The sequence below is a fragment of the Variovorax stachyos genome, from assembly GCF_051400855.1.
Lineage (GTDB): Bacteria > Pseudomonadota > Gammaproteobacteria > Burkholderiales > Burkholderiaceae_C > Variovorax.
In genome coordinates this window covers 54,867-96,674 of record NZ_JBLFFN010000021.1, presented here as the reverse complement: position 1 = coordinate 96,674, position 41,808 = coordinate 54,867, and the positions used below count along the sequence as shown (strand labels likewise).

Genomic DNA, 41,808 nt, shown 5'->3' with positions numbered 1-41,808 from the left:
GACAAGGAGATGGTCATGCCCGGCGACAACGTGTCCATCACGGTGAAGCTGATCAACCCCATCGCCATGGAAGAAGGTCTGCGCTTCGCCATTCGCGAAGGTGGCCGCACCGTGGGCTCGGGCGTGGTGGCGAAGATTCTGGACGTCTAAGCAATTTCGCGGAGGGGTATAGCTCAATTGGCAGAGCGTCGGTCTCCAAAACCGAAGGTTGTAGGTTCGATTCCTACTGCCCCTGCCACTCGAAGGTGGCCTTGAGAAAGCCCGGCGCGAAACCGGCGGGCTGAGGAAACCCAAAGAGCCCGTCATGACCTGACGGGCTTCGGCGTCTGGAATGACGCCATGAATTGAAGAGGCCGCAAGGCCGCAGGAACAAAGCCCAAGATGGCTACTTCTCAAATCGAAACCGTGAGTACCGGCGCAGACAAGGCCAAGCTGGCCGTGGCTGTCGTACTCGCGGTAGGCGCCATCGTGGCGTTCTACCTGCTTTCGCGCCAGGGCGCGCTCGTGCAGTGGGCCGTCCTGTTGGTGGGCCTGGCAGCCGCCGTGGGCGCCTTCGCGAGCTCGGAGAATGGCCGCCAGCTTTGGGCTTTCGGTCGTGATTCGTGGCGCGAGGTCAAGAAGGTCGTGTGGCCGACCCGCAAGGAAACGATCCAGATGACGGCCTATGTGTTTGCCTTCGTCGTGGTGATGTCCGTCTTCCTCTGGCTCACGGACAAGACGCTCGAATGGGTGTTTTTCGACCTCATCCTGGGCTGGAGAAAATGATGACTGACGACGCTGTCGACACAACGCCGGAACATACGCCCGTGCTGGCGCCGCCCGCCAACCCCGACCTGCGCTGGTATGTGGTGCACGCCTACTCGGGCATGGAAAAGGCCGTGGAGCGCAACATCATCGAACGGATCAACCGTGCCGGCATGCAGGGCAAGTTCGGCCGCATCCTGGTGCCGACCGAGGAGGTGGTCGAGATCAAGAACGGCCAGAAGCGCACCACCGAACGACGCTTCTTCCCGGGCTACGTGCTGGTCGAGATGATCATGGACGACGAGAGCTGGCACCTGGTGAAGCACACCAACAAGGTGACCGGTTTCGTCGGAGGCGCGAAGAACCGGCCTGCCCCCATTTCGCAGAAGGAAGTCGAGGACATCGTCTCCCAGATGCAGCAAGGCACCGAGAAGCCGCGCCACAAGGTCGAGTTCATCGTGGGCGAATTCGTGCGCGTCAAGGAAGGCCCGTTCACCGACTTCAACGGCACGGTCGAGGAAGTCAACTACGAGAAGAGCAAGGTGCGCGTGTCCGTCATGATCTTCGGCCGCGCGACGCCCGTCGAACTGGAATTCTCGCAAGTCGAGAAAACCTGAAGCAGTTTCCGGCCGCGCGTTGTCCGACTTGGCGCGCGGCTTTGATCGAAGAGTCGTCAACCCCGGGGAGCTGCGGCCGAGAAGGCCAAGGCGCTAAGACCCGCAAGGAGTAAAGCATGGCGAAAAAAATCGTCGGCTTCATCAAGCTGCAAGTGCCAGCTGGTAAAGCCAATCCGTCGCCGCCGATCGGCCCCGCACTGGGCCAGCGCGGTTTGAACATCATGGAATTCTGCAAGGCTTTCAATGCGCAGACCCAGGGCGTCGAGCCCGGCCTGCCGTTGCCGGTGGTGATCACCGCGTTCGCCGACAAGAGCTTCACCTTCATCATCAAGACGCCCCCGGCGATCACCTTGATCAAGAAGGCCATCAAGCTCGAGAAGGGTTCCGCACGTCCGCACACCGACAAGGTCGGCAAGATCACGCGCGCGCAGCTCGAAGAGATCGCCAAGACCAAGATGAAGGACCTGACCGCCGCCGACCTGGATGCCGCGGTCCGCACCATCGCCGGCTCCGCCCGTTCGATGGGTGTGAATGTGGAGGGCGTGTAAATGGCCAAGTTGACCAAGAAACAAAAGGCGCTGGCAGGCAAGGTCGACAGCAACAAGCTGTACCCGCTCGTCGACGCGATCGGCATCGTCAAGGAAGCCGCCACCGCGAAGTTCGATGAGTCGATCGACGTGGCCGTGCAGCTCGGCATCGATGCCAAGAAGTCCGACCAGGTGGTGCGCGGCGCCGTCGTGATGCCCAACGGCACTGGCAAGACCAAGCGCGTGGCCGTGTTCGCCCAGGGCGCCAAGGCCGAAGAAGCCAAGGCCGCTGGCGCCGACATCGTCGGCATGGACGACCTCGCTGCCCAGGTGAAGGCCGGCGACATGCCCTTCGACGTGGTCATCGCCGCGCCCGATGCGATGCGCGTGGTAGGTGCGCTGGGCCAGATCCTCGGCCCACGCGGCCTGATGCCGAACCCCAAGGTCGGCACCGTGACGCCCGATGTCGCGACCGCCGTCAGGAACGCCAAGGCCGGCCAGGTGCAGTTCCGCGTCGACAAGGCCGGGATCATCCACGGCACGATCGGCCGCCGTTCGTTCGACACGGACAAGCTGCAAGGCAACCTGGCCGCGCTGATCGAAGCGCTGGTCAAGGCCAAGCCGGCTTCGAGCAAGGGCATCTACCTGCGCAAGGTGGCCGTCTCCTCGACGATGGGTGTGGGTGTCCGCGTGGACACGCAGACCATCTCGGCCCAGGGCTGAGGCGCATGAAGGCGGGCCTTGCCTCGGCAGGGCCCCGATGAGATCGGCCCCGCTGCCTGTCAAAGGGCGGCGGGGCGATGTGGTGGGTCGGGATGGCGTGCAAGCGCTGTCCCGGGCCATCCAAGACCGCTGGCGTGCAGGAGGGCCTGCACTTAATCGCCTCGACCTCCGCGAGGCAGCCAGCGCAGATGGCGATCCCGCTGCAAGGAATCCGTTTCCGAAACAGTTGGTCGCTGCATGAAGCGCGTCCGAGGCCTCAAGCCCAAGGACGCATTGAAAAGGAGTAGACCTTGAGTCTGAATCGCAGTGAGAAAGAAGCGGTCGTCAGTGATGTGACCAGCCTCGCCGCAAAAGCTCAAACGCTCGTGATGGCGGAATACCGTGGCATCACGGTCGCTGACATGACCCGTCTGCGCAACGATGCGCGCAGCAAGGGTGTGACCCTGAGTGTTCTCAAGAACACCCTGGCACGCCGTGCTGTCGCTGGCAGCGCATTCGAAGTCGTCGGTGACCAGATGACCGGTCCGCTGATCTATGGCTTCTCCGAGGATGCCGTGGCCGCCGCGAAGGTGGTGGCCGATTTCGCGAAGACCAACGACAAGCTGGTCATTCGCGGCGGTGCCTTCGGTGGCAAGGCCCTGGACGTCGAAGGCGTGAAGCAACTGGCCAGCATCCCTTCGAAGGAAGTGCTGCTGGCTCAACTGCTGGGCTTGATGCAGTCCCCGATCTCGCGCACGGCCCGTGTCCTGGCCGCGCTCGCAGAGAAGCGTGGCGGCGGCGAAGCACCGGCCGAGGCTCCGGCCGCAGAAGAAGTCGCCGCCTGAGCGTGCGACTTTCATCCAACATATTTAGGAAACCAAAATGGCATTCGATAAAGACGCATTTCTGACCGCGCTGGACAGCATGACGGTCCTGGAACTCAACGACCTGGTGAAAGCCATCGAAGAGAAGTTCGGCGTGAGCGCCGCAGCCATGGCCGCCCCGGCCGCCGGTGGTGGCGGTGCTGCCGCTGCTGCCGTCGAGGAAAAGACCGAGTTCAACGTCATGCTGATGGAAGCCGGCGCGAACAAGGTTGCCGCGATCAAGGCCGTGCGCGAAATCACCGGCCTGGGCCTGAAGGAAGCCAAGGATCTGGTGGAAGCCGCTCCGAAGGCCGTGAAGGAAGGCGTGGCCAAGGCCGACGCCGAAGCGATGAAGAAGAAGCTGGAAGACGCCGGCGCCAAGGCGGAATTGAAGTAATTCGATTCCCACGCAGGGCTGGAGTGCGCCGAAAGGCCCTCCAGCCTTTGCCGCTTTCAGAGCGCACCCAAAAATCGGCTTGAACCCAATGTCCGAGACGGTTTTTGAGTGTCTTCTGACCCCGACTGCAGAAGACCCCTTGGTTCGGGTGATGTGCAACGCATCACTGTCCGCCAACGGCTGGTAGTGGCCAGCCGCCAAGCAGTGGCGCGAAAGCGCTGCTGACAAGTCGCTGAAGATCTCAAGCTCCGGAGCTCTCATGGCCCAAACGTCCACGTACAGTTACACCGAACGCAAGCGCATCCGAAAGAATTTCGGTAACCGCGACAGCGTCGTCGAAATTCCCTACCTGCTCCAGATGCAGAAGGACGCCTACACCGCGTTCCTGCAAGCAGGCATCCCTCCCCAGAAACGCACGGTGGAAGGCCTGCAGGCCGCTTTTGACGCCGCTTTCCCCATCGTCTCGCACAACGGTTTCGTGGAAATGAAATTCCTCGAGTACAACCTGGCGAAGCCGGCCTTCGATGTGCGTGAGTGCCAGACCCGCGGCCTGACCTTCGCCTCGGCCGTGCGCGCCAAGGTGCAGCTGATCATCTACGACCGCGAGTCCTCGACCTCGCAGTCGAAGGTGGTCAAGGAAGTGAAGGAGCAGGAGGTCTACATGGGCGAAGTGCCGCTCATGACCGAAAAGGGCTCCTTCATCATCAACGGCACCGAGCGCGTGATCGTCTCGCAGCTGCACCGCTCGCCGGGCGTGTTCTTCGAGCATGACAAGGGCAAGACGCACAGCTCGGGCAAGCTGCTGTTCTCGGCCCGCGTGATTCCCTATCGTGGCTCCTGGCTGGATTTCGAGTTCGACCCGAAGGACATGCTGTACTTCCGCGTGGACCGTCGCCGCAAGATGCCGGTGACGATCCTGCTGAAGGCCATCGGCCTGAACCCGGAATCGATCCTCGCGAACTTCTTCGTCAACGACAACTTCCGCCTGATGGACAGCGGCGCGCAGATGGAGTTCGTCTCCGAGCGCCTGCGCGGCGAAGTCGCGCGCTTCGACATCACCGACAAGTCGGGCAAGGTGGTGGTCGCCAAGGACAAGCGCGTCACCGCGCGCCACACGCGCGAGCTCGAGCAGACCGGCACCACGCACATCAGCGTGCCCGAAGACTTCCTGGTGGGCCGCGTGCTGGCACGCAATATCGTCGACGCCGACTCCGGCGAGATCCTGGCCAAGGCCAATGACGAGCTGACCGAAGCGCTGCTGAAGAAGCTGCGCGCTGCCGGCGTGCAGGAGCTGCAGGCCATCTACACCAACGAACTCGACCAGGGCGCGTACATCTCGCAGACCCTGCGCATCGACGAGACGGTGGACGAGTTCGCCGCTCGCGTGGCCATCTACCGCATGATGCGCCCCGGCGAGCCGCCGACGGAAGACGCGGTGCAGGCTCTGTTCCAGCGCCTGTTCTACAACCCCGACACCTACGACCTGTCGCGCGTCGGCCGCATGAAGTTCAACGCCAAGGTCGGCCGCGATGAATCGACCGGCCCGATGGTGCTGACCAACGAGGACATCCTCGCCGTGGTCAAGATCCTGGTGGACCTGCGCAACGGCCGCGGCGAGGTGGACGACATCGACCACCTCGGCAACCGCCGCGTGCGCTGCGTCGGCGAACTGGCCGAGAACCAGTACCGCACCGGCCTTGCCCGCATCGAGAAGGCCGTCAAGGAACGTCTGGGCCAGGCGGAGCAAGAGCCGCTCATGCCGCACGACCTGATCAACAGCAAGCCGATCTCGGCCGCGCTGAAGGAGTTCTTCGGCGCCTCGCAGCTGTCGCAGTTCATGGACCAGACCAACCCGCTGTCCGAGATCACGCACAAGCGTCGCGTCTCGGCTCTCGGCCCGGGCGGTCTGACCCGCGAGCGTGCCGGCTTCGAAGTGCGCGACGTGCACGTCACGCACTACGGCCGCGTGTGCCCGATCGAAACGCCTGAAGGCCCGAACATCGGCCTGATCAATTCGTTGGCTCTGTACGCCCGCCTGAACGAGTACGGCTTCATCGAGACGCCGTACCGCCGTGTGGTGGACGGCAAGGTCACGAACGAGATCGACTACCTCTCGGCCATCGAGGAAGGCAAGTACGTGATCGCGCAGGCCAACGCCGCGCTCGACAAGGACGGCCGCCTGACGGGCGACCTGGTGTCGGCGCGCGAGACCGGCGAATCGATCCTGGTCTCCGCCGAGCGCGTGCAGTACATGGACGTGTCGCCGGCGCAGATCGTGTCGGTGGCCGCCTCGCTGGTGCCCTTCCTGGAGCACGACGATGCGAACCGCGCGCTGATGGGCGCCAACATGCAGCGCCAGGCGGTACCGGTGCTGCGTCCCGAGAAGGCGTTCGTGGGCACCGGCATCGAACGCGTCTCGGCGGTCGACTCCGGCACGGTCGTCACGGCCAGCCGCGGCGGCGTGGTCGACTACGTCGACGCCACCCGCATCGTGGTGCGTGTGAACGACGCCGAAGCGGCGGCCGGTGAGGTCGGGGTGGACATCTACAACCTGATCAAGTACCAGCGTTCGAACCAGAACACGAACATCCACCAGCGTCCGATCGTGAAGCGCGGCGACAAGATCGCCAAGGGCGACGTGATCGCCGACGGCGCCTCGACCGACCTGGGCGAGCTGGCGCTGGGCCAGAACATGCTGGTCGCGTTCATGCCCTGGAACGGCTACAACTTCGAGGACTCGATCCTGATCAGCGAGCGCGTGGTTGCCGAAGACCGCTACACCTCGATCCACATCGAGGAACTGGTGGTGATGGCGCGCGACACCAAGCTGGGTGCCGAAGAAATCACCCGCGACATCCCGAACCTGGCCGAGCAGCAGCTCAATCGCCTGGACGAATCCGGGATCATCTACGTCGGTGCCGAAGTGCAGCCCGGCGACACGCTGGTCGGCAAGGTCACGCCCAAGGGCGAGACCACGCTGACGCCCGAAGAGAAGCTGCTGCGCGCGATCTTCGGCGAGAAGGCTTCCGACGTGAAGGACACCTCGCTGCGCGTCGACCAGGGCTCGCAGGGCACCGTGATCGACGTGCAGGTGTTCACCCGCGAAGGCATCCAGCGCGACAAGCGTGCCCAGCAGATCATCGACGACGAGCTCAAGCGCTTCCGGCTCGATCTCAACGACCAGCTGCGCATCGTCGAGGCCGACGCCTTCGACCGGATCGAGAAGCTCCTGATCGGCAAGGCCGCCAACGGTGGCCCGAACAAGCTGGCCAAGGGCAGCAAGCTCGACAAGGCGTACCTGTCCTCGATCGAGAAGTTCCACTGGTTCGACATCCGCCCGGCGGACGACGAGGTGGCTTCGCAGCTCGAGTCGATCAAGAACTCGCTGGAGCAGACGCGTCACAGCTTCGACCTCGCCTTCGAGGAAAAGCGCAAGAAGCTCACGCAGGGCGACGAGCTGCCCGCGGGCGTGCTGAAGATGGTCAAGGTCTACCTGGCCGTCAAGCGCCGCCTCCAGCCCGGCGACAAGATGGCGGGCCGCCACGGCAACAAGGGCGTGGTGTCGAAGATCGTCCCGGTCGAGGACATGCCGCACATGGCCGACGGCACGCCGTGCGACATCTGCCTGAACCCGCTGGGCGTGCCCTCGCGGATGAACGTCGGGCAGGTGCTCGAAGTGCATCTGGGCTGGGCCGGCAAGGGCGTGGGCCAGCGCATCGGCGATCTGCTGCAGGCCGAGGCCAAGGTGGCCGAGCTGCGCCAGTTCATGGACAAGCTCTACAACGGCTCGGGCCGCAAGGAAGATCTCGCCAAGCTGAGCGACGCCGACATCCTCGAGATGGCCGGGAACCTGTCGACCGGCGTGCCTTTTGCGACGCCCGTGTTCGACGGCGCTTCGGAAGAGGAAATCCGCGGCATGCTGCATCTCGCCTATCCGGACGAGATCGCCAAGGCCAAGGGCCTGACCGCCTCGCGCACCCAGGCCTACCTGTACGACGGACGCACGGGCGACCAGTTCGAGCGTCCGGTCACGGTCGGCTACATGCACGTGCTCAAGCTGCACCACCTGGTGGACGACAAGATGCACGCGCGCTCGACCGGCCCGTACAGCCTGGTCACGCAGCAGCCGCTGGGCGGCAAGGCGCAGTTCGGCGGCCAGCGCTTCGGGGAAATGGAAGTGTGGGCACTCGAAGCCTACGGCGCTGCCTATGTCCTGCAGGAAATGCTGACGGTGAAGTCCGACGACGTGCAGGGCCGTACCAAGGTCTACGAAAGCATCGTCAAGGGCGAACACTCGATCGAAGCCGGCATGCCGGAATCGTTCAATGTGCTGGTCAAGGAAATCCGTTCCTTGGGCCTCGACATTGAGCTGGAACGCTCGTAATAGAAGGGAAAGAGTCAATGAAATCGCTACTCGACCTGTTCAAGCAATTCACGCCGGACGAGCATTTCGATGCCATCCGCATCGGCATGGCTTCGCCGGAGAAGATCCGTTCGTGGTCCTTCGGCGAGGTGAAGAAGCCCGAGACCATCAACTACCGGACCTTCAAGCCCGAGCGTGACGGTCTCTTCTGCGCCAAGATCTTCGGCCCCATCAAGGACTACGAGTGCCTGTGCGGCAAGTACAAGCGCCTCAAGCACCGCGGCGTGATCTGCGAGAAGTGCGGCGTCGAAGTCACGCAGACCAAGGTGCGCCGCGAGCGCATGGGCCACATCGACCTGGCCGCGCCTTGCGCGCACATCTGGTTCCTGAAGTCGCTGCCGTCGCGCCTGGGCCTCGTGCTCGACATGACGCTGCGCGACATTGAGCGCGTGCTGTACTTCGAAGCCTACGTGATCACCGACCCCGGCATGACCCCGCTGAAGAAGTTCGGCATCATGTCCGAGGATGACTACGACGCGAAGCGCAAGGAATACGGCGACGAGTTCATCGCCAAGATGGGCGCCGAAGGCATCAAGGACCTGCTGATGGGCATCGAGCTCGACAGCGAGATCGAGAAGCTGCGCGGCGACCTGACCGGCTCCGAAGTCAAGGTCAAGAAGAACTCCAAGCGCCTCAAGGTGCTGGAAGCCTTCCGCAAGTCGGGCATCAAGCCCGAATGGATGGTGCTCGACGTACTGCCGGTGCTGCCGCCGGACCTGCGTCCGCTGGTGCCGCTGGACGGCGGCCGCTTCGCGACCTCCGACCTGAACGACCTCTACCGCCGTGTCATCAACCGCAATTCGCGTCTGCGCCGTCTGCTCGAGCTGAAGGCACCGGAGATCATTGCGCGCAACGAAAAGCGGATGCTGCAGGAGGCTGTCGACAGCCTGCTGGACAACGGCCGCCGCGGCAAGGCCATGACGGGCGCCAACAAGCGCGCGCTCAAGTCGCTCGCCGACATGATCAAGGGCAAGAGCGGCCGCTTCCGCCAGAACCTGCTGGGCAAGCGCGTCGACTACTCGGGCCGCTCGGTCATCGTGGTGGGCCCGACGCTCAAGCTGCACCAGTGCGGCCTGCCGAAGCTGATGGCGCTCGAGCTGTTCAAGCCCTTCATCTTCTCGCGCCTGGAAGCCATGGGCATCGCGACCACGATCAAGGCGGCGAAGAAGGAAGTCGAATCCGGCACGCCGGTGGTGTGGGACATCCTGGAAGAGGTGATCAAGGAGCACCCGGTGATGCTGAACCGTGCACCGACCTTGCACCGCCTCGGCATCCAGGCCTTCGAGCCGATCCTGATCGAAGGCAAGGCGATCCAGCTGCACCCGCTGGTTTGCGCGGCCTTCAACGCCGACTTCGACGGCGACCAGATGGCCGTGCATGTGCCGCTGTCGGTGGAAGCGCAGATGGAAGCCCGCACGCTGATGCTGGCCTCCAACAATGTGCTGTTCCCGGCGAGCGGCGAGCCCTCCATCGTGCCCTCGCAGGACGTGGTGCTGGGCCTGTACTACACGACGCGCGAGCGCATCAACGGCAAGGGCGAAGGCCTGGTCTTCTCCGACATCGGTGAAGTCCAGCGTGCGCTCGACGCCGACGTGGTGGAGCTGACCGCCAAGGTCAGCGTGCGCATCAAGGAGTACACCAAGGACAAGGACTCGGGCGAGTTCACGGCCAAGACCGAGCTGGTCGACACCACCGTCGGCCGCGCGCTGCTGTCCGAGATCCTGCCGAAGGGCCTGCCGTTCTCGAACATCAACAAGGCGCTGAAGAAGAAGGAAATCTCCAAGCTCATCAACGCCTCGTTCCGCAAGTGCGGCCTGAAGGAGACGGTGGTCTTCGCCGACAAGCTGTTGCAGAACGGCTTCCGCCTCGCGACCAAGGCCGGCATCTCGATCGCCATCGACGACATGCTGGTGCCGTCCGAGAAGCACGGCATCATCGAGCGCTCCGCCAAGGAAGTGAAGGAGATCGAGCAGCAGTACGTCTCGGGCCTGGTCACGGCCGGCGAGCGCTACAACAAGGTGGTCGACATCTGGGGCAAGGCCGGCGACGAAGTGTCGAAGGTCATGATGTCCAAGCTGTCGAAGGAGAAGGTCACCGACCGCCACGGCAAGGAAGTGGAGCAGGAGTCCTTCAACTCCATCTACATGATGGCCGACTCGGGCGCTCGTGGTTCCGCCGCGCAGATCCGGCAGGTGGCCGGCATGCGGGGCCTGATGGCCAAGCCGGACGGCTCGATCATCGAGACGCCGATCACCGCGAACTTCCGCGAAGGCCTGAACGTGCTGGAGTACTTCATCTCCACCCACGGCGCCCGGAAGGGCCTGGCCGATACCGCGCTGAAGACCGCGAACTCCGGCTACCTGACGCGTCGCCTGGTCGACGTGACGCAGGACCTGGTCGTGATCGAGCAGGACTGCGGCACGATGGACGGCACGGTGATGCGCGCCATCGTCGAAGGCGGTGAAGTCATCGAGTCGCTGCGCGAGCGAATCCTCGGCCGCACCGCGGCCGAAGACGTGCTGCATCCCGAGACGCGTGCCGTGCTGGCCAAGGCCGGCGACATGCTCGACGAGGACATGATCGAAGCGCTGGAGAACGAAGGCGTGGACGAGGTCAAGGTGCGCACCGCGCTGACCTGCGCGACGCGCTTCGGCCTGTGCGCCAAGTGCTACGGCCGCGACCTCGGCCGCGGCGGCCTGGTCAACAACGGCGAAGCGGTCGGCGTGATCGCGGCGCAGTCGATCGGCGAGCCCGGCACGCAGCTGACGATGCGGACCTTCCACATCGGCGGCGCGGCTTCGCGTGCGGCAGTGGCATCGAGCGTCGAGGCCAAGTCCAACGGCGTGATCGGCTTCAACGCCACGATGCGCTACGTGACCAACAGCAAGAACGAGCTGGTGGTGATCGCACGTTCGGGCGAGATCGTCATCCATGACGAGCACGGCCGCGAGCGCGAGCGCCACAAGGTGCCCTACGGCGCGACCCTGGCCGTCAAGGCCGACCAGCAGGTCAAGGCGGGCCACGTGCTGGCCAACTGGGATCCGCTGACGCGCCCGATCATCACGGAGTTCGCCGGCAAGACCAAGTTCGAGAACGTCGAGGAAGGCCTCACGGTCGCGAAGCAGGTGGACGAGGTCACCGGCCTGTCCACCCTGGTGGTCATCGATCCGAAGCGCCGCGGCGCGGCCAAGGTCGTGCGTCCGCAGGTGAAGCTGATCGACGTCGCCGGCAACGAGGTGAAGATCCCGGGCACCGATCACTCGGTGACCATCGGCTTCCCCGTCGGTGCGCTGGTGCAGGTGCGAGACGGCCAGGACGTGGGCCCCGGCGAAGTGCTGGCGCGCATTCCGGTCGAAGGCCAGAAGACCCGCGACATCACCGGCGGTCTGCCGCGCGTGGCCGAGCTCTTCGAGGCTCGTTCGCCCAAGGACAAGGGCATGCTGGCCGAGATGACCGGCACCGTGTCCTTCGGCAAGGAGACCAAGGGCAAGGTGCGGCTGCAGATCACCGACCCGGACGGCAAGGTCTGGGAAGAGCTGGTGCCCAAGGAGAAGAACATCCTGGTGCACGAAGGCCAGGTGGTGAACAAGGGCGAGTCGATCGTCGACGGTCCGGCCGATCCGCAGGACATCCTGCGCCTGCTGGGTTCCGAGGAACTGGCGCGCTACATCGTGGACGAGGTGCAGGACGTGTACCGCTTGCAGGGTGTGAAGATCAATGACAAGCACATCGAGGTGATCGTTCGCCAGATGCTGCGCCGCGTCGTGGTCGAGAACCCGGGCGATACCAACTACATCGCCGGCGAACAGGTCGAGCGCAGCGAGATCCTCAACACCAACGACGCCCTGCGCGCCGAAGGCAAGCTGCCCGCGACGTACACCAACCTGCTTCTCGGCATCACGAAGGCTTCGCTCTCGACCGACAGCTTCATCAGCGCCGCTTCGTTCCAGGAAACGACGCGCGTGCTGACCGAAGCCGCGATCATGGGCAAGCGCGACGAGCTGCGCGGACTGAAGGAGAACGTCATCGTCGGCCGCCTGATCCCCGCGGGCACCGGCATGGCCTACCACCAGGCACGCAAGGTCAAGGACGCAATGGACGAGGCCGAGCGCCGCGCCATCGCCGAAGCGGAAGCCGCCGAACTGTCCGGTAGCAGCTCCGCCTCGACCGATGACACCAGCACGGCCGACGCCAGCGAAGGCGCTTCGACCGAATAACTGGTTAGCATCGCCGGCATGACCGGTCTCCCACGCCCCCCTTCCGCCCGCGGATCGGGGGCTTTTTTCTTGCGGGTGCTTGCGTGAGCGGCATGCCCGATTCGCTCCCGTGGTGGATCCTCGGCGCGGTGGCGCTGTTCTGGTTCATCGGCGCCTACAACCGCATCGTGCGACTCCGTTCGGGGGCGCTGCAGGCTTATGCAACCCTCGACGTGGCGCTGGTGCGCCAGCTTGATTTCGTGCAGGCGCGCCTCGCCGAGGAAGTCGCGCCGGAGGCCTCGTCCGGCGCGCAGCGTGAGGACGCCGGGCTGAAGGCGTCCGCCGGCCAACTGGTCACGCTGCTGGCCGCGACGCGCCTGAAGCCACTGGACCCCGCCCGCATCGCGGCGCTGGCGACCGCGTTGCACGTGATGCTGAGCGCGTGGCAGCGGCTGCATCCCGACGCGGTGGTCAGCTTCGAAGCCGACGGAACCCTGTCGCGGCCCGCCCCGCTCAACGGCCGCGACGAGAACACTCCCGCGCCGATGGCCTGGCCCGAGCCCTCGGCCGCCGCCGAGATCGCGCGCAACCAGTTCAACCAGGCGGTGGAACAGTACAACGCCGCCATCGTCCAGTTCCCGGCGCTGCTGGTGGCGTGGATCATGCAACTGCGACCGGCGGCGCCATTGCGCTGACATCGCCTTTGTCCATCATCGATTTCAAGTTGGCAGACTCTTCAGATCCTCTTCACTCGACGCAGCCCTTCGCGCCTCCTCTCTGGCGCCAGCTGCAGCTCACCGCCGTCGCGCTCGCCGCGATCCGTAGCGGCGCTTCCGGCACCGTGGCCTTCGAAGCGGTCCCACCGGCCCTGCGGCCGGGGGTGCAGGCACTGGGCTTCCAGGTGCTGCGTTGGCTCGGGCGGGCCGAAGCCTTGCGCCGGCAACTGGCCAAGCGCACGCCGCCGCCAGCCGCCGACGCCTTGCTTTGCACCGCCCTTGCCCTGGCCTGGGATACGGGACAGGCACCGTACGAGCCGTTCACCCTGGTCGACCAGACGGTCGAAGCCGCCAAGCGCAATCCCGGCACGCGCGCGCAGGCCAGCTTCGTCAACGCCTGCCTGCGCCGCTTCCTGCGGGAACGAGAAGAGCTGGTGGCCGCCACCGAGCGGGAGCCGGTCGCCCAGTGGAACCATCCGCGCTGGTGGATCGAGCGTCTCCGGCGAGATCACCCACGCGACTGGCAGCGCATCCTGGCCGCAGACAACACGCAGGCGCCGTTGACGCTGCGGGTCAACACCCGCCGGGGAGACCGGCCTTCGTACCAGGCGGCGCTGGCGCTCGCGGGCCTGCAGGCGGTGCCTGTGGCGTCCGTCGGACTGCAGCTGCTGCGCGCCCGGCCGGTGCAGGAGCTGCCGGGCTTCGCCGAGGGCCATTGCTCGGTACAGGACGCCGCGGCCCAGCTTGCCGCGCCGCTCCTGCTCGACGGCCTGCTTGGCGGCGCGCAAGCGCCCCGACCCCTGCGGGTGCTCGACGCCTGTGCGGCGCCTGGCGGCAAGACTGCCCACCTGCTCGAACTCGCCGGGCCCGACGCCATCGAGCTCACCGCGCTCGAAGTCGATGCCGTGCGCAGCCGGCGGATCGACGAGACTCTCGCCCGGCTCGGCCTGAGCGCCAAGGTCGTTGTCGCCGATGCCGGCCGGCCGAAGGACTGGTGGGACGGCCAGGCCTTCGATGCCATCCTGCTCGACGCACCCTGCACCGCCTCCGGCATCGTGCGACGGCATCCCGACGTGCGCTGGCTTCGCCGCGAGAGCGACACCGAGCGGCTGGCGCTGCTGCAGGCCATGCTGCTGGCAGCCCTCTGGCCCCTCGTGCGGGAGGGCGGACGCCTGCTTTACTGCACCTGTTCGGTTTTCAAGGAGGAGGGCGTGCACCAGATCCATGCGTTCCTTGCGCACAACACCGACGCCCGTTTGCTGCCCTCGCCAGGTCATTTGCTGCCGCAAAGCGGGGAGATTGCCGGTGGCGTCCCGGACAATGCCTTGGGTGATCACGACGGCTTCTTCTACGCATTGCTTGAAAAACAGGCGCCCCGCTGAACGTCGGGGCATGGGATGGCTGGCGGCCCTGCTGGCGCTGGCCTGCTTTCTGGCCTGCTGGTCGATGCCCGCGCCAGCCCAGCCCGGCAAGACCGCCACGGTGAGCCAGCTGAAGCTCGAACAGGCCGACGACGGCGTCTACCTCAACGCCCAGGTGCAGTTCGAACTGCCCAACCTGGTCGAGGAAGTGCTCGAGAAGGGCATCGCCATCTATTTCGTCGCCGAGGCCGAGCTCTATCGCGAGCGCTGGTACTGGACCGATCAGAAGGTGGCGCAGGCGGTGCGCCACATGCGGCTTGCCTACCAGCCGCTCACCCGGCGCTGGCGGCTCAACGTCTCGCCGGTGCCGATCACCAATTCGGGCTTCGGCGTGTCGCTGAACCAGAATTTCGATACCCTGTCGGAAGCGCTCGACGGCGTGCGGCGCGTGGCCCGGCTGCGGCTCGGGGACATCTCCGAGATCGGCGACGAGGGCACCCACCCGGTGACCTTCCGCTTTCGCCTCGACACCTCGCAACTGCCGCGGCCCTTCCAGATCGGCGTGGTCGGCCAGGCCGACTGGAACATCTCTGTCGAGCGCAGTGCGCGCTTGCCGCTGGAGAAGGTGAAGTGAGCAAGGACTCTCGGGCTACCGTCGGCAGATCGTCGGCAGCAAGCCGCGCCCGCGCCACACGCTGGGCCATCGGCGTCAGCGCCTTCCTGGTCACGGCGATCGGGCTGGTGCTGATGTTCCTGCTGGCGCAGTCCACCAACAACCGGGAACTCTACGAGCGCAACTACGCGCGCCTGTTCGGCATCAACGTGGTCGTGGCGACGGTGCTCGTGCTGATCATCGGCTGGGTCGCCTTTCGCCTGCTTCGGCGGCTGCGCCAGGGCAAGTTCGGCAGCCGCCTGTTGATCAAGCTGGCAGCCATCTTCGCGCTGGTGGGCGTCGTGCCCGGCGCGCTGGTGTACGTGGTCTCCTACCAGTTCGTCGCGCGCTCGATCGAGAGCTGGTTCGACGTCAAGGTGGAGGGCGCGCTGGACGCCGGCCTGAACCTGGGGCGCGCCACCCTCGACTCTCTGTCCGACGACCTCGTGAACAAGGTGCGTAGCGCCAGCAGCCAGCTGGCCGACGTGCCCGACGCCAGCGCCGGGCTGGTGCTCGAGCGCATCCGCGACCAGCTGGGTGCCACCGACGTGATGCTCTGGACCGGCTCCGGCCAGTTGATCGCCGGGGCGGGCACCTCGCGCTTCCAGCTCAACCCCGAGCGGCCCTCTCCTCAGCAGTTGCGCCAGGTGCGTGCCGATCGCGCCATTGCCCACATCGAAGGGCTGGACGAGAGCCCCGGGCCCGCGGTGACGCAGCCGCCGCCGGCGAGCGTGCGGGCCCTCGCGCTGGTGCAGCGCCCCGGCTTCGACTTCAGCACCGAGCCGCGCTTCCTGCAAGTCGTCCAGCCGCTGCCGCCCGCGGTGGTGGCCAATGCGCTCGCCGTACAAGAGGCGAATCGCGAATACCAGGAGCGTGCACTGGCGCGCGAAGGTTTGCGCCGCATGTACATCGGCACCTTGACCCTGACGCTTTTCCTCGCCGTGTTCGGAGCCGTGCTGCTCGCTGTGCTGTTCGGGACCCAGCTCGCGCGGCCGCTGCTCGTGCTGGCCGACGGCGTGCGGCAGGTGGCCGCCGGCGACCTGCGGCCCACCGCCGTGGTCCAGGGCCGGGACGAGCTCGGCGGGCTCACTCGCTCCTTCGCGGTCATGACCCAGCAGCTGGCCGATGCGCGCGCGGCGGTCGAGAAGACCCTGGGCGAGCTCGACGCCGCGCGTGCCAACCTGCAGACCATCCTCGACAACCTGACCTCGGGCGTGATGGTGCTGGACAAGAACGGCGTCGTGCTGTCCACCAATCCGGGCGCCACGCGCGTGCTGCGCGCGCCGCTCGCCGCCTTCGAGGGTCAGCGGCTGGCCGATGTGCCTGGGTTGGCCGAGTTCGGGCAGGCCGTGCAACAGCAGTTCGACGATTTCGAGGTCGAGCGCCTGCAGCACGGCCTCGACCACTGGCAGCATGCCTTCGAGCTGCACACCAGCGGCGAGGGCGTGTCGCAGGACACGGTCAACATCGTTGCGCGCGGCGCGCAGCTGCCGGGCGAGGCCCGGCTGCTGGTGTTCGACGACATCTCCGAGATCGTGTCGGCCCAGCGGGCCCAGGCCTGGGGCGAGGTGGCCCGCCGCCTGGCGCATGAGATCAAGAACCCGCTCACGCCGATCCAGTTGTCGGCCGAGCGCCTCGAGATGAAGCTCAGCGGCAAGGTCGCGCCGGCCGAGGAGGCTGTGCTGGTCAAGTCCGTCCGCACCATCGTCGACCAGGTCGATGCGATGAAGCGGCTGGTCAACGAGTTCCGCGACTATGCGCGGCTGCCGGCGGCGGACCTGAAGCCGGTCGACCTCAACGCGCTGGTCACCGACGTGCTCCAGCTCTACGCTGCCGAGAATATGCCCATCGCCCTGCGCTGCGAGCTCGACGAGCGCTGTCCGCCGATTCGCGCCGATGCGCAGCAGATCCGGCAGATCATTCACAACCTGTTGCAAAACGCGCAGGACGCCGCGGAAGCCGCGGCCCACGGGAGCGGGCGCCCCGGCGAGGTCGTCATCCGTACGCGGCTTGCCGACTCGGGCCAGCGCGTACGGCTCACAGTGCAAGACAACGGCCCTGGCTTCGCCGAGAACATCCTCAAGCGCGCCTTCGAGCCCTATGTCACGACCAAGACCAAGGGCACCGGCCTGGGGCTTGCCGTGGTCAAGAAGATTGCCGACGAGCACGGCGCGCGCATCGAACTTTCCAACCGCGTCGTGGACGGGGCTGTGGCTGGTGCGCAAGTCTCGTTATCATTCGTATTGGCTGGTGGGGCGCAGGGAGCGCTCGCTAACGCCAAGGATTCGACGTCGCCCGTCGCCTGAGCGCTTGCTTGCGCGGCGGGGCGGGTCCGCAACAACCCCCAAACCGGCGCACAACTCAAGCATTCATGGCAAACATCCTCGTGGTCGACGACGAGCTAGGCATTCGGGACCTGCTCTTCGAAATTCTGAACGACGAAGGCCACAACGTCGAGCTCGCAGAGAACGCGGCGGAAGCCCGCGCCGCCCGGCAGCGCGCGCGCCCCGATCTCGTTCTGCTCGACATCTGGATGCCCGACACCGATGGCGTCACGTTGCTCAAGGAATGGTCGACTGCCGGTCTTCTGAGCATGCCCGTCATCATGATGAGTGGCCACGCCACCATCGACACCGCAGTCGATGCCACCCGCATCGGCGCCTTTGCTTTCCTCGAGAAGCCCATCACCCTGCAGAAGCTGCTGAAGGCGGTCGAACAAGGATTGGCACGCGAGAGCGCGCGCCGCGCGGCGGCCAGCGTGGTGCCGACCACCGCGAACAACCTTGCCACGGTGGTCACCACGATGGGCGAGAACTCGCTGGTGCCCGCGGCCCCGCAGCTCCCTGCGGTCGACACCGGCCCACAGGCCATGCAGAGCTTCGATCTCGACCGGCCGTTGCGCGATGCGCGCGACGGTTTCGAAAAGGCGTACTTCGAATTCCATCTCGCGATGGAGAACGGGTCGATGACCCGCGTGGCCGAGAAGACCGGCCTCGAACGCACCCATCTTTATCGCAAGTTGAAGCAGCTCGGCGTCGATCTCTCGAGGGGCCGCCGAGGCACTGTATAATCGCGGGCTGCACACAGGCCCGGTAGCTCAGTTGGTAGAGCAGCGGATTGAAAATCCGCGTGTCGGTGGTTCGATTCCGCCCCAGGCCACCATCTTTTTCTCAGACGATCCCAAGACAGCTAACAAGTCCTTGTACATCAAGGACTCAGCCTGAAAAGGCGGCTCAAGCGGTGTCGTTGAATCCCAAGTCGTCCCATCTTTGCGGGTACTCCCAGGTGTACCCCAGACTGATTTTTTAACTTCAGTCTCTCTGGGGGTACACCATGGGACAGCTCAACGGGCTGCAGATCAAGGCGGCGCAGCCGTCCGACAAGGGATACATGCGTGCACGGGCGGAGGAAAGCTCGTCGGACAGTTCACCATCAGCTTGCGCATGTTCTGGTGGCTGACGCCCGCGCACTGCCGATGCATCGCCGCGGCCATGCAGATCAACCTTGCCAAGCGGCCCACCAATCAGTCGCAGCCAGGCAGGCGCTGCGGCGGGCTTCGTCAAGACGGCCTTTTTTCCGTCATGCCTCCTTCAGCGCGGCGCTATCGAACGGCAGCTGACGCAGCCGTTTGCCAGTGGCTGCGAAGATCGCGTTGGCCACCGCGGGGGCAATGGGGGGCGTGCCGGGCTCGCCGATGCCACCCGGCTTTTCCTTGCTCGGGATGATGTGAACCTCGACCTTCGGCATCTCGGCCATTCGCAGCACCGGATAGTCGTGAAAGTTGCCTTGCTCCACTCGGCCGTCCTTGAAGGTAATCCGCCCGTACAGCGCGGCCGACAGCCCATAGACGATAGAGCCTTCGATCTGCCGTGCAATGGTCATGGGATTCACGGTCATGCCGCAATCCACCGCGGCGACGACCCGATGCACCGTGGGCGTGCCGTCTTTGGCGACCGAAACCTCGGCGACCTCAGCCACATAACTGCCGAAGCACTGCGACACGGCAATGCCCCGGAAAACGCCGGCTGGCAGAGGGCGTCCCCAGCCGGCTTTCTCGGCGGCGAGTTCGAGAACGCCCTTGTAGCGCGGCTGCTTGCCCAGCAGCGCGCGGCGAAACTCGAAGGGATCCTTCTTCGCCGCCACGGCCAGTTCGTCAATGAAGCTCTCGACGAAGAAGATGTTCTGCGAATGACCCACCGAGCGCCAGAACCACACCTGCGGTCCCGGCTCGCGGCGGCCGTAAGCCAGCCGCTGATTCGCGATGTCGTAGGGATGATCTGCGATCCCCTCCATTGCGAACATGTCGGCACCGCTGTCCGGAAGCTTCATTCCCGCCGCCGCCATGATCGACGGCGCAGATACGCCGGCCGTCAACACCGTCAGCGTTCCCTGCGAATCGAGCCCGGCTTCGAGTTTGGCCACGGCGGCGGGGCGGTAGAAACCGGCCGCCATATCATCTTCCCTCGTGTAGATCAGCTTCACGGGTTTGCCAGAGGCCTTGGACAGCAGCGTTGCATCAACTGCGAAGTCGGTTGCCGCGCGCCGCCCGAATCCGCCCCCCAGGAGCAGCGTGTTGACCTTCACCCTGGACGCCGGAACCGACGCCGCCTCGCTGACCGCCCCCTGCGTCGGCCCCGGGCCCTGTGTACCGACCCACACTTCGGCCGAATCCCCGCGCACCCAGGCCGTGCAGTTCAGCGGCTCCATGCAGGCTTGCGCCAGATAGGGCGCCTCGTACGTGGCTTGCAGCCGCGACGCCGCGGCTGCAGCCGCATCCTTTGCATTGCCGGAGCTAAGGGCGACCGTGTTCGCCTGGGTTGCGCCTTCGCTCAGCATCGCGCTGACTCCGGCAGAGGACAACCCCTTGAGGGCGCCCAGGTCCCACTCGATCGCCAGGGCGTCGCGGCCCTTCCTCGCCGCCCAGTACCCGTCCGCCAGCACTGCCACCCCCGCCGCGATCGTGATGACCTGGCGAACGCCCTTGATGGCCTTGGCCTTGCTGTCGTCGACCTTGACCGGCTTGGCGCCGGCATGCGGGGCTCGGGCCATCACGGCGACCAGCATTCCCGGAACCTGGACATCAATGCCGAACTTGGCGCTGCCGTTGACCTTGCCCGGTGTGTCGACACGGCGGGTCGGTTTGCCCAGCAGCCGGAACGAAGCGCTGTCCTTGAGCTTCGGCTCCCTTGGCACCGGCAGCTTGGATGCCGTGGCCACCAGCTCGCCATAGCCGAGGGTGCGGCCGCCCTTATGGATCACCTTGCCGGCCTCGGTGCGGCAATCCGCGGCATCCACTTTCCAGCGCGCGGCAGCCGCGGCCACCAGCATCTCGCGCGCGGCCGCGCCCGCCTTGCGCATCGGCTCCCACATACCGCGGACGGAGGTCGAGCCGCCCGTGAGCTGCGTGTTGAAAACAGGGTTCTCGTAGGCCTTGTCGGCGGGCGCCTGCTCCACGCGCACCCGGCTCCAGTCGGCGTCGAGTTCTTCGGCCACGAGCATGGGAAGGGCAGTGAGGACGCCTTGCCCCATCTCGGCAGCCGGACAGACGACGGTGACGACGCCGTCGGCACCGACGCGCAGGAACGCGTTGGGCGCGAAGGGGGCGCTGGCGGCCTCCAGCCGCGTGGGCAGAGGCAGCGTGAAGCCGATCACGAGCGCGCCTGCGGCGCCGCCCTTCAGGAAGCGACGGCGGGTGGTCCGGGCTTGTTCCATCTCAGGCTCCCTTCGCCAGTGTTGACGACGCATCCTTGATCGCCTCGCGGATCTGGTGGTAGGTTCCGCAGCGGCAGATGTTGCCGCTCATCGCCGCGTCGATGTCCGCATCACTGGGCGCTTTGTTCGCGGCCAGCAGCGCGCAGGCGCTCATGATCTGCCCCGACTGGCAATAGCCGCACTGCGGTACGTCGATCTTGATCCACGCTGCCTGGGCCGCCTTGCCCACGCGTGTCGCGCCGATGCCTTCGATGGTCGTGATCTTCTTGCCGACGGCCGCGGAGACCGGTGTCTGGCACGCCCGCATCGCCTGGCCGTCCAGGTGAACGGTGCAGGCGCCGCACAGTGCCATGCCGCAACCGAACTTGGTACCCGTGAGCTTCAGGTCTTCGCGCAGCACCCACAGCAGGGGCGTGTCGGCTTCGGCGTCGACCGTAGTGGTCCGGCCATTGATGTTCAAAGTCGTCAAGGTACTTCCTTCCGTTCCAAGTTGAAGAGGCCAGTGGTCTGTCTTCGCGGGCTCCTGTCGCGCACGCAGCGAAATCCAACGTACACGACTGCGGTGCGGCCGGGCTTGCTTTGCACATGGTCCGCACGCATTTGCGCAGCGCCGTACCACCATGAGCCGCCGCGCATCAGGCGCTCGTCAGGCCCCTGTCCGTCAAGCTGCCCCCCCACCCACTCCCAGGCGTTGCCGCCCATGTCGTGCAGTCCATTGACCCCGGGTGGCGTGCTTGAAACACGGGCGTGTCCGTGACCGCGCCACAACCGCGCGCCGTGCGAGACGGCACGGGCGGGTGCGTCGGCGCCGCAATCGTCCAGGCACTGCGCTCCGGCGGGCCGCTCGCCAGTTGGATAAGGATAGGTACGCCCGGAAACGAACGGGGCCGGGGGCGATGGCCGCTGCTCCGTGTAGGCGGCGCCAACCCACTCGTTGTCGCTGGGCAGCCGCCCGCCTGCCCATCGGCAGAACGCATGCGCCTCGTCGTAGGTCACGTGCACGGCAGGCTCGTCATCGTGCACGGTCCGGCTGTTGCCGAACGGCGCCCGCCAAGTCCAGCCAGGCTTCTGTACCCACCCCGCCTCGAACACGGACCCGCCGCCCAGGCGCTCCGCGTCGGTCGCCGATCCTGTGTCCCGCACGAAGCGGTGAAATTGGCCGATCGTGGTCTCTGTGCGCGCCACGTCGAGTCGTCCCACCGGCAGCCAGTCGATGCCGGGATCTGCCGCTGCGGCGCGGCCGCAACCCGACATGGCGAAGATAGCGGCAGCGCCGCCAGCCAGAACTGGCCGCAGCCGCAAACGGTCGGAAGGCATGGCGAAGGTTGGCTCGTAGCGTCGATGCCGGATCGTGCCTGTCGAAACGAACAAGGCGGGTACAGGTAAATGACGATCTTGTAATTCAAGCGGGATGGACCGCTCGGAAACGTCCGCCTGCACAATCTATGAGTTCAGGGGCTGGTTTCGAAAAGCTACAAGAGGCTCGCGAGCGCTGTCGCCTTGCGACACAGGTGATGGGTGACCCACGGCCTGCAGCAGCGGGTCGGCTGTCTTGGAATCCGATTGCGCGATGGTGAACCCCACGCATGTGACGCCTGCCTGCGAGGAAGCGAACACCTCCCCGCCATGCATCCTCGCGATCGCCGCGACAATGGCCAACCCCAGCCCATGATGGGCTTCGCTGTCCCTGCGCGACGGGTCTGCCCGATAGAACCGGTCAAACAGCCGTGGCAAATGCTCGGGCGGCACCAGGGATCCCTCGTTCTCCACCGCCACGCGCGGCGACCCGTGATGCTCGTCGAGCACTACCCGTATCGTGGAGTGCGGCAAGGCGTAGCGGGTGGCATTGCTAAGCAGATTCGACAGCGCGCGCTTGAACAGGGGTTCGTCGACCGACAGCTGCAGATCGCCCGCCACGCCGAGCTTCAGCCCATGTTCCGCGGCCGCCGCCTCGTGAAAATCCAGAACCTGCGCTACCACCGAGCGCAGGCTCAGTGGGACACCCAGCCGGGCCCGGGCGCCTCGATCGGCTCGCGACAGGAACAGCATGTCGTTGACGAGCGCGGCGATTCGGTGCAGTTCCTCCAGGTTCGATTCGAGCGTGTCGCTCAGCTCGAGCACACTGCGTCGACGGGTCAGAGCGATTTCGGTGTTGCCGATCAGCGAGGTAAGTGGCGTCCGCAGCTCATGGGCCACATCGGCGTTGAAAGCCTCCAGCTGCGCATAGCTGGTCTCCATGCGGTCCATCAAGCTGTTGAACTGCTCTACCCAGGGCTGCAGTTCGGATACCGGCTGCGTGAGCGCCAGACGATCGCTCAAACGCCCGGAGGAAATCTGCTCGGTCTGCCGCGTGATCAGCCGCAATGGCTTGAAGCCGTGGCGGACTGCGATGGTGCCAAGGGCGCCGGCGATGATCCCGCCGACCAGGGTGGCCACTAGAAGAAAAAGTGCGAGCGAGCGCAGGTTTCGCACGTCCTGCTCGATGTCGATGGCGAAGCTGCCGCTCAAAGGTCCGCTTGCCCTGAATTGGCCCAGCTCGAATGTGCGCGACTTGCTGTGAGTCGACAGCAAATGCGGGTCCTCCAGCGGATCCCGATAAAACACCGAGCCGTCGGCGTTGAAGAGTTCCAGCCGCGTACCCGGGCGTCGCTGGGCGTTGCCGCGCAAGAGATCGAGGAACCGGTCATCGCCTGCGCGCAGGACATTCTGCGAAGTTTCGGTGAGCTTGTTGATCTTCAGCGCCAGAATGCGCTGCTGCGAGCGTTCGTGCAGTGCCGCGGTCGCGGCATAGACGCCGGCGCACAACAGACCCAACACAGTCAACGTCAGCAGCAATAGCCGCACAGACAACTGCCGTCCAATCGAATAGGGTCTCTGACTTGTCATCCGGCGCGCTGTTCGAGCACGTAACCGATGCCGCGCACGTTATGCAGCAGCTTGGGGGAGAACGGGTCATCGATCTTGGCCCGCAGCCTGCGCACCGCCACCTCGACCATGTTGGTTTCGGAGTCGAAGTTCATGTTCCAGACGCGCTCGGCCAGCGTGGTCCGCGACAGGATTTGCCCTCGCCGCTGAATGAAAATCGACAACAGCTGAAACTCCTTGGCACTCAGCTCGATTCGCTGGCCAGCCCGGTGGACCTTGTGCGCTACGAAGTCGACCTCCAGGTCGCAGACGCGATGGACGGTGCCTGGCGCCTTGTAAGCAGCCTGGCCACGCCGCAAAAGCGCCTCCACGCGAGCCAGCAGTTCCGAAAAGGCGAAGGGCTTGACCAGGTAGTCGTCCGCACCTTCGCGCAAGCCCTTCACCCGGTCTTCGACGCGGTCGCGAGCCGTCAGCATCAGGACGGCGGTGTTGCCGTTTTCACGTATTGCCTTGAGCACCTCGAAGCCATCGATGCCCGGGAGCATCAGGTCCAGCAACACGAGTTCATAGTGTCCTTCGCAGGCAAGGTAGCGCCCTTGAATGCCGTCGCGGGCGACGTCCACGGCATACCCGCTCTGGCTGAGGCCCTGCTTGAGGTACTCGGCCACGCTTCGGTCATCTTCGATCACGAGCAGACGGTTCATGGAGCTGAGGCTGTTCAACTCGCATTCTCCCAGTCTTGCCGGAGTATCCAGATTACGCATTGGTAATCCGTCGCGTAGTCGCAGGCCGGCGGCGGGCCGGGTAGATCGCAAAAGGCGGCTCGAGCGGCGTCTCTCAATTCCACAATGTCCCATTCTCGGAAATCCCCCCTCGGCTGGCGGAAGAAGCCGGCGCATTCCCGCGCAGCCGCCGCAGCGCGGGTGATCCCTTCTTGCATGGGACGACAGTGCTCTTCATCATCCTCGGCGTGATCCCGATCTCCCCGACACCGACGGCCTGGGCAGCCAAGCCCGCATGAAGCCGGCGTACGTCAAGGCGCTGTTCGCCGGCACCATCTTCACCAGTGCCTTCCTGCTGTTCCTGGTTCAGCCGCTGATCGCCAAGCAGATCCTGCCTTGGTTCGGCGGCTCGTCCGCGGTGTGGTCGGTCTGCATGGTGTTCTTCCAGGTCGTGCTGCTGGCGGGCTATGCCTACTCGGACTGGATCACGCGCCGGCTCGGCGTGCGGGCGCAGGCGCGGCTGCATGTCGCACTGCTCGCCGCAAGCCTTGCTTTCCTGCCGATCGTGACCAGCGCGCACTGGAAGCCCGGCGGCACGGAAGAACCGACCCTGTGGATCCTCGGCCTGCTCGTGAGCACCATCGGGCTGCCGTACTTCCTGCTCTCCACCACGGGGCCGCTGGTGCAGTCCTGGGTCGCGCGCACGCCCTGGGGCGCGCAGGTGTACCGCTACTTCTCGCTCTCGAACCTGGCTTCGCTGGCCTCGCTCCTGAGCTATCCGATCCTGATCGAGCCGCGCAGCACACTGCTGCAGCAGGCCTGGGGCTGGTCGGCCGCCTACGCCGTCTTCGTGCTCCTTTGCGGTGGTGTCACGCTGTACATGGGGCGCACATGGGTGAACGGGGTGGAAACCAAGCCAGCGCCGGCCGCCGGCGAGCCGCCGGCGGTGGCCAAGCCGCGCGGCATGGACTACCTGTTCTGGCTCGCGCTGCCCGCACTGGGTTCATGGCTGCTGCTCGCCGTCACCAACCACATCACGCAGAACGTGGCGGCCATTCCTTTTCTGTGGGTGCTGCCCCTGTCGATCTACCTGCTCACCTTTGTGCTGACCTTCGAGAGCGACCGTTGGTATCGCCGGCGCGTCTTCCTGCCGCTGGGCGCTGCGTCGCTGGTGCTGTGCGCCTTCGGGCTGCAGCACCGCATCGGCGCGGACATCAAGACGGCGCTGCCGATCTACGTCGCCGGCCTGTTCGCCCTTTGCATGTGCCTGCACGGCGAGATGGCGCGCATGCGTCCGGCCGCTGCCTGGCTCACGCGCTTCTATCTCATGCTTTCGCTGGGCGGCGCTGTCGGCGGCATCAGCGTGGGACTGGTCGCGCCGCTGGTCTTGCCGGCCTACTACGAACTGGGCCTCGGGCTGGTGCTGTGCGCGCTCCTCGCTGCCGTGCTGTGGCGCGCCAGGCGCATGGGCGTCGTGGCCTCCCTGGCGCTGGCCGGGTGCTGCGCCTGGTTCCTCGGGCAGCAGGTGAAGCGCGATGCTGTCGGCTTGTTCCGCATGGAGCGCAACTTCTACGGCGCGCTGCTCACCACCGAGACGCGCAGCGGCCCGAGGGGCCCGGTGCGCAAGCTCTTTCACGGCTCGACGAAGCATGGGGAACAGTACCTCGCGCCGGCGCTGCGCCGCCAACCGACCACCTACTACGGGCCCACCTCAGGCATCGGACGCGCGATCGCCGCCGCCCCGGCAGGCCCGCGCCGGGTCGGAGTGATCGGTCTCGGCGCCGGCACCTTGGCGGTGTACGGCCGGCCGGGCGACATCTATCGCTTCTACGAAATCAACCCGCTGGTCTTCGAGCTGGCCGACCGCGAGTTCAGCTTCCTGGCCGACAGTGCGGCAAAGATCGAGCGGGTGCTCGGCGACGCACGGCTTGCCCTGGAACGCGAGGCTCCGCAGCGTTTCGACGTACTCGCGGTCGATGCCTTTTCTGGCGATTCCGTGCCTGTGCACCTGATCACCACCCAGGCGCTGGATGTCTATCTGCGCCATCTGCAACCCGGCGGCGTGATTGCCTTTCACGTGAGCAATCGCTATCTGGTCCTGGCGCCGGTGGTGGAAAAGATTGCGCTTGCCAAGGGCCTGCATGCAGTGCTCGTGGACGACTTGCCCGACAAGTCGACCCACTTCGATCCGACCGATTGGGTGCTGGTGTCACGCGACCGCCAAGCCTTGGAGCGCCCGCCGATCGCCGGCGCAACCTCCGCCTTCCCGCAGATCGAGGGCCTCAAGGCCTGGACCGACGACTTCAATCACCTGTTTGGCGTGCTGAAGTGAGGCACGCCGAATCCCGAGAAGGCACTTGGGCAATCGGGTCGTGCAGCGACGGCCGCCACCAAGCTCACCAAGCTGGCTTTCGGCATACTCCACCACGACATCCAGACGGGGCGGCGCAGGCCCGCCCGGAAAGCCGAGGAGATGATGTTCGTTGGTTCTGACGGAGTCGGTGAGCGAGACCCTTTCAGCTTTCTTGGCGGAGGAGGCGAACTCGGGCGCAGGATGCGCGATTTTCCCTGGGCGCAGACGGCCCTGGGCGCGATATCCGCGTGGCCGCAGAGCCTGAAAACGGCCACCAGCCTGCTGCTTCGATCGCCCGTTCCCATGGTGATGCTGTGGGGCGAGGACGGCGTCATGATCTACAACGATGCGTACTCGGTGTTCGCCGGCGGGCGGCATCCGCAACTGCTCGGCTCGAAGGTGCGCGAGGGCTGGCCCGAAGTGGCGGCGTTCAACGATCACGTCATGAAGGTCTGCCTTGCCGGGGGAACGCTTGCCTTCAAGGACCAGGAGCTGACGCTGTACCGCAGCGGCCAGGCCGAGCAGGTGTGGATGAACCTCGATTACTCCCCCGTGCTCGATGAAAGCGGCAAACCCGCCGGCGTGCTCGCGATCGTCGTCGAGACGACCCAGCGGGTCTATGCAGAAGACCGCCAGCACTTTCTTCTCAAGCTCAGCGACGTGATGCGTGACCTGGCCGACCCGGTGGAGGTCACCTGCGCCGCGGCCGAGCTCCTCGGGCGGCATCTGGCCGTGGCGCGAGCCGGCTACGGCAGCATCGATGGCGCACAGGAAACGGTTGTCGTTGCGCGCGACTGGACGACGGGCGACGTGCCAAGCCTCGCCGGCGAGGCGCGGCTGCTCGACGGCTTCGGGCCGGCGGTCATCGCCGAGCTGAAGGGCGGCCGCACCCTGGTCATCGAGGATTTCCGCACCGACGCCAGGGCGGGTGCCGCCTACGCCGAGACCTGGGAGAGCATCGCCACGCGCGCGCTCATCGTGGTGCCGCTGGTGCGCAACAACGCGCTCAGGGCAATCTTCTACCTGCACGAGCCCGAGCCGCGCACCTGGAAGAAGCACGAGGTCGAGCTCGCGCAAGAGACGGCGCAGCGAACCTGGGATGCGGCGGAGCGCGCCCGCGCCGAAGCCTGGTTGCGCGAGAGCAGGGACCAGCTGGCGATCGAAAGCCAGGCCTTGGAGATCATCAACGCGACCGGCACGCAGATCGCGGCGGAACTCGGGATCGAGAAGCTCGTGCAGCACGTCGTCGATGCGGGCGTCGAACTCACCGGTGCGCGCTTCGGTGCCTTCTTCTACAACGTGGTGGACGAGCAGGGCGGGCGCTACATGCTCTACGCGCTCTGCGGGGCCGACCGAAGCGCATTCGAGGATTTCGGGATGCCGCGGGCGACGGAGGTGTTCGCGCCGACCTTCCTCGGGCACGGTGTGATCCGGTCGGACGACATCCTAGCGGACGAACGTTATGGCCGCAACCGGCCCCACAAGGGTATGCCGCAGGGGCACCTGCCGGTCAGAAGCTATCTGGCCGTGCCGGTGGTATCGCGATCCGGCGAAGTCATCGGCGGCCTCTTCTTCGGGCACGAGCAGCCCGGCGTCTTCACTGCGCGCTCGGAACGCGTGATGACTGGCCTGGCGGCGCAGGCGGCCATCGGCATCGACAACGCGCGGCTTTTCGATGCCGTTCAGCAGGCGAATGCGGAACTGGAGGAGCGCGTGCGGGTGCGGACCTGCGAGCTCGAACAGGCACATGAAAGACTGCGGCAAGCGCAGAAGATGGAAGCAGTCGGCCAGCTGACCGGCGGCATCGCGCACGACTTCAACAACATGCTGGCGGTGGTCATCGGCTCGCTCGAATTGCTGCGTCGCCGCGTTGCCGCCATCGACCCGCGTGCGCAGCGCTATGCCACGGCGGCCATGGACGCCGCGCGGCGCGCTGCACTGCTGACGCAACGGCTGCTCGCGTTCTCGCGGCAGCAGCCGCTTCGCCCCGAGTCCATCGATGCCAACAAGCTGGTCGCCGGAATGTCCGATCTGCTGCGGCGGGCACTGGGCGCCGATGTGCAGCTCGAGACGGTGCTCGCAGGCGGGCTCTGGCGCACGAGCGCCGACCCGAACCAGTTGGAGAACGCGATCCTCAACCTGGCGGTGAACGCGCGCGATGCCATGCCCGACGGAGGGCGGCTGACCATCGAGACGCAGAACGCGCATCTCGATGAGCGCTATGCGGCCAACCACCTCGGCGTGCCTCCGGGCCAGTACGTGCTTGTCGCACTCACGGACACCGGGTCCGGCATGAGCGAGGAAGTCATTGCCAAGGCTTTCGATCCCTTCTTCACGACCAAGGAGGTGGGCAAGGGCACCGGGCTGGGCCTCAGCCAGGTGTACGGCTTCGTCAAGCAGACCGGCGGCCACGTGAAGATCTACTCCGAGCTTGGGCAGGGGACAACGGTGAAGGTCTATCTGCCGCGCGTCGTCGGCTCGCAAGCCGAGGAGCAGCAAGCCGATGACGCCGCCGAGCTGCCGCGTGGCGAATCACAGGAGGTGGTGCTCGTCGTGGAAGACGAGCCCGCGGTGCGCCAGTTCAGCGTCGACGCGCTGACCGAGCTGGGCTATTGCGTCCTGGAGGCCGACGGCGCCGCGGCGGCGCTGCGGCAGCTCGAGGCGCACCCGGAGATCGCGCTGATGTTCACCGACATCGTCATGCCCGAAGTGAACGGCGCCAAGCTCGCCGAAGAAGCGCGGCGCCGCTGGCCCGGCCTGAAGGTCCTGTTCACCACCGGATATACGCGCAACGCCGTGGTGCACAACGGCGTGCTCGACGCGGGCGTCGAGATGATCGGAAAGCCCTTCACCCTCGAGGAACTCGCGGCAAAGATGCGGGAGATGCTCGACCGCTAGCGCGGGCCGGTTGCTCCCCGCGCGTTCTGGGCCGGAACTTGTTCACGCCGAAGCACAAATCGGCGACGGAACGCTGCTCCCCTGTGCCCTAGTTCCTCGCAGGAGGGGAAATGCATGCGCATCATTGTTGAATCGGCACGCTGACGCAGGCATCCGCCCCTCGGCAGCAGTTACTCGCCCCCACCTTTCAGCTTGCAACCGAGGTCGTCCGCGGCTTCGGAGGCAGCTTGAGTTTGCCAATGGACAATATTCTTCGGACCTGGACGTTCTGGATTCGCACCCCGCTGCGCGAAGAATGCAGGGCACATCTCGAGCAGGGAAAGCTGAAAGAGATGCGGGCAGCGCCGGGCAACCAGCGTGCGGCTGCACTGTTTCGCGACCGGGGGGACGGCACGACCGTGGTGGTCGTCATGTCGATCTGGGATTCAATGGCGAGCATTCGCGCGTTTGCCGGCGAAGATCCTGACCAGCCATCCATCGACGCCGCTGACAGGCCCAAGCTCTTCGATCGAGAACCGGTGGTGCGCCACTACACGGTGCCTGATTGGAATTCTCTCGATCACCTGCCGCCCGGTTGTCTTCCGGACCTCGGCGAATGACGCCGACCCGAACTACGCAAGCAGCTGCGGAAGAGGGGACTCGATCTGCTCGGCAACCTAGACCTCGGCGACTGCGCCCCCTGCTGACCCGATGCGTCCAGCGGCAAGGCCACGCGGTCCTCGCGAGCTGCCGCGGGTCAGCATCCGGCTGAACAGGCGCGCCGTCATTGCGTCGCACGCCATGCCGTGGTTCAGGTGGACATTCATGGCGAAGCCGTCGAAAGCCATCAGCACGACGCCCGCGATGACGCTGGCTTCCGCGGCGGGAACGGCAAGGCATTCCCCGATCCATTCCGCAACCCGGCCCTGGAAAAGTTCGCGCAGGTGAGGGCTGTAGCTGTCGCTGCTGCTGCTGGTGGACAGCGCCTGCATGATGTTCTTCGCGAACCCGTTCGTCTCACGGGGAAGCTCGCGCCAGAGCACGGTGAGCAGGCGCTCGAGCCGCGCCTCGGGCGAGGCGATCCGTTTGAGTGATCGCTCCAGCTTGGCCAGTCGCTCCGTGAGCCAGGGCTCGTAGAGCGTGTACAGGATCTCGAGCTTCGATCCGAAATAGACGTAGACGTTGGCGGTCGAGATGCCCGCCTCCCTGGCGATGGCCGGCAGCGAGGTCTCGACATAGCCCTGCGCCGAGAACAACCGGAGTGCCGCGGCAAGGATGGCGTCGCGGACGTCTTCCTTCTTTCGTTGTGACATGTGAACCCGATCCTGTTTCAAGGTGGAGCGGCCATTCTCTCAAAAATGAATGGTATTCGCTATTGACACGCAGGACGCGGACTTCTAAATTTGTTTTCGGCTTCACGAAATCTCGACGACACGTTCAGGAACCCGACGATGCAAGCAGCGATCCGCACGCAAGAGCTCAATCCGGCCATGCTCATGTCCCTCTTTCGCAAGCAGTTCGAGCTGTGCCGCGTTACGCCCGGGCAGACGGTTGCGATCGTCAGCGACCTGGGCACGCGCCGCGAGTACATCCAGGCCGCATTCGCCGCGGCGAAGGACATGGGCTTCGACATCTACGAGATGTGCGTGAACGCCATTCCCGGCTGGACCAGCGTCGGCGTGCCGACCATCGGCCAGTGCAAGGGCACGCTGGAGGCGCTGATGGCGGTCGACATGGTGCTCATCTTCCACGTGCCGCTGTTCTCCAAGTGGCTGCGCGACGTGCAAGGCAAGGGCGTGCGCGTGCAGATGATCATTGATGCGCCCGACGACCTGTACCAGCTGCAGTCGCCTCCCGGCCTGAAGGAGGCCGTCCTCCATGCCGAGGCGCTCTACAGGAAGACGCGCGAGGTGCGCGTGACGAGCAAGGCCGGCACCGACCTGAGCTACCGCTGCGGCGAGTACCCGGTGATGAGCCAGTACGGCATGGCCGACGAGCCCGGCCGCTTCGACCATTGGGGCGTCGGCCTGCTGCACACCTTCCCGAACGAGGGCAGCGCGCAGGGCAGTGTGGTGATCGCGCCCGGCGACATCGTCATCCTTCCCTACTGCCGGTACGTGCAGGACGCAATCGAGCTCCAGGTCCGCGACGGCCACATCGTGAGCATCGAGGGCGGGCTGGACGCTGCGTTGATGCGCGAATGGCTGGCCGAGGGAAAGGTCGGCGAAGGCGACCGGGACCCGTACGCGCTCTCGCATCTCGGTTGGGGCCTCAACCCGCAGTGCCGCTGGGATTCGCTGGCCCTGTACGGCGACGCGCCGGAGCGCAGCCGGGCGGCAGCGCGCAGCTTTCCCGGCAATTTCCTGTTCTCCACCGGCCCGAACACGCAGGGCGGCGGCAAGCGCACGACGCGCGGCCACTACGACGTGCCGATGCGCGCCTGCACGATCGCTCTCGACGGCAATGTCGTGGTGAAGGACGGCCGCGTGGTCGATCCCGGGATGATCGTCGAGCGCGTCCCCCGCTGAGCCTCGCTCCCGCCCCACGACAAGGAACTGCACCCCATGCTGATCGAAGGCCAATTCCCCATCGCGGCGCCGCCCGAGACGTTGATGGTCCATCTGTTCGACGCCGGCCTGATGGCCTCCTGCCTGCCGGGCTGCGAGAAGCTGGAGGCCATCGACGCCGACAGCTATCGGGCGGTCGTGGTCATCGCAATGGCCGGCATCAAGGCGCGCTTCAACCTCCAGGTCGCCATCACGAAACGCGACGAGCGCAACGTGTGGGCCGTGACGCGCGGCGACGAAGGCGGCAACGCCAGCAACCTCCAGGCCGACAGCCAGGTGAGCCTCGAAGCCATGCCCGAGGGAACGCAGGTGCGCTATCGCTCCGAGGTGTCCGTCACCGGCCGCCTCGGCCGCTTCGCGCTGGGCATGATGAAGAAGAAGGCGCAGAGCATGGGCGACGAGTTCGCGGTCAACCTGCAGCGCAGGCTCGAGCAGATCGGCGCGGCCGCGGCGAGCGTGCCGGCCCACCAAGGGCAGTGAACATGGCGACCCTCCAGGGACTCTACCGCCCGAAGACCGTCGACGAGGCAACGGCCTTGCTGGCGCAGGACGCGGAGGCGAAGCCGCTCGCCGGCGGTGCGACGCTGGTCGCGATGCTCAATGCGCGGGTGATCGAGCCGGCGGCGCTGATCAGCCTGGCCGGCATCGAGGAGCTCAAGGGCATCTCGGTGCTGGCGGACGGCCGCGTGCGCATCGGTGCCTTCACGCGCCACCGCGACACGGCCGCCTGCACGCTCGCGCTGGGTGCCGGCGGCGTGGTGCCGCATGCCGCCTCGCAGATCGCGAACGCGACGGTGCGCAACATGGGCACCATCGGCGGCTCGATTTCCTTTGCCGATCCGGGGCTGGACTATCCGCCGGCGCTGGTCGCGGCCGGGGCCATGGTCGAGATCGCCTCCGTCGGGGGACGCCGCACCATTCCCGCGACCGAGTTCTTCGTCGACTGGTACCTGACGGCGCTCGAGCCCGGCGAGCTGGTCACGGCCGTGCTGCTGCCGGCGCCGGATCGCGGCGTCGGCGTCTACGTCAAGCATGCGCGGGTGGCCGGCGACTACGCCACCGCATCGGTCGCCGCCTGCCTGCGCGAGGATGGCCGCGTCAGCGTCGCCGTGGGGGCCTGCGGCCCGACGCCGCTGGCCGATACGGAAGCCGACGCACTGCTGTCCTCGCAGCGCAGCGATGCGGCCATTGCGCGTGCGGCCGAACTGCTGGTTCAGCGCGCCGATCCGCTCGACGACGTGCGCGGCAGCGCGGACTACCGACGTCTTCTGATTCCTCGCCTGCTGTCGCGCGCGGTGCGTGCAGTGGAGGCCGCCCAGCGGAGCATGGCATGAGCAATGGGATTCCAACGACTTCGCAAGCCCTCGTCGAGCTCGACGTCAACGGCCGCAGCGAGACTGTCGCCGCAGCCTTGCACGACACGCTCCTCACCGTGCTGCGCGACGGCCTGCAGTTGACCGCCGCCAAGCGCGGCTGCAACCAGGGCGTGTGCGGCGCCTGCACCGTCAGCATCGACGGCGTTCCGATGCGCGCCTGCCTGAGCCTGGCCCATGCCTGCGAGCACGCGGAAGTGCGAACGCTCGAAGGCCTGCAGGACAGCCCGCACATGCGCGCCCTGCAGGCCGCGTTCGCGCGTCGCGGCGCCTTCCAGTGCGGCTTCTGCACCCCAGGCATGCTGGTGAGCGCGCAGGCGCTGCTGCGGCGCGATCCCGTGCCCGACGAGCAGTCGGTTCGCACCGCGCTGTCGGGCAACCTGTGCCGCTGCACCGGCTACGCCAGGATCATCGAGGCGGTGCAGGACGCCGCCCGTTCCCTGCAGCCCGAAGGAGCGGCATCGTGAGCGGCGCCGTCGTCCAGCCGCCGCGCGCACGCGAAGCGGCCGAGGCTTCTGAAGCCGAGGCCTTCCACGGTGCCGTCGGGCAGCCGGTGCCCCAGCTGGAGGCCGACGAGAAGCTCACCGGCTCCGCGCAGTACATCGCCGACATGTACAGACCCGGCATGCTCCACGGCGCCATCCTCCAGAGCCCCTTGCCGCATGCACGCATCCGCGGCTACGACCTGAGCGAGGCGCTGGCCCTGGCGGGCGTGCGTGCCATCGTGACCGGCGACGACCTGGACGAGGCGCACCGGATGGGCGCCTTCATCAAGGACGAGCCGGCGTTCGCGAAGGGCAAGGTCCGCTACGTGGGCGAGATCGTGGCGGCCGTGGCGGCCGACACCGAGGCCATCGCCCGGCAGGCGACGCGCCTGATCCACGTCGACTACGAGGAGCTGCCGGCCGTGCTCGATCCCGAGCACGCGCTGGCTGCCGGCGCGGCATTGGTGCACGACGATGCGGCCTCGTACGTGTCGGTCTTCGATTCGGGCACCGCCGGCAACCTGTGCTCGCGAACGTCTTTCCGCACGGGCGACATCGATGCAGCCTGGGCACAGTGCGACCTCGTTGTCGAAGGGCGCTACCAGACCCAGGCGCAGGCCCACCTGTCGCTCGAACCCTGCGGCGCACTGGCGGAGGTCGATGCCGTCGGCCGCGTGACCCTCTGGTCGGCCAACCAGTCGGTGTTCCGCGTGCAGGCCAGCGTCTGCGAATCGCTGGGGCTGCCGATGACGCGGCTGCGCTCCCTCACGCCGCGCATCGGCGCGGGCTTCGGCAACAAGATGGAGGCGCACGTCCAGCCGGCCGTCGTGCTGCTGGCCCTGAAGGCGCGCAAGCCGGTCAAGCTGATCCTCAGCCGCGAGGAGGATTTCGAGTCGGTGCGGGCGCGCCATCCGGCCACCATCCGCATGAAGACCGGCGTGAAGCGCGACGGCACGCTGGTGGCGCGCGAGGTCGAGCTGCTGCTCGACGGCGGCGCCTACGGCGACGACAGTCCCGGCGTTCTCGGCTATGCGCTGTTGATGAACTGCGGGCCCTACCGCATCCCGCATGTGCATGCCCACGGCCGCGTGGCCTACACCAACAAGCTGCGCTTCGGCGCCTTCCGGGGCTTCGGCGTGCCGCAGATGACCTTCGCCTCCGAGACGCAGCTCGACGAGATCGCGCGCCGGCTGGGCCTGGACCCGATCGCGCTGCGCCGCAGGAACATGCTGTCGGGCGACGACCCGTGGTTCGGCGGGCAGCCGATCCTGTCCAATGGATTGGCGCAGTGCCTCGAACGCGTCGAGAAGGACTCCGGCTGGCCCGCCGCGAAGCCGGCCGCGGCGCCGGACCGCCGCCGCGGTCTCGGCGTGGCGCTGTCGGCGCACATCAGCGGGCTGTTGGCCTCCGGCGCCATCGTCCGCGTGCTCGAGGACGGCACGGTGCTGCTGAACACCGGCGCCGTCGACATCGGCCAGGGCTCCAACACGGTGCTCACGCAGATGTGCGCGGAAGCGCTCAAGCTGCCGGTCGAGCGCGTGGCCATCGCGAGCCCCGACACCGACGGCTCGCCCTACAACTGGGGCACCACCGCCAGCCGCGTCACCTACGTCGCCGGCCGCTCCGTCGTGGGCGCGGCGGCCGAGGTCGAAGGCAAGCTCAAGGAACACGCGAGCCAAATGCTCGAGTGCGCCGTCGAAGACCTCGAGCTGCTGCCCGGCGGACGCGTCGCGATCAAGGGCGTCGCACAGCGCGCGGTGAGCTTCGCCGAGATCTCCGGGCGCGCGCACTGGGCGGCCGGCGGCCCGATCATCGGCACCCACAGCTGGGTCTTCGACCAGAAGACCGTCGACCCCAAGCGGGCGGTCGCGCAGGGCTTGCCGTTCCCGCAGATCGGCATCTACTCGTTCAACGCGATGGTGGTGGAGGTCGAGGTCGACGAGGCCACGGGCAAGGTGCGTGTCGTGCGGGCGTGGTCGGCGTGCGACATCGGCCGCGCCATCAACCCGACGCTGGCCGCCGGGCAGATCGAAGGCGCCTTTGTCCAGGGCATGGGCTACGCGCTCACCGAGGAGATGGTGTGGGACGGACCCCGCCTCGCCAACCCGAGCCTCATGGACTACAAGATCCCGACCTTCGCCGAGCTGCCCGAGAGCCTGCGCGCCTACCTGGTCGAATCGAACGAGCCGAGCGGACCCTTCGGCGCCAAGAGCGTGGGAGAGATCGGCATCAACGGCGTCGCGGCAGCCATCGCCAACGGCATCGCGAATGCCACCGGCGTGCAGCTGCACCAGCTGCCGCTGACCGCCGAGCGCGTCTTGCGCGGCCTGCTCGCGCAAGAGAGTGCGGAGGCCGCAACGTGAAGCTCGACCTGTATCCGCCGCAGGAGCCGCTGTCGCCGCTCGGGCTGGCCTACCAGGCCCGCACCATGGCGTTGGGCGAGGGCGTTGCCGGCGAAGAAGCCCGGTACGGCGACGACCCCTACCAATCGCTGGCCGTGTTCCGGCCCGACGTGGCCAGCGGCGATGTGCTGGTCTTCCTGCACGGCGGCGGCTGGACCAGCGGCTACAAGGAATGGATGTACTTCATGGCACCCGCGCTGAATGCGGCGGGGGTGATGCTGGTCAGCGCCGGCTACAGGCTCGCGCCCGGCCACGTGTTCCCGGCAGGCGTCGATGACGCCGCCGATGCGCTCGCCTGGGTGCATCGCCACATCGCCTCGCATGGCGGCGACCCGCGTCGCATCTTCGTGGGCGGCCATTCCGCCGGCGGCCACTATGCGGCGCTGCTGGCGGTTTCGTCGGCGTGGCGCAAGGCGCGTTCGCTGCCCGACGACGTGCTGCGCGGCTGCCTGCCGGTGTCGGGCGTCTACCGCTTCGGCGAGGGCAGCGGCCTGTCCGCACGACCGCGCTTCCTCGGCAGCGGCAACGAGGCGCAGGTGGATGCCGCCGCCTCGCCGCTCATGCGCATCGAGCCGGACGTGTGCCCGCCTTTCCTGCTCACCCATGGCAGCCGCGACTTCCCGCACCTGGTGACACAAGCGCAGCAGATGGAAGCCGCGCTGCGGGCCGCGGGCATTGCCGTGCAAGTCCAGATTCTCGAAGGTGCGGACCACTTCGAGGCCAGTGTCGCCTGTGGCGAACATCCCGCGGGATGGCCGGCACTCGCAGCAGCGTGGATGCACCAGACCGTCGCATCACCCCTTCCCGTCGACAGGAGAACCTAGATGCAGAGCCCCACTTCGAATCGCAGGCTGGTCATGAGCTGCATGGCCGCATTGGCTGCCATGGCGTCTGCGCCCGCCGTCTTCGCGCAGGCCGACAAACCCGTGCGCATCGGCTTCTCGATGGCGCGCACCGGCATGCTGGCGAACGCCACGCCATCGCAGTCCAACACCTACGAGCTCTGGAAGGAGCAGGTCAACGCGCGCGGCGGGCTGGACGTCGGCGGGCAGAAGCGCAAGGTGGAGTTCGTCACCTACGACGACCAGTCCAAGCCCGAGCAGGCGGTGCGCATCTACGAGAAGCTCATCACCGACGACAAGGTGGACCTGCTGCTCGCGCCCTGGGGCACGCCCTTCCAGATCGCCATTGCGCCGGTGCTCGAGAAGTTCAAGTTCCCGATGGTGGGCAACACCGCGGCCTCCGTGGCACTGCGGCAGGTGAAACCCGGCTACATCTGGTTCCCGACCTCGGCCATCCCCGACCGCATCGGCGTCGAGCTCACCGCGATGCTGAAGGCGAACAACGTGAAGTCGGTGGTGGTGCTCGCCAACGTGCTGCCCTTCACCAAGGAGATCAAGAACTACCTCGAGCCCGAGCTCAAGAAGGCCGGCATCGCGATCAAGCTGTCCACCGAGTACCCGCCCGACATCAAGGACATGACCTCGATCCTCACGCAGGTGAAGCAGGCCAACCCGGACGCAGTGCTGGCGCTGGCCTACCCGGGCGACTCGGTGCTCTACGCCAAGCAGGCGAAGGAGCTGGGCCTCGCCAGCCCGGTGCAGTTCGTCGCGATCGGTCCGAGCGACGCCTTCTTCGCCAAGGCGGTCGGCGCCTCGGCGGCGGAGGGCGTGATCACCATCGCGCACTGGTCGCCACGGCCCGAGTGGAAGGGCTCGCAGGCGTTCCACGATGCCTACGTGAAGAAGTTCGGCGAAGAGCCGGACTACCTGAATTCCGCGCTGGCCTGGATGTCGCTCGAGATCCTGGAGACGGCCGTGGCCAGGAACGGGCTGGACAAGCCGAAGATCCGCGAGACCATCAGCAAGGACACCTTCGACACCATCAACGGCAAGGTGCGCTTCGACGGCGTGCAGAACGCGATCACGCCCACCGCCTTCGTGCAGACCCAGAAGGGCAAGCTGCAGATCATCTGGCCGCAATCCATCGCGACCGGCAAGTACGAAGCCAAGAAGTCCTGGTAGCCCATGCCCATCGTCGACGTGCTCACGTCGGGGCAGCTGCTCTTCGCCGCGCTCGTCACCGGGTCGGTGTATGCGCTGGTCGCGCTGGGCCTCAACCTGGTCTACGGCACGATGCGCATGCTCAACGTCGCGCACGGCGATCTGGTGATGCTCGGCGCCTACGCAGCCTACTGGGCGTTCAGCATCGCGGGCATCTCGCCCCTGGTCGCGGCGCCGGTGGTGGCCTGCCTGGGCGCGGCGCTGGGCTATGGGCTCTACCGGGGCCTCTTCCGGCACTTGCTCGCGGTGGCGCCTTCCGACGCGGGGCGCATGGAGGGCAACTCGCTGCTCCTGTTCTTCGGGCTCTCCATCATCCTGCAGAACGCGGCGGCCATGCTCTTCACGCCCAACAACCGGGCGATCCAGTACCTCGACGAGGTCTGGCGCGTCGGCAACGTCGCGATGACGGGCAACCGCATCGCCACCTTGCTGCTGGCGGGCACCACCTGCATCGGCATCGCGCTCTTCCTGGCACGCAGCACCGCGGGCCTCGCCATGCGCGCGGTGATCGAGCGGCGCGAGGCGGCCTTCATCGTCGGCGTCGACGTGGACCGGGTGCAGTGGAGCAGCTTCGCGCTGGGCTTCGCGAGTGCTGCGTTGGCCGGCGTGCTGATGTCGATGCTCGAGCAGTTCTCGCCCTTCTCGGGCTTCCCGTTCACCATCGCGGGCTTCATCGTGATCATCCTGGGCGGCCTCGGCAACGTGATGGCCGGGCTGGTGGCGGCACTGCTGCTCGGCGTGATCGAAACCTATGGCGTTGCCCTGACTTCCGCCAACCTCCGCTCCGTGCTGCTCTATGGATGCTTCGTCGCTGCGCTCCTCCTCTTTCCAAACGGCCTCCTCAGCCGCACGGCCCGGCGCTGACATGAAGCTCCCGCCGAGCGAGCGCGCCTGGCTGTCGGTCCTGGCCATCGGCGTCGCCGCGCTCGCGGTCCTGCCCTTCGTCGCCAACGACTACCTCGTCGGCACGGGGCTGTCGCTGCTGATGTGGCTGGCACTCACGCAGAGCTGGTGCGTGCTTTCGAAGATGACCGGCTACGTCTCGCTGGGGCACGTGGTCTTCTACGGGCTCGGTGCCTACCTGATGGTGGTGAGCTGGCAGCAACTGCCCTTCGTGCTGGTCATCCTCGGTGCCGGCCTCCTGGCGGCGGTCTTCGCGGCGCTGGTAGGCCTGCCGGTGCTGCGGGTGCGCGGTCCGTACTTCGTGATCCTCACCTTCGGCCTTGCCGAGCTGGTGAAGTTCAGCATCATGGCGGCGGAGTCGGCCGGCGGGACGGCCAGCCGCATCCTCTTCGGCACGCCGGACCTGGTGGTCGTCTACTTCCTGATGTTCGCGCTGGCCGTGCTGGCCACCGGCCTGCTGACCTGGGTCAGCGGCTCGCGATTCGGGCACGGGCTGCGTTCCCTGCGCGAGAACGAGGAGGCCGCCGAGACGCTGGGCGTGCCCGTGGTGCGCTTCAAGCTCCTCGCCTTCGTGCTGTCGGCCGCCATCCCGGGCATGGTGGGCGCGGTCATGGCGCTGCGCTCGACCTACTTCGTGGTCGGCGGCGTGTTCGATCCGATGATCTCGATCACCGTCATCGCCATGGCCATCCTCGGCGGCGGCGACAACGCCAAGGGGCCGGTGCTCGGCGTGGTGTTCCTGTTCGCGATCCAGGAGCTGCTGTGGGCGCATGCACCGCTGCTGTACATGATCATCCTCGGAGCGATCCTCATCACCTTCGTGCTGGTGCTGCCCAACGGCCTGGTCGGCCTGCCGGAGGCCTGGGCGCGACGGCGCGCGGCCCGTGCGTCGAGCGCATCTGAGGCGAAGTCATGAGCCGCACGGCCGCTCCGAAGGCTCATAGCACCGCAGCCGAAGGCGAAGGTACTCCAGTGAGCCGCACGGCCGCTCCGAAGGCGAATAGCACCGCAGCCCGCAGGGCGGAGGTTGCCTTGTGAGCGCGCTGCTGGCCATCCGCGGGCTCGGCAAGCGCTTCGGCGGGCTCACCGCGCTCCATGGAGTCTCGTTCGACGTACCGGCCGGGCACATCGTCGGGGTGATGGGCGCCAACGGCGCCGGCAAGACCACGCTCTTCAGCCTGATCGCCGGCAACACCCGGCCGAGCGAAGGCGGCATCGACTTCGACGGCACGCCCATCGTCGGACTGCGGCCGGACCAGATCTGCCGCCTCGGCGTCGCGCGCACCTTCCAGATCGTCAAGCCCTTTCCTTCGCTGACCGTGCTGGAGAACCTGCGCACCGGTGCCATGTTCGGCCGCGCGCAGCTGCGCCGCCGGGAGCAGGCCGATGCCTCGTCGATGCAGGTGCTCGAGGAGCTCGGCCTGGCCGACCTTGCGCATCGCCCGGCTTCTGCCCTGACGCTCTCGGGACAGAAGCGCCTGGAAATTGCACGCTGCGTGGCCACCGGTGCCCGGCTGCTTCTGCTGGACGAGGTGATGGCCGGCCTCACGCCGACCGAGGTCGGTCAGATGCTCGAAAGCCTGCGCCGCCTGCAAGCCGCGCGCGGTCTCACCCTGCTGGTCATCGAGCACGTGATGCGCGCATTGATGGAGCTGTGCGGCCGTATCGTGGTGCTGCACCACGGGGAGCTGATCGCCGAGGGCACGCCGGCCGAGATCGGCGAGAACGAGAAGGTGCTGTCGGTGTATTTCGGAGCGCATGCATGAGACACCGGGCCGTTCCCAAGTCGAATAGCACCGCAGCGCGCAGCGCAGAGGTTGCCTTATGAGCGCGGCGGCCATGCTGGAGATCGATGGCCTGGTGGCTGGCTACGGCGTGACGAAGGTCGTCCATGGCCTCTCGATGCAAGTGCGCGAGGGCGGCGTCACCGCGCTGCTCGGCGCCAACGGCGCGGGCAAGACGACGCTGATGAAGACCCTCTGCGGGCTGCTGCCGGTGCAGGGCGGGCGCGTGCGCTTCCTCGGCGAAGACATCGGGCGCGTCGCCGCGAACCGCCGCGTGCTGTCCGGGCTGGTGCTGGTGCCCGAGGGACGGATGGTCTTCCCCTCGCTCACGGTGCACGAGAACCTGCGGCTCGGCGGTATCAACGAGCGCGCGCGGCCGCGCTGGCGGCAGAACGTGGAACGCGTGTTCGATGTCTTTCCGCGCCTGCGCGAGCGCAGCGGCCAGCCTGCCGTGACCTTGTCCGGCGGCGAGCAGCAGATGCTCGCCATCGGGCGAGGCCTCAT

34 protein-coding genes and 2 tRNA genes (1 of these 36 cut by a window edge) are annotated in these 41,808 nt (G+C 66.6%); 30 read left to right on the top strand and 6 right to left on the bottom strand.

From position 1 onward, the window contains the following. The 16 genes from ACMGEZ_RS25910 to ACMGEZ_RS25835 form a co-directional block, all read left to right on the top strand. Positions 1-150 (top strand): EF-Tu C-terminal domain-related protein (locus tag ACMGEZ_RS25910; protein WP_496084678.1); only part of this gene is annotated, 150 nt, incomplete at its 5' end. Positions 151-162: 12 nt separating this feature from the next. Beyond that, positions 163-238: transfer RNA gene (locus ACMGEZ_RS25905), tRNA-Trp, on the top strand. Between the two features lie 143 nt (positions 239-381). Further along, the gene (gene secE, locus ACMGEZ_RS25900) at positions 382-765 is read left to right on the top strand and encodes a preprotein translocase subunit SecE (protein WP_162582977.1); all 384 of its coding nucleotides are present in this window, start codon (positions 382-384) and stop codon (positions 763-765) included. Next, complete coding sequence (gene nusG, locus ACMGEZ_RS25895) at positions 765-1,361, top strand: transcription termination/antitermination protein NusG (protein ID WP_436825152.1); 597 nt, start codon at positions 765-767, stop codon at positions 1,359-1,361. Before secE ends, nusG begins: the two co-directional genes overlap by 1 nt. 116 nt (positions 1,362-1,477) lie before the next feature. Continuing rightward, entirely contained in the window at positions 1,478-1,909 is a 432-nt protein-coding gene (rplK, locus tag ACMGEZ_RS25890) for a 50S ribosomal protein L11 (RefSeq protein ID WP_028252759.1), read from the top strand. Continuing rightward, entirely contained in the window at positions 1,910-2,611 is a 702-nt protein-coding gene (gene rplA / locus ACMGEZ_RS25885; protein ID WP_436825151.1) for a 50S ribosomal protein L1, read from the top strand. It abuts the gene before it with no gap. Positions 2,612-2,901: 290 nt separating this feature from the next. Then, on the top strand, positions 2,902-3,435 hold the full coding sequence (gene rplJ, locus ACMGEZ_RS25880; RefSeq protein WP_436825150.1) for a 50S ribosomal protein L10: 534 nt from the start codon (positions 2,902-2,904) through the stop codon (positions 3,433-3,435). A 37-nt stretch (positions 3,436-3,472) separates the two neighbouring features. After that, positions 3,473-3,850, top strand: a complete 378-nt coding sequence (gene rplL / locus ACMGEZ_RS25875) for a 50S ribosomal protein L7/L12 (protein ID WP_068684340.1) — start codon at positions 3,473-3,475, stop codon at positions 3,848-3,850. A 259-nt stretch (positions 3,851-4,109) separates the two neighbouring features. Next, positions 4,110-8,234, top strand: a complete 4,125-nt coding sequence (gene rpoB / locus ACMGEZ_RS25870) for a DNA-directed RNA polymerase subunit beta (RefSeq protein WP_436825149.1) — start codon at positions 4,110-4,112, stop codon at positions 8,232-8,234. A 17-nt stretch (positions 8,235-8,251) separates the two neighbouring features. Further along, a complete protein-coding gene (gene rpoC / locus ACMGEZ_RS25865; protein ID WP_436825148.1) occupies positions 8,252-12,490 on the top strand; it encodes a DNA-directed RNA polymerase subunit beta' in 4,239 nt (1,412 codons plus the stop codon). Positions 12,491-12,582: 92 nt separating this feature from the next. Then, positions 12,583-13,164 (top strand): LemA family protein, encoded by a 582-nt coding sequence (locus ACMGEZ_RS25860; RefSeq protein ID WP_436825147.1) that lies wholly within the window; start codon positions 12,583-12,585, stop codon positions 13,162-13,164. Between the two features lie 29 nt (positions 13,165-13,193). After that, positions 13,194-14,567, top strand: a complete 1,374-nt coding sequence (gene rsmB, locus ACMGEZ_RS25855) for a 16S rRNA (cytosine(967)-C(5))-methyltransferase RsmB (protein ID WP_436825146.1) — start codon at positions 13,194-13,196, stop codon at positions 14,565-14,567. A gap of 10 nt (positions 14,568-14,577) precedes the next feature. Continuing rightward, the gene (locus ACMGEZ_RS25850; protein ID WP_436825145.1) at positions 14,578-15,180 is read left to right on the top strand and encodes a DUF4390 domain-containing protein; all 603 of its coding nucleotides are present in this window, start codon (positions 14,578-14,580) and stop codon (positions 15,178-15,180) included. Further along, positions 15,177-17,504 (top strand): sensor histidine kinase, encoded by a 2,328-nt coding sequence (locus ACMGEZ_RS25845; protein ID WP_436825144.1) that lies wholly within the window; start codon positions 15,177-15,179, stop codon positions 17,502-17,504. Before ACMGEZ_RS25850 ends, ACMGEZ_RS25845 begins: the two co-directional genes overlap by 4 nt. Positions 17,505-17,569: 65 nt before the next feature. After that, positions 17,570-18,268 carry a response regulator gene (locus tag ACMGEZ_RS25840; protein WP_436825143.1) on the top strand — a complete coding sequence of 233 codons (699 nt, stop codon included), beginning with the start codon at positions 17,570-17,572 and terminating at the stop codon, positions 18,266-18,268. Between the two features lie 16 nt (positions 18,269-18,284). Continuing rightward, a tRNA-Phe gene (locus ACMGEZ_RS25835) sits at positions 18,285-18,360 on the top strand. Between the two features lie 417 nt (positions 18,361-18,777). On the opposite strand, the gene ACMGEZ_RS25830 is transcribed toward ACMGEZ_RS25835, so the two are convergent. From ACMGEZ_RS25830 to ACMGEZ_RS25810, 5 genes are all read right to left on the bottom strand, one after another. Further along, positions 18,778-20,910: a xanthine dehydrogenase family protein molybdopterin-binding subunit gene (locus ACMGEZ_RS25830; protein ID WP_436825142.1), complete on the bottom strand. Its 2,133-nt coding sequence runs from the start codon at positions 20,908-20,910 to the stop codon at positions 18,778-18,780. 1 nt (position 20,911) lies between these two features. After that, a complete protein-coding gene (locus ACMGEZ_RS25825) occupies positions 20,912-21,379 on the bottom strand; it encodes a (2Fe-2S)-binding protein (RefSeq protein ID WP_436825141.1) in 468 nt (155 codons plus the stop codon). Then, positions 21,376-22,281, bottom strand: coding sequence for a formylglycine-generating enzyme family protein (locus tag ACMGEZ_RS25820; RefSeq protein ID WP_436825140.1), 906 nt, complete (start codon positions 22,279-22,281; stop codon positions 21,376-21,378). Before ACMGEZ_RS25820 ends, ACMGEZ_RS25825 begins: the two co-directional genes overlap by 4 nt. 72 nt (positions 22,282-22,353) lie before the next feature. After that, complete coding sequence (locus ACMGEZ_RS25815) at positions 22,354-23,745, bottom strand: heavy metal sensor histidine kinase (RefSeq protein ID WP_436825139.1); 1,392 nt, start codon at positions 23,743-23,745, stop codon at positions 22,354-22,356. A 47-nt stretch (positions 23,746-23,792) separates the two neighbouring features. Continuing rightward, positions 23,793-24,479, bottom strand: coding sequence for a heavy metal response regulator transcription factor (locus tag ACMGEZ_RS25810; RefSeq protein WP_436825138.1), 687 nt, complete (start codon positions 24,477-24,479; stop codon positions 23,793-23,795). Positions 24,480-24,792: 313 nt separating this feature from the next. Here ACMGEZ_RS25810 and ACMGEZ_RS25805 point away from each other — a divergent pair, with 313 nt between their 5' ends. The 3 genes from ACMGEZ_RS25805 (at position 24,793) to ACMGEZ_RS25795 (ending at position 30,347) form a co-directional block, all read left to right on the top strand. After that, positions 24,793-26,829, top strand: coding sequence for a fused MFS/spermidine synthase (locus ACMGEZ_RS25805; RefSeq protein ID WP_436825137.1), 2,037 nt, complete (start codon positions 24,793-24,795; stop codon positions 26,827-26,829). A 222-nt stretch (positions 26,830-27,051) separates the two neighbouring features. Continuing rightward, positions 27,052-29,748, top strand: a complete 2,697-nt coding sequence (locus ACMGEZ_RS25800) for a GAF domain-containing protein (protein WP_436825136.1) — start codon at positions 27,052-27,054, stop codon at positions 29,746-29,748. Between the two features lie 239 nt (positions 29,749-29,987). Beyond that, on the top strand, positions 29,988-30,347 hold the full coding sequence (locus tag ACMGEZ_RS25795; RefSeq protein ID WP_436825135.1) for a hypothetical protein: 360 nt from the start codon (positions 29,988-29,990) through the stop codon (positions 30,345-30,347). Positions 30,348-30,404: 57 nt separating this feature from the next. Here the strand turns inward: ACMGEZ_RS25795 and ACMGEZ_RS25790 are convergent, their stop codons facing one another. After that, entirely contained in the window at positions 30,405-31,040 is a 636-nt protein-coding gene (locus ACMGEZ_RS25790; protein WP_436825134.1) for a TetR/AcrR family transcriptional regulator, read from the bottom strand. Between the two features lie 138 nt (positions 31,041-31,178). Between ACMGEZ_RS25790 and ACMGEZ_RS25785 the strand changes: the two genes are divergently transcribed. The 11 genes from ACMGEZ_RS25785 to ACMGEZ_RS25735 form a co-directional block, all read left to right on the top strand. Then, positions 31,179-32,255, top strand: coding sequence for a 2,5-dihydroxypyridine 5,6-dioxygenase NicX family protein (locus ACMGEZ_RS25785; protein WP_436825133.1), 1,077 nt, complete (start codon positions 31,179-31,181; stop codon positions 32,253-32,255). 36 nt (positions 32,256-32,291) lie between these two features. Beyond that, the gene (locus tag ACMGEZ_RS25780; protein ID WP_436825132.1) at positions 32,292-32,774 is read left to right on the top strand and encodes an SRPBCC family protein; all 483 of its coding nucleotides are present in this window, start codon (positions 32,292-32,294) and stop codon (positions 32,772-32,774) included. 2 nt (positions 32,775-32,776) lie between these two features. Next, complete coding sequence (locus ACMGEZ_RS25775) at positions 32,777-33,628, top strand: FAD binding domain-containing protein (RefSeq protein WP_436825131.1); 852 nt, start codon at positions 32,777-32,779, stop codon at positions 33,626-33,628. Next, complete coding sequence (locus ACMGEZ_RS25770) at positions 33,625-34,134, top strand: (2Fe-2S)-binding protein (protein WP_436825130.1); 510 nt, start codon at positions 33,625-33,627, stop codon at positions 34,132-34,134. Before ACMGEZ_RS25775 ends, ACMGEZ_RS25770 begins: the two co-directional genes overlap by 4 nt. Next, the gene (locus ACMGEZ_RS25765) at positions 34,131-36,515 is read left to right on the top strand and encodes a xanthine dehydrogenase family protein molybdopterin-binding subunit (RefSeq protein WP_436825129.1); all 2,385 of its coding nucleotides are present in this window, start codon (positions 34,131-34,133) and stop codon (positions 36,513-36,515) included. Before ACMGEZ_RS25770 ends, ACMGEZ_RS25765 begins: the two co-directional genes overlap by 4 nt. Further along, positions 36,512-37,378 (top strand): alpha/beta hydrolase, encoded by an 867-nt coding sequence (locus ACMGEZ_RS25760; protein ID WP_436825128.1) that lies wholly within the window; start codon positions 36,512-36,514, stop codon positions 37,376-37,378. The genes ACMGEZ_RS25765 and ACMGEZ_RS25760 overlap by 4 nt, the downstream gene beginning before the upstream one ends. Beyond that, on the top strand, positions 37,379-38,578 hold the full coding sequence (locus tag ACMGEZ_RS25755) for an amino acid ABC transporter substrate-binding protein (RefSeq protein ID WP_436825127.1): 1,200 nt from the start codon (positions 37,379-37,381) through the stop codon (positions 38,576-38,578). It begins immediately after the preceding gene. Positions 38,579-38,581: 3 nt separating this feature from the next. Next, a complete protein-coding gene (locus tag ACMGEZ_RS25750; RefSeq protein ID WP_436825126.1) occupies positions 38,582-39,481 on the top strand; it encodes a branched-chain amino acid ABC transporter permease in 900 nt (299 codons plus the stop codon). A gap of 1 nt (position 39,482) precedes the next feature. Then, a complete protein-coding gene (locus ACMGEZ_RS25745; RefSeq protein WP_436825125.1) occupies positions 39,483-40,436 on the top strand; it encodes a branched-chain amino acid ABC transporter permease in 954 nt (317 codons plus the stop codon). 118 nt (positions 40,437-40,554) lie between these two features. Continuing rightward, positions 40,555-41,286: an ABC transporter ATP-binding protein gene (locus ACMGEZ_RS25740; RefSeq protein WP_436825124.1), complete on the top strand. Its 732-nt coding sequence runs from the start codon at positions 40,555-40,557 to the stop codon at positions 41,284-41,286. Between the two features lie 58 nt (positions 41,287-41,344). Continuing rightward, positions 41,345-41,808, top strand: the 5' portion of a protein-coding gene (locus tag ACMGEZ_RS25735) for an ABC transporter ATP-binding protein (RefSeq protein WP_436825123.1). Its footprint extends 256 nt past the window's final position; 464 of the gene's 720 nt are visible here — the first part of the coding sequence; it begins with the start codon at positions 41,345-41,347; its stop codon lies off the right edge, out of view.

What these genes read in the sequence shown, in the direction of transcription:
- secE (WP_162582977.1), top strand. Translation starts at nt 382, where the DNA reads ATGGCTACTTCTCAAATCGAAACCGTGAGTACCGGCGCAGACAAGGCC.
- nusG (WP_436825152.1), top strand. Translation starts at nt 765, where the DNA reads ATGACTGACGACGCTGTCGACACAACGCCGGAACATACGCCCGTGCTG.
- rplK (WP_028252759.1), top strand. Translation starts at nt 1,478, where the DNA reads ATGGCGAAAAAAATCGTCGGCTTCATCAAGCTGCAAGTGCCAGCTGGT.
- rplA (WP_436825151.1), top strand. Translation starts at nt 1,910, where the DNA reads ATGGCCAAGTTGACCAAGAAACAAAAGGCGCTGGCAGGCAAGGTCGAC.
- rplL (WP_068684340.1), top strand. Translation starts at nt 3,473, where the DNA reads ATGGCATTCGATAAAGACGCATTTCTGACCGCGCTGGACAGCATGACG.
- rpoB (WP_436825149.1), top strand. Translation starts at nt 4,110, where the DNA reads ATGGCCCAAACGTCCACGTACAGTTACACCGAACGCAAGCGCATCCGA.
- rpoC (WP_436825148.1), top strand. Translation starts at nt 8,252, where the DNA reads ATGAAATCGCTACTCGACCTGTTCAAGCAATTCACGCCGGACGAGCAT.
- ACMGEZ_RS25860 (WP_436825147.1), top strand. Translation starts at nt 12,583, where the DNA reads ATGCCCGATTCGCTCCCGTGGTGGATCCTCGGCGCGGTGGCGCTGTTC.
- ACMGEZ_RS25850 (WP_436825145.1), top strand. Translation starts at nt 14,578, where the DNA reads ATGGGATGGCTGGCGGCCCTGCTGGCGCTGGCCTGCTTTCTGGCCTGC.
- ACMGEZ_RS25840 (WP_436825143.1), top strand. Translation starts at nt 17,570, where the DNA reads ATGGCAAACATCCTCGTGGTCGACGACGAGCTAGGCATTCGGGACCTG.
- ACMGEZ_RS25830 (WP_436825142.1), bottom strand. Translation starts at nt 20,910, where the DNA reads ATGGAACAAGCCCGGACCACCCGCCGTCGCTTCCTGAAGGGCGGCGCC.
- ACMGEZ_RS25810 (WP_436825138.1), bottom strand. Translation starts at nt 24,479, where the DNA reads ATGAACCGTCTGCTCGTGATCGAAGATGACCGAAGCGTGGCCGAGTAC.
- ACMGEZ_RS25805 (WP_436825137.1), top strand. Translation starts at nt 24,793, where the DNA reads ATGAAGCCGGCGTACGTCAAGGCGCTGTTCGCCGGCACCATCTTCACC.
- ACMGEZ_RS25800 (WP_436825136.1), top strand. Translation starts at nt 27,052, where the DNA reads ATGCGCGATTTTCCCTGGGCGCAGACGGCCCTGGGCGCGATATCCGCG.
- ACMGEZ_RS25795 (WP_436825135.1), top strand. Translation starts at nt 29,988, where the DNA reads ATGGACAATATTCTTCGGACCTGGACGTTCTGGATTCGCACCCCGCTG.
- ACMGEZ_RS25790 (WP_436825134.1), bottom strand. Translation starts at nt 31,040, where the DNA reads ATGTCACAACGAAAGAAGGAAGACGTCCGCGACGCCATCCTTGCCGCG.
- ACMGEZ_RS25785 (WP_436825133.1), top strand. Translation starts at nt 31,179, where the DNA reads ATGCAAGCAGCGATCCGCACGCAAGAGCTCAATCCGGCCATGCTCATG.
- ACMGEZ_RS25780 (WP_436825132.1), top strand. Translation starts at nt 32,292, where the DNA reads ATGCTGATCGAAGGCCAATTCCCCATCGCGGCGCCGCCCGAGACGTTG.
- ACMGEZ_RS25775 (WP_436825131.1), top strand. Translation starts at nt 32,777, where the DNA reads ATGGCGACCCTCCAGGGACTCTACCGCCCGAAGACCGTCGACGAGGCA.
- ACMGEZ_RS25770 (WP_436825130.1), top strand. Translation starts at nt 33,625, where the DNA reads ATGAGCAATGGGATTCCAACGACTTCGCAAGCCCTCGTCGAGCTCGAC.
- ACMGEZ_RS25755 (WP_436825127.1), top strand. Translation starts at nt 37,379, where the DNA reads ATGCAGAGCCCCACTTCGAATCGCAGGCTGGTCATGAGCTGCATGGCC.
- ACMGEZ_RS25750 (WP_436825126.1), top strand. Translation starts at nt 38,582, where the DNA reads ATGCCCATCGTCGACGTGCTCACGTCGGGGCAGCTGCTCTTCGCCGCG.
- ACMGEZ_RS25745 (WP_436825125.1), top strand. Translation starts at nt 39,483, where the DNA reads ATGAAGCTCCCGCCGAGCGAGCGCGCCTGGCTGTCGGTCCTGGCCATC.